This is a genomic window from Mucilaginibacter sp., from assembly GCF_036568825.1.
Classification (GTDB): Bacteria; Bacteroidota; Bacteroidia; order Sphingobacteriales; family Sphingobacteriaceae; genus Mucilaginibacter.
Genome location: NZ_DATCRU010000113.1, coordinates 1 through 53237 on the forward strand (window position 1 = coordinate 1; position 53237 = coordinate 53237).

The window sequence follows — 53237 nt, forward strand, 5'->3', positions numbered from 1 at the left end:
AACAAGGTATTTGGCTGAGGCTCCTCAATAATTTTGAGTAGTGAGTTACCTTCCTTATCCAAATATTCAGGCAGCCAAAGAATCAATATTTTATATTCCGATTCAAATGGCTTAAAGCTTAATTTCTTGATGATCTGGTGGCACTCGGCAATGTTAATGTTGGCCTGCTTATTTTCGGCATCCAGGTAACTGCGCCAGATATCCAGGCTCAGATAGGGATTAGCCAAAAGAGCTTCGCGCCATTGTTCGATAAAAGTGAGCGCCGTATCATTCTTGTCCTTCGCGAAGAACGGATATGAAAAATGCAGATCGGGGTGCATCAGTTTCTGATACTTGCGGCAGGAAGCGCAAACTCCGCAGGAATCATCCGGCTGACGGTCCTCGCAGGATAAATATTGTGCATAAGCAACAGCAAGCGCCAGGCTCCCGGAACCTTCTGGTCCTAGGAATAACTGTGCATGGCTCACCCGGTTATCTTTCACCGTGTTAATAAGCCTTTGCTTAACAGCCTGTTGCCCCGCTATGTGTTTAAACTGCATTTGGTGCAAGGTAATAATTAGATATGAGATGTGAGATATGAGATGTGAGACAGCCTGCAATTTCTTTAGCATTTTTACACTAAGTAGTTCCTGCAGACTCTATAACTATTATCTTTGAACATGCTCTCATATCTCACATCTCATATCTCACATCTCCAATGAGAGTAATGGCCTTCGATTACGGTACCAAGCGCATCGGCATCGCGGTGACTGACCCCATGCAGATCATCGCAACGGGATTAGATACTATACATCCGAAAGATATTATCGATTACCTGAAAAAATATCTCCAAACCGAACAGGTTGAGCGTTTCGTAGTAGGCGAGCCAAAGCAGATGGATAATACCCCTTCGCAATCAGCTATCCATGTAAAAGGTTTCGTAAATCTTCTCAAAAAAACTTTTCCTGATATCCCTATTGAAATGCTGGATGAACGTTTTACTTCGAAGATGGCATCGGCTGCTATTGCTCAAAGCGGCATGAGAAAAAAAGCGAGGCAAAGTAAGGAATTGGTGGATGCTGTGTCTGCAGTGATATTACTCCAATCCTGGATGGAGAGGAAACTATTTTAGTAGACGGATAAAGGAGGCTCCCATGGAGCCCGTTTCATCTGTTTGCTTTTTCTATAAACAGGAAGCTCCTAACGGAGCAAACATGGCCATGATTTATAAAACTCCGTAGGAGTACCCTGTTTATAGCAATAATGCAGATAGCAATCGGCTCCGTAGGCGCCTCCTCTTTAAAAGCGATTTTCCTACCAGGATAAGCGCAAAATTTCCATTAAATTAAATTTTCTTACCTTTGCCGCAATGGAGATCCTACCTCATGACCTTCAGCTCTACCTGGAAGATCATTGCGACGCGGAACCCGCGGCTTTGCAAAAGATCAACCGTGATACCTATTTAAAGGTGTTGCGGCCCCATATGTTGTCGGGCCATTACCAGGGCAGACTGTTAAGCATGCTGAGCAAAATGATGCAGCCGAAGCGTATCTTAGAAATAGGAACGTTTACAGGCTATGCCACTATTTGTCTTGCTGAAGGACTAACAGAAGACGGTATCATCCACACCATTGAAGTGAACCGTGAGCTGGAAGAGATGCTCGCCCAACACTTTAAATCCACAGATGTGGATAAAAAAATACAGCTACACTTCGGCCAGGCGGCCGAGATTATCGTAGAAATGGAAGAAAATAATTTTGATATTGTTTTTATTGATGCAGATAAAAAGAATAATTTAAACTATTTTCAGTTAATATTTGACAAAGTAAGGTCAGGCGGACTAATTATAATTGATAATGTTCTGTGGAAAGGGAAGGTTTACGGCAACGAAGACGATGCCGATACCAGATCGATCCGCGAGCTTAATGATGTGATTGCCGGCGATACACGGGTTGAAAAACTAATTCTCCCGGTTCGTGATGGAATCATGCTCATTAGAAAAAAGTAGATTATGAAGAAACTATTACTGATTACAGCCCTAATTGTGTCAACTTTGGTTGCTTCGGCCCAAAACACTTCACAATCCTATATCGAGAAATTTAAGGATAATGCCGTGCGTATTATGCATGAAACCGGCGTTCCGGCAAGCATTGTATTGGCTGTAGCCATGCACGAGTCAGGTTGTGGCAACAGCAAAATAGCCAGGAACCTGAACAACCAGTTCGGTGTAAAAGGCTATGACGCACACACGTATACTTACGACAATAAGAAAGTACGTACCTACTATAAAAAGTATACTTCGGTGATGGAGTCCTTCCAGGATTTTGCCCGTATCATGACAGAGCGTAAGCAATTCAGCCACCTGGCCGAAACGCTTACTCATTACGATTATACCTCTTGGGCAAAAGGCATCCAAAGAAGCGGCTATTGCAGCAGCCACAAGTGGTCGGCCCAGGTATTGGCTATTATTCGCAAGTACAATCTGAACGCTTATGATGAAAATCCTGAGGATCAGAAGCAATTAGCAGAAACTAAGCAATAATTTTATTTTAAAATCTTAAGTTTGGCATAGATTATTTTATACCATTGGTTAAGATTTGTTGCTTATGCGAAAAACCACACTTTTCATTTCTATAGTTCTTTCTGCAGTAATATTTAGCTCCTGCTCTGTTCATAATGGCCTTATCAGCAACCACGAGGCGCGACGGAACAACGCCATCGTCCAAAGAGACAACCGAGAAGGAATTAAAAATTATACACCCTATACTTCGCTAACTTATATCGATCATTTTAAAACAATCGCCATACAAGAGATGAACCTGTACGGCATCCCGGCAAGTATCACACTCGCTCAGGGCTTGTTTGAATCAGGAAGCGGGAATGGCGAACTAGCGAGAGTAGCAAACAACCATTTCGGAATCAAATGCACCAGCGACTGGAAAGGTAAAAGCTATTATAAGGATGATGATGCGCATAACGATTGCTTCAGGGTGTATGATAAGCCCGAGGATTCTTTCCGCGATCACTCTGAATTTTTAAAGCGCCCGCGTTATGCCAAGCTTTTCCAACTGGATAAAAACGATTATGTGGGTTGGGCCAAAGGTTTAAAAGACGCAGGCTATGCAACCAATCCAAATTATCCGAATCTGCTCATCAATATCATTCAGAAGTATAACCTGACCCAATACGATAGTCCTGAAACCGAGCCACAAAAAGAGAATCGTGAAAACCGTGTGTTGACCCAAATACAAGATAACACAATTGTTGCAAAGCAGGATTCGGCCGTACAAACCGATACGACCAATAAATTGTACACGGTAGTTACCGGCGACACACTATATTCTATTTCGCGGCGTTTTGGCATAACTGTTGAAGATCTGAAAGCGTTAAACAGCCTTCAGGACAACAACATTAAGATTGGCCAGAAGCTGGTTGTAGTGAAATAGTGATGTTAATTTTTGTTAAATTGTGGCATGAAGCACAGCCAGAAGCTTAATTTTAAACCTGGAATGAAATTTTGGCTGCTATTAATTTTTTGCGGATTGTTTTTCAGGGCCAATGCCCAGGATAAGCAACCGGTAGTCAATTATAAAAATCCGCTTGAAGGGGTGGTTTATGATAATGATACCAAGGAGCGCATCGCCCGCACTAACATCATGAACCTTACTTCAGGAGAATCCTTCTATAATAACCTGAAAGGTGAATTTAAGATCGATGCCAAACCCGGCGACAAATTAGTTTTTCTAAAACTTGATTACCTGGCCGATACGCTTACCGTTAAGGATAACTCTAACCTGATTATCTCATTAAAACGCATAGCCATCCCATTAAGACAAGTGGATATAAAGGATACATTGGTTACACCATTACAACGCCTGCAGGCAACCAGGAAAAGCTTTAATAAAGCATATGGGTCAAGCGCTTATGATGGCATTCTCAGTACACCTCCAGGTGGCGGTGCTGGTATAAGTATTGACGCTTTATGGAATTCACTGAGCCGTTCCGGAAGAAATGCTAAACATTTGCAGGGAATTATAGAGGAGGATTACCAGCAAAATGTGATCGACTATCGTTTCAACCATTCCTATGTTGCCAATATTACCAAACTGAAGGATCCCGATCTGACAGATTTTATGAGGCATTACCGTCCAGGATACTTTATAGTTACAACTGCAACTGAGTACGAATTCATTACTTATATCCGCAACAGCCTGAAAAGGTATCTGCGCAATAAAAGGCTTTACTACCCGCAACAGCCTTTAAATGTAAATAAGCCTGCTACCAAACCCGAGTAAAACGGTGTCACGATGTTGATGTATGGCAATAAACATTTGAGATTTATTGTTATATATCCGAATCCATTTTAAAACAAAGTTGTTTTTGCTTTAATTTGCGTCACTATGTCAAAAATAGGTCTTGGGTTACTTCTGCTTCTGTTTCCGTTCTCTATCGCTTTCGCGCAAAACACCGACACCCTAAAAGTAGACACCAATTTGCTCAATAAATACCGCCTGGAGCCTCGCCAAAATGCACTGCCGATTCGTGTAAGGCCATTGCAGATAAGTCAGGAACAAATTCCCGTGCAATTACTGGATTATAAAGTAAGCTACTGGCGTAAGACCGTTGTTTTTGGGTTGAACTTTAACCAATCGGCATTTACCAGCAACTGGAGCGCGGGTGGTGTGAGTTCATTAGCGCTTGGAACCAATTTTGACTTTAAGACAGAATACAACAAATCTCCGCTAGATTATACCACCGAATTGAACTTGCAATATGGTGTAGCAAAAAATAAAGGTCAAACACAACGTAAAACCAACGACCGTATATTTTTGGATAATAAGATCGCATCCCAATTATCCAAACACTGGTATTTATTTGGTTCAGTAAGTTTTGAATCTCAGTTTGCGCCGGGGTACACTTACACCGATGCGGCAGGTAATGAAGTTGACAATGGCCTGTTGATATCAAATTTCATGTCGCCGGGTTATTTTACTGAGTCGTTGGGTTTTGAGTACAAGCCTGTAAAATATTTTGATCTGCGGCTAGGAACAGGAACAGCAAAGCAAACTTTTGTGGTTGATACGACTATCCACCGCAACCAACCCGACAACTATGGGGTGTTAGTTGATCATACCTTCCTTAACCAGTTAGCATTCCAAATGGTAGCGGCTATTGATAAGGACCTGATGCCGAATCTGCATATAAATGCACGTTACGCCCTGTTTATACCTTACCAACAGGCATTGGCTTATACCACACATCGTTTAGACGCTACCCTGACAGCTAAAGTAAATCGCCTCATCAATGTGACCATGAACGGCACTTTCCTTTATGATAAAAACACATCCAACCGGGCACAGGGGACGGAGGGCTTGGCTATGGGGGTGACGTATACGTTTCCGTAGTTAATTTAACAGCCTGATCAGGATATGTTTAGATAGATAAAACCCTTATCTTGTAGTATAAATCTTAAACCTATGCTAGCCCATCCAACCAAATTTGCTGCTACCCTGATCTTTTTATTTTCAACGGCGTTGTGTTCCGCTCAATCTGTTATTGTACCCAATGGAACGAGGCTGCCTGGAGATACCATCGTCAAAAACCAGCTGATCAATTCGCTAAACGGATTCCTCGCCCAAAAAGAACGACCCGCTAAGGAGAATCAATTTGTTTTAAAAGAACATCTATCAGAAACTGCCGCCCTGTTGGATGAAATGAAAGGTATAGAACACAGCCCCAAAGCAAACGATTTCTATAAACCGTATTTATTGAGCGCCGTAAAGCTCGATGATGATCATTTTATAATTCAGTTATCCTACCAGGGGGTTAATGATAATATGCCCGTCTTACAGGCCAGCTTTAAACTGATTGCTGAAAAACAAGCAGACAAGTTCTATTTTTCTTCTACTCTAAAGCGAAATACGATTTCATGGAAATCAAAGAAGAGCAAAAACATCACCTGCTTTTACAAGGACATGCTTAATGATGAGGATATTAAAGCCTGTGTCGAAAAATCGGAGTTTTATGACAAGAAGCTAAATATACCTGTTTTGCCTACTCTGATCTATTATTGTGATAATTTCCCCGAGGTTCTGCAAATAATAGGGATTGACTACTATGCGCTCTACAACGGAATAAAAGATGATCTGCTTACTACTGACGAAAATGGCATTCACCTGGTTATTAATGGATGGAATTCAGAAAAGCATCGTTTTGATCCGCATGACATGTGGCACGATAAGTTGAGAATGGTGATGAATAATGATGTGATCAACCGCCCGGTTGACGAAGGCTGCGCCTACTTATATGGTGGCAGCTGGGGATATGACTGGCCGGAGATCATAGCTAAATTCAAAAAATATGCGACAGAAAACCCAAATGCTGATTGGCTGAATTTATACATCGACAGCAAAAATTTTGAAGAAGGTGAAAAACCACTTCGCATACCGTACATGCTGAACGCGCTGATCGCCCGGAAAATTGAAAAGGAAAAAGGGTTTTCGCCGGTGATGGAATTGCTGGCTTGCGGCAAACGTGAAAAAGGGGACGACAACTACTTTAAAGCCTTAGAAAAAATAAGCGGAATATCGAAGGCCAATTTTAATGCATCGATGTTGGAGCTCATCAAATCGGCTAAATAAATCAGAATACCTCTTTTTGACTTTCAACGGAGTAGGAATTGCTTCAAAATCTTAACTTTGCATCCTCAATTTAAAGATTAAAGTATTTTATACTCATGTTTGAAAATCTTTCGGATAAACTCGACAGGGCGTTCAAAGTCCTGAAGGGTCAAGGAACTATTACCGAGATCAACGTGGCCGAAACCATGAAGGAGATCCGCAAGGCCCTTCTGGACGCCGACGTTAACTATAAAACTGCCAAAACCTTTACCGATGAGGTAAGGCAAAAAGCCATCGGTCAGAATGTATTGACCTCTATTTCCCCAGGTCAGTTGCTCACCAAGATCATGAATGATGAGCTGACCGAACTGATGGGTGGCAGCACTTCTGATCTGAATTTCCCGGCTACGCCGACTGTGATATTAATTGCTGGTTTGAACGGTGCCGGTAAAACCACCTTCAGCGGTAAGTTGGCAAACTTTCTAAAATCACAAAAAAATAAAAAGCCTTTGCTGGTAGCCGGCGACGTGTACCGCCCTGCGGCTATTGAGCAATTGAAAGTTTTAGGCGAGCAGATCGGTATCCCGGTTTATGCCAACCTGGAATCAAAAGACCCTATTGCAATTGCCAAAGAAGGTGTTGCTCAGGCCAAGCAAAACGGCAATAACGTAGTGATTGTGGATACCGCCGGGCGTTTGTCGATCGACGAGGCCATGATGAAGGAAATTGAGCAGGTAAAAGCTGCTGTAAATCCACACGAGATTTTGTTCGTGGTGGATTCCATGACCGGCCAGGATGCGGTGAATACGGCCAAAGTGTTCAACGATCGCCTCGACTTTTCGGGCGTTGTTTTAACCAAACTGGATGGCGATACCCGTGGTGGTGCGGCGCTATCGATCAAATCGGTAGTGAATAAGCCGATCAAGTTCATCGGTACAGGTGAGAAGATGGAAGCGCTGGATGTGTTCCACCCTGACCGTATGGCTTCGCGTATCCTGGGCATGGGCGACGTGGTTTCGCTGGTTGAACGCGCGCAACAGCAGTTCGACGAGAAAGAAGCTGCCGAACTACAAAAGAAGATCCGCAAAAACAAGTTCGACTTTAACGACTTCTACAGCCAGATACAGCAGATCAAGAAGATGGGTAACATGAAGGACCTGATGGGCATGATACCCGGCGTTGGCAAGATGATGAAGGATGTGGAGGTGGATGATAACGCTTTCAAAAATATCGAGTCGATCATCCTATCGATGACACCATTTGAAAAAGAAAATCCGGATTCTATCAACCAAAGCCGCCGTATGCGTATTGCCAAAGGTTCAGGTACCAATCTGCAGGAAGTAAACCGCCTTATCAAGCAGTTTGAAGACATGCGTAAAGTGATGAAGCAGATGAGCAACCCGGCGGCAATGGCAAGTATGATGAGAAGAATGCCGAGGTGATTTCGGAAGTCGGAAGTTCGATTTCGGAATTATATACTAAAATAACTTAAGAGCGGCCTGGGCCGCTTTTTTGTTTAAATACTGTTTATATTTAGAACATGAAACTAATCTTATCACTAATTGGATTAATAATTATTTCAGGAAATGCTTTTGGACAAACTGTCAGAAGATTAAAAGATGAAGATGATACCAGAGAAATATACTATGTTTTAAAATCGGACAAAACTATCAAGGAAGGCCTGTATGTTAAAAAAATGATATTTGGCGATACAATATGTAAAGGGTTTTATAAAAACAATTTAAAAGATAGTTTATGGAAATTTTATTACTATTCTCACATTCGTAGAATTGGGAATTACAAGAATGGCAAAAAGATAGGTATTTGGACCACCTATCATGAGAATGGCGATGTCGAAACAGAATATGACTACGATAACAATAGACTGTTATTGCATAAGTTATTTTCGCCTGAAGATGAAACTTGGAGAGTGATTACTGGTAAAGATACAATCGTAACCTTGTTAAGAGATCCGCCTATTAATTTAAATGGGGAATATGATTATGGAGAAATATTGCAGAGAAATTTTAATAATCGTAGATATACAAAGGACTTTATTAGAGAAGCAAAAGGTAAAGTAATAGCCTCATTTACAATAGATACGATTGGTAAGGTAATTAATTACAAAATTAAAAAGGGAATAAATAGCAAGGTAGACGCTGAAGTATTACGCGTGATCAAATTATTTGATACCGAGTGGCTGCCAGCTGTTGAAAAAAAGAAACCTATTGCTGTCGAATATGAACTTCAAGTAATCTTCGCCGGAAAGCCCGAATAGATCAAATATGTTAAAACTTCTATTTTCATTAGGATCATTTTTTTTAATATTTAATGTATGGGGTCAGTCTCCGGGTTCAGTTATCGACGTACAGCATTATGGCTTCAACATCCAACTGAATGATAAAAACGATACCATCAAAGGGCAGGCAGAAATTAGCCTGCGTTATCTGAAAGATGCCGGATCGTTCCGGATCAACCTGGTAAAGCAAAAAACGAACGGAAAAGGAATGCTGGTTAGCGAGATAACGGAAAATGGCAAGTCCATATCCTTCCAGCAAAATTCTGACGATGTAGTTATTATTGATCAGGCAAAAACAGGATCAGAGCATACTTATATTATTACTTATAGCGGCATCCCCGCTGATGGGTTGATTATTTCCACCAATAAATTCGGACACCGCACATTTTTTGGGGACAACTGGCCCAACCGCGCCCACAATTGGCTCCCATGTGTGGACGAGCCCGCTGATAAGGCGACCGTAGATTTTATGGTAACTGCTCCTGATCATTACCAGGTTGTATCGAACGGGTTAAAGGTTGATGAAAAGGCGTTGCCGGATAACATGAAATTGACCCATTGGAGCGAAAAAGCCGAGTGCCCTACTAAAGTGATGGTGATTGGCGTTGCCGATTTTGCCATAGATCATACCGGCGATGTAAATGGTATCCCGGTTTATACCTATGTCTTCCCGGAGAATAAAGACAAAGGCTTTGAGAGTTATGCTGTAGCTAAAGAGATACTGGCTTATTATATGGATAAAGTTGGTCCGTATGCTTTTGAAAAACTGGCCAATGTGCAATCAAAAACCATATTCGGCGGTATGGAGAATTCAAGCTGTATTTTTTATTTCGAAGGATCAGTTGGTGACAGAGGTATTGAAGAGTTAATGGCGCACGAGATAGCTCACCAATGGTTTGGTGATGCAGCGAGCGAGACCGACTTCAGTCAATTATGGCTGAGTGAAGGTTTTGCCACCTATATGACCAACGTTTACCTGGAACATAAATACGGCGTAGATACTTTAAAGCAGCGCTTAAAAGCCGACCGCGAAACTGTTTTTGATTTTGAGAGGAAAAGAAAAACGCCTGTGGTGGATACCACCGTTCACAATAATTACATGGTGCTGCTGAATGCCAATAGCTATCAGAAAGGTGGCTGGATACTGCACATGCTCCGTCGTAAATTGGGCGACGAGGCTTATTGGAAAGGCATCCGTGCTTACTATAAAAAATACGACGGTAAAAACACCAATACCGAAAACCTGCGCGCCGAACTGGAAGCTGCAAGCGGACAAAATCTGCAGCAATTTTTTAAACAATGGATTTATACTGCGGGTGCTCCTCACTTGAAATATGGATGGTTGTATGATGAGAAAAAGAAAATCTTGAATATAACTATAGTTCAAGAGCAAATTCACCCTTCCGAGCTTCCGCTTCAAATTGGGATAGGCAGTAAAACGCAAACACTTGAATTAAAAAATAAAATCTCTCATTTTGAGATACCAATTGCTTTAAAACCAAAGCAAGTTTTGATTGATCCCAATGTTAATTTATTGGCACAATTTAAACAAGCCAACTATGTTCAAATTGCTCTAGAAAACCAAAGTCCGATGTAATTTAGTTCTGTATTGTGACAGTATTTTTAAATATTGTTTTGTTAAATAAAATATTTCAAAATAATATACTTTTATTTAAATATAGGCGTTATAACACTAAACCAAATAAATCACAAGCAAATATCTTCCCCTATAGGTATTTGTAAGCCGTTAACCTTTAATCATTTATAGCTATGATCAGGACTTATCAATCCATTTATGTATCGTCTTACAGGTGGATATTCAGGAATTTCGGCCAGGGCAAATTATCCCAAATCAAATCATTGTTTAATGTGAGCTTTTTGTTGATCATCGCGCTGACAACAGCTATGCTTTTGGGTCAGTTAATATTACGATCGCAGTGGATAGCGGCGGGTCTTGGTATAGATCTGGTTATTTTGTTTGGGGCGGCGTTTTTTATGCTGTTTAACTACATGGTGCTTTTAAATAACCGCTGGTTAACCCGGTTGAATACCAGCCTGGCTCATATCAGCGGTCATAATATGAACAGGATATCGGTTATCGTACTCGTAAACGTGATCATAATTTGTAGCTTTATGCTGTTCACAGCAGTATAAATGAGCCTATCGAATATTGATTTTCAAACCATTAATTGGTCCGAAATTGTAAAGACCATCCATCCCGGCGAAACCGGAGAAGCCACATGGCAAACCATGCAATTCCCCGGGCTGCGCATCAGGATAGTAAACTATTCGGCAGGTTATCTGGCCGACCATTGGTGTCAAAAAGGTCATATCGTGCATTGTTTAGAAGGTGAATTTGTAAGCGAGTTGGAGAGCGGCGAGGAATTCACTTTAACTGCCGGTATGACCTATATTGTTTCTGACGGCCTGAGCAGCCATCGCTCAGTTTCTAAAAACGGGGTGAAGCTGCTCATCATCGATGGCGACTTCTTAGCCTCGAACATCTAATTTTTCCTTCCCTCGCAAAAATTCTATATCTTTCGCATAGAATAAACTTTATCCATTGTGTTAGTCAAAACTTTCGGGAGCGCGGTTTATGGCATAGAGGCCAGTACAATAACCGTTGAAGTAAATATAAGTGGCGGAGCCAAACCATTCTATTTGATTGTTGGCCTGCCTGATAATGCTGTGCGCGAATCTATGCAGCGTATCGAAGCCGCCCTGCAAACCAATAATTTCCGGATGCCCCGGCAAAAAATAATAGTAAACATGGCCCCGGCAGATATCCGCAAGGAAGGCTCGGCATATGATCTTCCCATAGCCCTCGGTATATTAGCTGGTTCCGGTCAGGTAATTAGTGAAAATCTGGAGAAATACATTATCATGGGCGAGCTTTCGCTCGACGGAAGTTTGCAGCCGATAAAAGGAGCTTTACCTATAGCTATTCAGGCAAGAAAAGAAGGGTTTAAAGGATTTATCCTGCCAAAACAAAATGCCCGTGAAGCTGCCATCGTAAATGACCTGGAAGTATACGGTGTAGAAAGCATCAGCGAAGTAGCCGGTTTTTTAAATGGAGATATACAGCTAGCTCCCGAAATAGTAAATACCCGCGAGGAATTCTTTAACAGCCTGAACAACTACGACAGCGATTTCAGCGATGTAAAAGGACAGGAGAATATCAAGCGTGCATTGGAAATATCCGCCGCAGGCGGGCATAATGTGATCCTGATCGGTCCTCCGGGTGCGGGAAAGACCATGCTTGCAAGGCGTTTACCATCCATACTACCACCATTGAGCCTGAACGAATCGCTGGAAACCACCAAGATACATTCGGTAGCGGGTAAGATGGCCGCTACGGATGCGTTGGTAACGGTGAGGCCGTTTCGTTCGCCCCACCATACGATTAGTGACGTCGCCCTTGTTGGCGGCGGAAGTAACCCTCAGCCTGGTGAAATTTCATTGGCGCATAACGGCGTGTTATTTTTAGATGAATTGCCTGAATTTAAGCGTACAGTGCTTGAAGTAATGAGGCAGCCACTCGAAGAGCGCAGAATAACAGTTTCAAGAGCCAAATTTTCAGTTGATTACCCTGCGAATGTAATGCTGATCGCCAGTATGAACCCGTGCCTTTGCGGTTTTTATAACCACCCTGAAAAGGAGTGTACCTGTCCGCCGGGCGCTGTTCAAAAATATTTGAATAAAATATCCGGACCACTGCTTGACCGTATAGACCTGCATGTGGAAGTAACGCCTGTTAATTTTTCTGAACTATCATCAGATCGGTTAGCAGAAAAGAGCGAAGACATCCGAGAGCGTGTGATCAAAGCCCGCGATATACAAACCGAACGCTTCGGCAACAAACCCGACTTGCATGCCAATGCGCAAATGAGCCCCCAGATGGTGAGGGATATCTGCAAGATAAATACCGCCGGGCAAACTCTTTTACAAAAAGCAATGGAAAAGCTGGGCCTGAGTGCACGGGCATATGATCGTATCCTGAAAGTGTCACGCACTATCGCCGATCTGGCCGGCAGTGAAGAAATAAAACTAGAACATTTGGCTGAGGCTATTCATTTCAGGAGTTTGGATAGAGAAGGATGGGCGGGGTAGTTTTATAGCATTTATTAGATATGAGAGGAGAATTATATGAATTCAAGCTTAGCTGAAATCAGAGCGTCAATTATGCAATTAGCTTTAAAAATTGATGCTCCGGAAGATATTCTTCCAACTTTTGGATATACAAGAGACGGCGGACATGCACATATCGAAATCAACAATGGTAACAGAGTTTATTACGTAGCAATCGAAAGAGGGCAAGAAGTTTATAGATTTGAACCTCAATCCATGGACGAGCTTCTTTATAAAGTATTCGAAAATGCAGCTTGGGTTATTGCGGGGGAATATGAACTTAAAAATAGAATTGCAGGACAGGATTTCAGAAGAATGCTTTTTAAAGAGCAAGAAAGATTGATCGGTATCCTGAATGAGAATTGGGAATTAGAATTGAACAAAAAACATCAGGCGATACTAATAAAACACCCCTTTGATGACCATGGAAGTGAGAGAGCTACATATACTGCACAACTTCGTGCAAGTGGTGAAACCCCAAATGATGCTTGGGATATAGCATGTAAAAAATATCCTTTACCTCATCAATAGCTATAATATAGCACACGCGACACGCGTGCGCTAGCATTTGGGGTTTAAAATCATATGTCAAAGAACTGCATTAGCGTTTTCACAAACAACTATATACAAATTTACGGAAGGCCTCTGGCAAAAGTGGTGACAGCAAAAATGTAGTAAGTTTGAATTTTACAAACAATAGATTGATGTTCGCAAACAGATTGATCCGTTTTCGCCGCATCTTTGTTATGCTATCAAAAACATAACAAAATGAAATTAAGCAACAATAAAATTTTAATCACCGGCGGAGCAACCGGCATTGGCCTGGGACTTACCGAACGATTTATACAGGAAAATAATACGGTTATTATTTGCGGCAGACGGGAGTCGGTTTTAGCAAAGGTCGCCGCTCAATATCCGTCTGTAATTACCAAAGTGTGCGATCTGTCGGACGAGGGACAACGAATAGAACTCTTCAACTGGGTTACCGAAAATCATCCCGACCTGAATGTGCTGGTAAACAATGCAGGCATCCAGAACTGGATAGACATCAGCGATCCGGACTTTTTTCAGCATGCAAAGTCTGAGATTGTCACCAACATTGAAGCTCCGGTTCATTTAATGTCGCTCTTCATCAACCTGAAATCCCTGGATACGATTATGAACGTAACCTCAGGTTTGTCTTTTGCGCCCTTTGCAAAAGTGTCTATCTATTCGGCAACAAAGGCGTTCTTCCGTTCATTTACGCTTTCGGCACGCCATCTCTTAAAGAAGAGAAATATCGAAGTAATAGAATTGATCCCGCCGGCATTAAATACCGATCTGGGTGGCGAAGGCCTGCATAATGCAGCTCCTCCGGTAAGTGATTTCGTCCAATCTGTATTTGAGCAGCTGAAGGACGGAAAAACAGAAGTGACTTTTGGAACCAGCGAAACCAGGGCCAATGCAAGCCAGGAGGAGCTGAGGAATTATTTTAATATGATGAATGCAAATTAAAACTGCTTGATCGGTGACTGTATGATAAATTCCGTACCCACACCGGGTTTGCTTTTTATTTCGATAGTCCCACCCAAAGCTTCGACCTGCGTTTTTACCATGAATAACCCCAGTCCTTTACCGGCCATGCTGGGGTCAAAGCGTTTGTACATACCAAATACATGCCGCCCATGTTTTTCCAGGTCGATGCCTTTGCCGTTGTCTTTAAAGTGAAGCTCTATTTTGTCAGCGAGTTTGCGGCTTTTTACAGAAATCATTGGTGATACACCCGGCTTGCGGTACTTGATACTATTGGAAAGCAGGTTATAAAAAATGCTGTTGATATAGCTGGGGATACAAAAAACCGATTCGACCTCGTCAAAATTATACTCAATCTGAACCTTTTCATTTAAAACGACGTCATGAATACTGGCTTTAAATGACTCGATGATATTATCAAAATAAATAGTCTCCTGTTTAGCATTCAGCATTTCGCGGGCTTGCAGAACCTGGTTAAGATCCTTTATAACCATGTCAATATTTTCGATGGATTGCACCACCCGGTCAAATACTTCCGCCTTTGCTTGATTGTCCAGATCATGATCTCGCAGCATATCTGCGAGGCCGAGAATATTGGCTACCGGGGCACGCAGATTATGCGAAATGATATAGGTAAACTGCTCCAGGTCCTTATCATGCTGAATCAGGTCGGCCGTTATTTTGCCCCGCTCCAATTCTGCATTTTTGGCTGCAGTTATTTCTTTGTTGGCCAAAATGAACCCCCTGTTTTGCCCGTCTCCATCTTTTACATTGAGCCACCGTACATCAAACCACTTCACCAAACCTCCCGGATCGGTATTGCTTATCTCATAAGATATGATTTCGCCTTTGGCAACTTTTTCAAGCGTATTTTTGATAATTGGCCAGCGCTCGGGCGAGAAATAATCCCTTATCGAATTACCCGCAATCAAAGTCTGATCATTCTGCTCCTGTGAGTATTTTTGAGCAAGGTAATTGAAAGACATGATAACAAAGTCCGCATTGAACAGTACATATGCCGTATCTGTATTTTCAAAAATTGCACGCAGATTTCCATCCTGCAAGTCGTTGCTTTCAGTTAGTAATTGGTTATTTATATCCCGTTCGCTCATGGCTTCCTTCTTTACTTTTTATCTGCATTTAAATTAAAAATGCTATAGCAAGCTGGTAATTAAAATTTGAACGTAGGACGACTTAATATTAATGGGATTCAATTTAAAAGAATAGTGATTTTTATAAGGGGTATTAAGATATTTGTTTGACTAATTAGTGTTAAATATACATATTAGATCAAATTAAAAAAACTAAAACATTTGTTACCTGTTTTGGTATAAATACAGTATAGATTGATCCCAAAGGATGGACAAAACCTCTACAAAAAAGATCGTCATTTTTGATGACGATGAGGATATACTTTCAATTTGCAGTTATGTTTTAGAGGAACAGGGCTGGGAGGTTCATGCTTTTACTGATTGTAATAACGTAACGGAAAAAGTTTCGTCAATTTGCCCGGATGTGATCCTGATGGATAACTGGATTCCGGATGCGGGCGGAATTGTTGCTACGCAGGCATTGAAGCATGATGATAAACTAAAGAATATACCCGTAATATATTTCTCGGCAAACAGCGATATTCAATTGCTTGCAAGTAATGCCGGGGCAGAAAGCTACCTGGCTAAACCATTCGATCTGCATCAATTGGAACAGGTTATTAATAGCGTACTGGTAAATAATAATTAGCAATTATTATAAATTTGGTGAAGAGAAAAGACCGATGTAAAAAATTACATCGGCCTTTTCCATTAAATAAACATGAAATTATTCTGCTGAAGCGCTTGGTCCGCCCGGAAGACCTCCGCCGCCATCACCCCTGTTATTTCTTCTGAATTGTCTTTCAGGATTTTGGGTTGGTGTTTTACCCGCAAACTTTTGCAGACGGAGCGTAAAGGTTGCCAGGTAGTATCGTGATAACCTGTTAACATGGGTCTCGGTAAATGAGCTGGGCGTTGAAGCTGATGAAAACCCGGTATTCTGATTAAACAAGTCGAAAGCCGATAAACGGATAGTTGCGCGATGATCTTTCAAAAACCTGCGTTCAACATACATATTCAATATATTCGGGTTGGTTACTTTTCCTAAAGACGAACTATACCCATAATTGACCGCCTTGCTAAAATCATAGCTTACTGTCCAGTCCTTAAAATAATTTTTACCGTTAACACCGATATTCCAGGTACGGGTAAAAGTATTGTTATTCAATGGACTGCTCACCGAATTGTTGGTATGATTAATTGCATAATTAGTCAATACCTGCGCATCGATTATATCTGTAAAATCTACCCTGAAACGAACACCTGGTGTTAACTGGAGGTTTTTGGCAATATTTTTATTTGCGACAGAGTCACCTGCTGCGCTTACATTGGTTAAATAGCTAACACTATTGGTATAGTTCAATGTGTTTGTGAAAATCAATGAGTATTTACGGTTATCCCATGGCTTGGCATAGGTAAAACTTCCGCTAAGATTATAATAGCCATCCGCATTAAGATATTGCGTCAGGATCGCATTGGAAAGTCTCGGATCGCGCGAGTATGTATGCGGATAAGTGATGGTATTGGTAGTAATATCATTGCTTATATCCTGGAAGGCGAAATTGATGAAAAATATATTCCCTGTAGCGAAGCTGAAAGCATTATACCGTATCGAAAAGTTGTTGGTAAACTGAGGCTTCAAATCGGGGTTACCTTGTACCGGGTATGTAGCGTTAGAGAAATCGGTAACAGGCTGCAGTTGCGTAAAACTTGGCGAACTGCTTGATCCGTTGTAATTGACACTAAATGCCTGGCTTCTTGAAAAGTTATAAATGTACCTGGCTGTAGGAATAATATTGAATGTATTGATGTGGGTTTGTATTCCTGTAAGAGGCGAATAGCCGTCTAACGTAGCAGGTTGCGCCGCAATACCCAGGGTGTAGTTATACTTCTTTTCAATGAACCGGTAATTCAAACCAAAACGGTTGGTGGTGAAATTATAATTATAGCGGGTGCTCAATGCGCTGTCATATTGCATAGGGAAAATAGTAACCGTATCAGAAACCTCTGTTGCTTTATCATTTGTTGTATGTGAATGACTGAGCGCGTAATTAAGCTCAAGATAATCACGTTTTCCTATTGGTTCCAGGAATGACAAGGTAGTACCAAATGTAGTGGTCCGGCTATTGGTATTAAGCACCTGGTTTGGCGGAGTATTAGGCTGGCCTTCGGTGTATACGTTTACCACATGCTGGTATTGTGTGCTCGGAGAAGAGCTTATATTAACATTTAAGCTAAAATTGCGTTTATGGTGAAACCGGTGATTATACAAGGCTGTAATACCATATGAAGGCGCATTGGAAGTACTGCTTGTGTATGAATTATATCTGTTATTCTGATCCGGGCTGTTTGGATAATTAAAATTGTTCTGCTCGTTATCAACAGAGCGTGTAGTTGCATAAGTGAACGTCGGAGTTACCTTTAAATAGTTTATTGTATCAGGTTTATATTCCATATTCCAGGTAAAACGCTCATTAAAGTTTTTATCCTTTTCGGCACTGTTTTGATTGTTTGTACTTGGGTTTTGTGCGTTTGTATTTTGCTGGAAGTTAGTACTGTTGGTAGACACGGTATTATCGGCAACGCTGTAACTGCCGTATACCGACAAAGCTTTTCCCCATTGATCACGGAAATTCGCGCCTATTGAATGAGCATCGGTAATACCATTTTGCGTAGTGATCAGGCTGCCTGAATTTTGCGCCCCGCGCGAGGCATTCCCACGGCCGCCGCCTCCTCCGCCGAAACCTCCGCCAAAGCCACCACCTCCGCCACCTCCACCATTGTTGGAGTTGAATGAGAAAGTATTAACATTTGTATTGTTAATGCTTCCCAGCAAAGCCATCTGCTGGTCGCCATTAAAACGGAAAGCATTTAAGCTGAAAAGATAACGGTTATCATCAGGCAGTCCCTGGCTTTTTGGTAGGGCATCTTCACCATCACCGGCTGTTGCCTGGCCAAAATAGCCATAGTTTTTATCCTTGCGGATAGTGATGTTCATGATCTTATCCGGCTCGCCTGTTTTTACACCGGTCAGGTTTGCCTGGTCGCCATAGTCATCGATCATCTGGATGTTTTCTACCACATCGGCAGGAAGGTTCTTGGTAGCGCTTTGCACGTCGCCGCCCATGAAGTCTTTACCGTTGATTCTTACTTTAGTCACCTGCTTGCCTTGCGTGGTAATATTGCCGTTCACATCTACGTCAACACCGGGCAGCTTTTTTATCAGGTCTTCAACCGGTGCATTTTCGCGTACTTTATAAGCGCTGGCTTTATATTCAACAGTATCCTCTTTCAGGGTGACCGGGTTTACGCCAACAATGGTAACTCCTTGCAGCGTATTATTTTCCGGCTTTAAAATTACTGTGCCTAAAGTGGCGGGCTTGGTATCATTATCCAGTGCGAAATGCTTTTTAATGCTTTGATAGCCAATTGATGTTATGGTAAGTATGAGCTTTGTGCCATTAACTGCAGGGAAAACAAATTTTCCGTTTGGGTCAGTAATAGTTACAGTGCTGTCTCCTTTGTCTGATATCAGTTTGACGTTGGCTCCGGGTACACCCAATTTGGTAGAATCTGTTACAGTGCCATGAACTTCCCTTCCGGTTTGTGCATGGACATAAATCGTGGTTAGTAAAGAGAAAATAAAAATTAGTAATAAGGGTTTCATAACTTTTCTTTGGATACTACTGTCAAAGTCATAAAGACTATAACAAAACGCAAAGGTTCAACTTAAAAATATCAAAAGCCTAAAAATCATATCATTGTTACATTATAAAACAAAAAACCCCCTGATCATCAAATCAGAGGGTGAGTTTTTATTTGAACTTATAAAGTTATTTCAAATGCAGTGCTGAAGCAACTGAGTTATAATTATTGAAATTCAAGTGCGGGTTGGTAACATTCAGCTGAGTAAGTGAATTACCAGGTATTACGACAACCTTAAGATAGATGCCGGTTTGATTCGGGCTTGCTATCACATTTATAGTACCTACGCCGTAGCTTAACAAGCTGATTGTTGTGCCGCCCTGAGTATACGGAAGCGGATACCATGGACCGGTTTGACTTGTACTCATGTAAACCAACACGAGGCCCTGGTCAACAATCTGTTGTGTAATAGCAGGAACAGCGAAAGATGTTCCGGTAATTGATATGGATTCGTTACGTAATAAATATGTATTTACGTTTGCGGCACCTGTAGCCCCGGTTGCGCCAGTTGCGCCAGCAGTTCCAGTTGCGCCGGTTGCACCAGCAGTTCCGGTTGCTCCGGTTGCACCTTTAACTCCGGTAGCGCCGGTTGCGCCAGCAGTTCCGGTTGCACCAGTCACGCCATTAGCACCGGTAGCTCCGGTTGCACCTTTAACTCCGGTAGCGCCGGTTGCGCCGGCAGTTCCGGTTGCGCCTGTCGATCCGTTTGTGCCGTTAGTTCCATTTGAACCGGTAGCGCCTGTTGCGCCGGTAGCACCTGTTGAACCGTTTACGCCATTGGATCCATTAGTTCCGTTTGAACCAGTAGCTCCGGTTGCACCTGTGGCGCCCGTAGCACCGGTTGCTCCCTGAGGGCCTCCGGCAGGCCCTTGCGGTCCCTGTGGTCCGGTAGCACCTATGTCGCCTTGTGCACCGGTAGCACCGGTAGCACCTGTTTGACCGGCAGGTCCGGGTGTTTTGTCTTTTTTACAACCATTAATACTAATTAAGCATGCTAGTAATATTAATGGTAATATGTGTCTAATTCGTCTCATATAGGGTACGTTAAAATAAATTAATTAAAGCTTTGTACGCTAACTGTTTCAATAAGTTACATTTCATTTTGAGAAAAAAATCCAGTTAAATTTTCCGCTGGATTTAAGTATAATTTATGAACGGCTGTTGGGAAACAATTCCGTTATAAATTAAAACAAGGCCAAATGTTTTTCGTTAGAAATGAAAAGGTTATCTATGAAAAAAATCGCATCCTCACTCCACACCCGGATCCATCAATGGATTGATGCGTTTGGGTTCAGGCTAAACTCTTCCAGGTCAAACAAAAGAAAAAGCATTATTACCCGCCATTATTTTTTCCAGACCTTCAATTTTTTTGAGAAGATTGACACCAAACATCCTGAAAAAGTTGAGTTTTTATGTTTTGATACTTACGGCGAAACCATAAAAGTGAAATCACTGCTTGATTTGCAAAGCGCCTTTTTTGAAAATATCAGCCAGTTAAAATAAGATCAGATCCTGCGTCTAAGTGTGAGGATGACCCTGTCAAACCGATGGTCATGATAAACTTCGATCAGCAGGTTACGGTCGTTTTTTGATTTGAGGAGGTTATCTATTTCTTCAAGTGTCATATCGCCCACCGGTTTGAAATTGATAGAGGTGATCTCATCATCTTTTTCAAGGCCCACTTCATCGGCTGCCGAGCCAGGTTCGACCCTGCTTATTACGAGGTGCTTAAACCCCTCGCCCGCAGCATAGTATTCTATGCCGCTCATGTCGTGCTCAAAAGGATTGCCAAAGTTTGCATTAGGCTTTAAGTAGATCGCATTATCAGGGTAATCAAATACAACAGTAAACCTTTTCAGTATACCCACGCCAAGGTTCCCGTCTCTGGGAGTAGATAAGCTTTTCAACGTGGCCTCGTCATAGTCATTCGGGAAAGAGGTGATCACCTTTTTAAGCCGGTATTTACCCAGATCTAGTTCATCTATCCGGCTTAAAAACCCGGAGATTGGACCTGCAAGACCTACCCCCAGGTTGGCAATAATAAATTTTTGAGGCAAGCCATTCTTTTTGATCATATTCTCGAGCGAAACGGGGTGACCTGCGCCCAGGTCAATCACCAGCTTGCTCATCTGCTCCTTGCCGTTGGGTAATATCACCTTGGCCTGTAAGTATGGTTTATGATATTCTACAGTAATTGGTAACTTCTCGCCCGTTCTGAATTTGCGTACTTCTTTTGGCTTGTAAACGGTTATTGCACTATCAATAAAACTTAGTTTTACAGCAAGGTTGTTAAAAAACTCATAGCCCAAAAGCCCATGAATAGGGATGCCCACAAAATTTGACAGGTTAAAATGATCTGTTTTGAGTATAGCCGCCGCGACATCATAACTGGTCAGATTAGGTATTTCTATTTTTAATGGCGGAGTTACATAAGCCTCATAAGCGTCTCCTTCTCCAAGTCCTGCCATTTTGATGGTCCGCTTATTCTGAAGGTTGATGGAGTCGACTAATTTGGGTTCAGTAATAACCATAAGCCCGACCCCGGTATCCAGGATAAAATTAAATGGGCCTTTTCCATTTATTTTTAATTTTATCACTACCAGGTTTCTTATCAGTTTAAAAGGGATCCGTACCGATTTATAGCCATTATCAATATCAAAATATTGGGCCCGGGCCGGTGTATGACAGAAGCACAGTAAACAAATCAAACCCAAAACAGGCAGAAGCTTAGTCTTATGAGGTAGTTTAAGTAACAATTTGATTATAATTGGATTAATAAATTTACGATAAATAGTTTAGTTCTCTAAAATTATATGATACGAAGAAGCCTGGTAATGTTACTGATAGCAGCAATATTTTTGCTGATAAATACCACAGCCGATGCCGGTAAAATCAGGAAGCGAAAAATCAGAAAGCTTTTTAAGCATTCAGCAATAGTAAAGGATCATTTTACGGGTTTTGCATTGTACGACATGGATGCGAAGAAGATGATCTATGAGCTTAATTCGGATAAATACTTTACACCTGCATCCAACACCAAGCTCTTCACCTTTTACACCTGTCTGAAGATGCTGGGCGATTCCATACCAGCTTTAAAATATGTCAACCACAATGATTCACTGATATTCTGGGGAACGGGTGATCCGGCTTTTCTGCATACCGATCTGAAGGGGCTGAGAGGATATGACCTTCTAAAAAACTCAGATAAGCAGCTCTATTTTTCATCGGGCCAGTATCAAAATGAATTTTTTGGTTCAGGATGGGCATGGGACGATTATAACGATTATTACCAGGCCGAAATAACCGAATTGCCTGTTGAAGATAATGTGGCTGTCCTGTCGGCTGATAGCAGCGGGCAATTGAAAATTACCCCATCTTACCTTACCCAATATTTAAAATGCGACAGCAATTATAAACCGGCAGCATTCAGGGTGCAGCGCGATTTTTTGACCAATAGTTTTGTATATCCGGCGATGAAAGCACCTGCCGGTTACCATAAAGAAATTCCCTGGAAAACCAGTACCGCTCTTACCCTTGCATTGTTGCAGGATACATTAAAAAAGGAGGTAGGCGAAATGCATGTCCCATTGGCTGACAGCGCCAAAACTATTTATGATGCCAATGCTGATAGCGTCTACAAACGTATGCTGCAACCAAGCGATAATTTTATTGCCGAACAGTTATTGCTGGTTTGCTCATCTACAAAGTTTAAAATAATGAATGCCGACTCGGTCATTGCCTACTCAAAGATGCATTACCTGAATGATTTGCCCGATGTACCCCAATGGGTAGATGGTTCAGGGCTCTCAAGATTTAACTTGTTTACGCCAAGAAGTATAGTCGCATTGTTATGCAAGATATCGGACCAAATGAAAAACGATAGTTTACTGCACAGCCTGATGCCGATTGGCGGCGTTGCCGGGACGATACGCAAAGCATACAAAACCGACAACGGCGTACCTTTTGTTTGGGCCAAAACCGGGTCGTTATCCAACAACCATAATCAAAGCGGCTACCTGGTAACAAGGAAGGGCAAACGCCTTGCTTTTTCATTTATGAATAACAACTTCACCAGGCCAACGGGCGAGATCCGTGATGAGATGGTCCGCATCATCACCTACATACACGATAACTATTGATTGGATGGCTTTTTTGCTTCTTTTAGGTTCCCCTGTAGCTCTGGGTTTTGCGGAGGCAAGTCGTCTACCTCATGTTCTACTTCGGTTTGCAACACATGCACTGCATATTCGGCGGGTTCTATCCTGCTTCCGGATGCTTCGGCGTATACCTGCGTAAACTCAGCGCCAATGTACAGGATGGTAGAGGTGTAATATATCCAAACTAAAATGACGATGATAGAACCGGCAGCACCATAAGCTGAGCCCTGGGCGGTGTATTGTATATATAACCCTATAAGGTATTGCCCAAGCATAAACAACAGGGCTGTAAAGATAGCGCCTGAGCGGACATCTTTCCACTTGATCTTTACATCGGGGAGGAATTTAAATATGATAGCAAACAAAGCTGAAATCACCAGTAGCGTAATAGCCAGGTTGATCAGATCGAAAATGGTTACCGTTACATAGGGCAAAAAATGCTCCAAACGGGTGCTGAGAGCCTTTACCACAAGGTTAATGATAAGACTCACCAACAACAAAAAGCCCAGGCCTATGATCAGTGAAAATGAAAGGAACCGGTTTTGCAGCCATTTTAGCCAGCCTTTTTTGGGTTTAGATTTTACCCTCCAAATAATATTGAGTGAATCTTGTATCTCAACAAACATACTACTCGCGCCTAGTAATAGAATGATAATACCCGACAACAAAGCGACGCCTGTTTTGCCGGAAAGCGCCAGGTTCTTAACCACCTCCTGAAGTTGATGGGTGGCATCCTGCCCTATAAATTGCGACATCTGCCCATACAAAGCATCGTTAAAGGAATAATGCCGCAACACCAGGCTGGATATGGAAATAACCAATATGATAAGCGGGGCGATTGAAAATACGGTATAATAGGCCAGCGATGCGCTTAGTTTTAAGCCGTTATCGTTTATAAAACCCATAAAAGTGGCCACGATAACTTTCCAAAGTGTTTTAAGATATCGTTTGCTTAAAATTCTCATCAGGATGAACCGTCTTTTTATGATCATGGCTCTGTACCACGATAATAAGCCAATTTTAAGCTTTTTTGTTTAGAAAAATATTTGGAGGCGCTTAAAGGTTAAGCATTTAGAAATCATCCTAAATTGTCAGATAATAGCGTCAGGATTGAGGCAGGAGCGTTTTGAGGTGTGAAAGGATTTAAATTTGTTAATAATATTTTATTTAATTCCTTGATATTATGGTTCTAAAACTCATAATTTTATACCATAAGATTACTCAATTCCAAAGCGTGATTTTTAGGAATGATCCGGCGTTGGGGTTTGATATCAAAACTTTAATTGTTAAATTTTTTTTGGGGAAAGCCGTTCAGTTGCAAGACCGAACGGCTTTTATCATTTAGTGAGCATCTGTTGGTATACTTACCTTGCCCTTTTTAAATGGCTGCAAGTATATCAGCGGGATTGAAAATAGCATAATCAGACCCGATAGCAGGTAAGCATCATTATAAGTTAATAGTAATGATTGCCTTACAACCGCACCTTCAATAGCCCTGTAAGCCATTTGTGTCGCATCGATAGCCGATTTGCCTTTAGCCATAAAAGCCTGTTCCATCATATGCATACGCTGTAAAAACGCATTGTTATACGGGTTAATGTTAGTCAGCAAATTGTTTCGGTGTACACCCTGGCGAATGTGAATGATGGTGGTAAGGGCAGCTATGCCGAATGAGCCGCCAAGCTGGCGCATCATATTATTCAAGCCGGTTCCCTGTCCCATTTCCGGTCCTTTCAAATCGGCTATAGCCAAAGTAGTTAATGGTACAAACAATAATGCCATACCTACACCCCTGATCAATAGTGGTATCAACACGTTCACCTCGCCGGTTTCTAAAGTTGAACCGCTAAGCATGAAGGTAAATACAAAGAACAGGAACATGCCTGCCGTCGCCATAAATTGTGCCGGTATGCCTTTGTTCAGCATTTTGCCAATAAACGGCATCATTACAATAGTACACAAGCCGCCCGGGAACAAAAGCTCGCCTGTTTGCTGCGCCGTGAACCCAAGCAGGTTTTGACAAAACACAGGGAACACGAATACCGAACCATATAAACCAAAGCCCAATATAAATGAGGTAAACATACCTACGGCAAAACTGCGGTGCCGCATAATACCGAAATTCACGATCGGAAACTCGTAGGTGGTCTCGCGCCAGATGAATAAAATGGTACCTAAAATAGCGGTTATGGTAAGCACCAATATATAGGTTTTTGCAAACCAGTCTTCAGACTCACCTTTTTCCAATATCACCTGCAGGCTGCCTACAGCAATTGCTAATAGGAGTATACCCCACCAATCGATGGGCTTTCCTTTGGCCTCTTTGGGCGTTTTATTAATAAACGTATAAGCAAAGAAGGCAGCAATTGTGCCCACCGGAATATTCACATAAAATATCCATTGCCATGTATAGTGATCAGTAATATATCCGCCAATGGTTGGCCCTACCGTTGGGCCTACCACAGCGCCTAAACCAAATAAGGCTGTAGCTGTTCCTATCTGTTCACGGGGCCAGGTTTCCACCAAAATAGCTTGTGAGGTTGATATCAAGCCACCCCCGGCAACGCCTTGTATGATACGGAATATAACCAGCTCGTTTAAACTGTGCGCATTACCGCAAAGGAATGAGGTAATGGTAAATAGTACAATCGAACCTATGAAATAGCTCTTACGGCCAAAAAAACTGCCCAGCCACCCGGACATGGGTAGTATAATTACGTTGGCCACCGCATATCCGGTAACTACCCAGGCAACGTTCTCCAGCGTTGCACCAAGGTTACCTTGTATTTGCGGCAGGGCCACGTTTACTATCGTGGTATCTATCAGCTCCAAAAGTGAGGCTGTTATTACCGTAATAGTAATGATCCATTTTTTAAAACCGGTTTCGGCCATGGTATTTAGTCTTTATAGATTACAGAAACATTTACACTCATACCCGGACGCAGCTTCGCCATGATTTCTTTATCAGCATTGATCTTTATCTTAACAGGTACGCGTTGTACAACTTTAACAAAGTTACCGGTAGCGTTATCCGGCGGTAACAGCGAGAATTTAGCACCTGTAGCAGGTGAGAAATTGTAAACCTCGCCATGCAATTCCAAATCAGGGAAGGCGTCAACTTCAATGTTCACCTTTTGACCGTTCTTCAGGTTGGTCAGCTGTGTTTCTTTAAAGTTCGCAGTGATGTATAAGCTGTTATCATTTACGATATTGAATAAAGTTTGACCTGCCTGTACCAACTGACCCAGCTGGATATTCTTTTTAGAAGTAATACCGCTTGATGGTGCAGTAACAGTAGTGTATGACAATTGCAGTTTTGCATAGTCAACATCAGCCTGGCGTTGGGTAACACCTACATTGGTTACAGTCAACTGATTACGGGTTGTTCCAACCTGCTCTAAAGCAGCTTTATATTGATCTTGTGCAGCACGGTAAGTAGCAGCAGCTACATCGCGGTCTGATTTTGCCTGGTCAAATTGTTGCTGGGTGATTGATCCGTCTTTTACAAGGTTAGCGTAACGTGCATAGTCCTTGTTAGCTTTCTCTAATCGTGCTGCAGCAGATTCGGCCTGTGCACGTGCGCTTGATGAGTTAGCTGCAGTCGCAGTGATTTGTGACTGACCAACATTTACACCTGCGCTGGCACCTTTTTGTGCAGCCAGGGCTTGTTCTAATTTTACTTTATAATCGCGGTCATCGATCTTTACCAAAACCTGACCAGCGTTTACGTGGGTGTTTTCTTCAAAGAAGATGCTATCCACATAGCCGCCTACGCGGGCTACTACCGGGCTTACGTCGCCGTCGATCTGGGCGTCATCGGTATCGATGTGTTTACCGTAGTAGATGTATTCTTTTATTCCGAATATGATACCAGCGATAAGTATCACTCCAAGGATTATAGGGATAACCCTGTTCGGTTTCTTTTTGGGTTCGTGTTCCTGTGCCATTTTATGGTGTAGTTAAATTTTTATTATTTGTTAAGTTTTCCGGTTGATTTTAATAATGTATAGTAAGCAAGTCCTGCATCAGCTTTAGCCAGTTCCAGGTTGATCTGAGCCTGATACAATAATGTTTCAGCATCAGCCCTGTCGGTAGCAGAAGCTACATTGCTTTTGTATTTCGATTGCAGGATCTTATCATTCTCACCTGCCTGATCTATTGATGTTTGCAGCAATTTAATCTTGTTAACTGCTTCCATATAACCTTCGTAGCTGCGGTTTACATCTTTGCGGATGTTATCGGCAGTAATACCCTGGTTAATGGTAACCTGATCACGTTCGATCTTAGCCTCGGTCACTTTGTTTTTGTTGGTCCAGAGTGATGAGAAGTTCCATGAGAAGGTTAAGCCTACAGTCAACGGTGTAATGAAGTTTCCTGATTTCGGTATCGGGTTAGCTGCAACGTCAACATAATAACCTGCTGCCGATGCTGCCAAAGTTGGCAACTGATTGGCATGAATGCTCTTTATGTTGTTATCAGCAACCTTTGATTGCAACACCAATTGCTGTACTTCCTGGCGGTTGGCCATTGCAGTATCGATATAGCTTCCTACCGAACCAATCTGGCGGTCTGTTTCGTTGATCTGGTCAATAGTGATTTGGGTTGTTTCGGGCAAGCCTAACAGGATGTTCAGATCATAATTGATGATCTTGCGGTTAGCTTCCAGGTCAATGCCGTTCAGCTCAACATTTGAACGTTGCAGCTGGAAACGTAATACGTCATTCTTAGTTACCAAACCCTGATCGAAGAAACGTTGAGATTGGTGGATCTGCTCGTCTATCGATTTCAGGTTCTGCTCAACAACCTTTTTGCTTTGCAGCACTTTATACAGATTGTAAAAGGAATTAACCACATCGTAAACGATCTCGTCTTTATCCTTGTCTGCATCCAGTCGTGATACCCTGGTAAGTAAATCGGTCGATTCCTGTGCCAATTTCAATTTGCCGCCGGCCCAAATGGTTTCGTTCAATGAAACTATGCCTAAATAAGCATTTGCGCTGCTTGGCAAGTTAAAACTGCTTGGTCCAAAAGCAAGGCGATTGGCAGGTATCTGTGCGCGATCATAAGTAAAGCTTGCACTGCCTGTAGGTAAAACCTGGTCTTTAGCCTGTTTGTACTTGGATACAGCCTGATCGATTTTTGACTGTGACAGCTTAAGTACTTTGCTGTTCTGGATGCCCAGTTTAATTGCTTCGTCGAGGGTCAGGGTTCTGTCCTGGGCAGAAGCGGTTGCACTTAGCATCAAACCCGGAACCAAAATCGCAATAGCGAAACGGTATAGGGGTTTCACCATTTTTTTAAATGGGTGATTAAGGGGGTTATTTATTTGTGTTATCATGTTCATTCACTAAGTAAGCTCTTAAAAGTTTTTTCATGTAGGCTTCAATACGGGGTTTAAATGTTCCCTCCAGTATTTTTTCGTCCTGTATATCATATCCCAGCATAGTTGTAGTCAACTGGGGAGCATTTATTATAAAGTTTTTGGTGCCATAAATGGTAGCTATCACCAGGTCGCTATCTATATCCTTTTTAAATTCGCCTTTATCTATGCCATCCTGTATGATCTTTTTCAGCTCCAGGACGTTGGTCATCAATATTCCTGCTATCTCATCACTTAATTGTCCCCGGCGCTGCATGGCCAATTCCTGATAAAGCATTTTTTGGAAACAGTTGTTGCTTACCACACGCTGCACATACAGGTCTATGTATTGTTCCATCTTGTTCCACGATGTAGTGGTATCATCACTGCCGATGTTTTGCAATAAGTTCTGGAACGATTTGATCTTCCGGTTGAAAACTGCCAGGAACAATCCCTCTTTTGAACCGAAATAATAATTCAGCATCGCCATATTTACACCGGCCTCACCCGAAATTGTCCGGGTAGAAGCGCCATCAAATCCGAGTTCTGAAAAAACCTTTTCAGCAACGTCAAGGATGTGTTCTTTTTTATCGATCTTATCTTTATCCATTTCTTTTCAGCGGCACAAAATTAATCAATCGATTGATTATGTCAAGAAGGGTTTTGTTATCTTAATGTAATCATTTGATTAAGAGACTTTAGAAATCCAATCAACTGATTAGTTTTTAACAATTTAGCTACGTAACAGTTTTGTTTTACATTTGACGTATTCGAAATATCCATCTATCTTACCGCTTGTTTTTTACTTATGAGACGATTCCTTTTTCTGCCTGTATTTTTACTGATTGGCGGGCTTGCATTTGCACAAACCGCTCCCCCAACTGACATAGTTACCATCGAACAAAATCTAAAAAAGCTGGATGTTGTAGGCAGTGTATTATATATTGCCGCACACCCGGATGATGAGAATACCCGTCTGCTGGCCTACCTGGCGCAGGAAAAGCATTATCGAACTGGTTATTTATCAATGACACGTGGTGATGGCGGTCAAAACCTGATCGGTAATGAGCAGGGTGAATTATTGGGATTGATCCGTACACAAGAGCTTTTAGCGGCGCGTAAAGTGGATGGTGCCGAGCAGTTTTTTACTCGTGCACTTGACTTTGGCTTCTCAAAAGGTCCAGAGGAAACACTCGATTTTTGGGGTAAGGAAAAAATATTAAGCGATGTAGTTTGGGTGATCCGCAAATTCAGGCCGGATGTGATTATTTGCCGCTTCCCGACTACCGGAGAGGGCGGGCATGGGAACCACACTGCCTCAGCTATTTTGGCGCAGGAAGCATTCACCGCAGCAGCTGATCCGAAACGCTTTCCGGAACAATTAAAATACGTGCAAACCTGGCAGCCAAAGCGTATCATGTGGAACACATTTAACTTTGGCAATACCAATACCATAGCGCCCGATCAGTTTAAGGTGAATGTTGGGGTGTATAACCCGCTATTAGGTAAAGGTTACGGTGAGTTAGCTGCCGAAAGCCGCTCGAACCACAAAACACAAGGCTTCGGTTCGGCAAGGCAACGCGGTGATGCTTATGAATATTTTAAAACGATATTGGGCGACGCCCCCAAAACTGATCTGATGGATGGTGTGAATACCACATGGGGGCGAATAAAGGGTGGAAGCGAGATAGGAAATGATATTGAAAAGATCACTAAAGAGTTTGATGTTAATCATCCGGATAAATCTGTTCCGGCATTATTGAAAGTGTATGACCAGGTTCAGAAAATAGATGATACCTATTGGCGTGAGGAAAAGACAAAGGAATTGAGCGAATTGATTGCCGCTTGCGGAGGACTATGGTGCGAGGCTTATACCAATGAACTAACCTATGCTAAAGGCGAGCAAATGAATATTCGTTCGCAAGTGATAAACCGTTATGGACTCAAAGCGGCATTGCATGGATTAACTGTAATCCAACATCCCGATAATGTGCCATCAATTACTTCAGATTTCCTTCATCCTTTAGCACATTATGAATTACCTGTGGCTGATAAAGATAAAACGCTTCCTGCAAACGAGCTTCAAACTTTCACTAACGAATGCGTTGTCGGCAGAATATCGCAACCTTATTGGTTAATGTCTCCGCACCCTATCGGTAGCTACACAATTGAAAACGAGGGTGATGTTGGTAGTCCTGAAAATACTGACGCACCGAAGGTTGTATTTAAATTTTTAATTGATGATCGGGTTATAAGCGTAAATAGAAAGCTTGAATATAAATATGTAAATCCTGCCCAGGGCGAAATTTACCAGCCAGTTGAAATCACACCGCCAGTAACCGCCAATATTCAGGATAAAGTCTACATCTTCAATTCCCAGCAGCCGCAAACGGTGCAGGTAAAATTAGAGGCTTTTGAAAAAATAGGTTCAGGCAGTATTAGCCTGGATGCGCCTCCGGGATGGAAGATCAGTCCGGAGCGGGTTCAATTCACCAATAAAAATAAAGGTGATGAATGGGATCAGGATTTTACCATTACACCATCGGGTAATAAATCGCAAACCGGCGTGTTGGAAGCTTCGGTAACACATGATCACGATAATACTGTTTATAAAGATGGTATCCTGTCAATCCATTATAATCATATCCCAAACATTACACTGTTCCCTCCAGCACAGGCCAAACTGGTTCAGCTTGATCTGAAAATTGCAGGAAAGAAGATCGGCTATATTAATGGCGCCGGAGACCTGGTGCCCGAAGCACTGAAACAGGTTGGTTATGAAGTTCACCAGCTTTCAGAAAATGAAATATTGAACGGTGATCTGTCAGGCTATGATGCCATTATAGTAGGTGTGCGTGCTTATAACGTTGACCCACGATTGGTTATCGAGCAACCTAAGTTGATGGAATACGTGAAAAATGGTGGCAACCTACTGGTGCAATACAATAACAGCAACGGTTTGGTAACTAAAGATATTGGTCCATATCCATTCAAAGTAGTAAACGAACGCGTGACCGACGAGAACGCGAAAATCACCATCCTCGACCCGAATAACCCGGTATTAAACTATCCCAACAAGATCACTCCTGCCGATTTTGATGGCTGGGTTCAAGAGCGTGGCTTATATTTTACAAAAGATTCCGATCCGCAATACCAAAAAGTGTTGCAAATGGCTGATCCAGGTGAATCACCCAAAGATGGTGCGCTTATCACTACCCAATACGGCAAAGGGCGTTTTATTTATACGTCATTGGCATTTTTCAGGCAATTGCCTGCGGGGGTTCCGGGTGCTTATCGGTTGTTTATTAATATGATAAATAAGCCGAAAGCGAATCCGTGACACGATTTTGGGATTTGAGGGATTTCTAAGATTAATAAAAGTTATAAAACTAATGTCATTTCGAACCTGCAGAAGTGGACTTGCGTGGGTGCAGGTGAGAAAACTTATACGATTTGAATAGTTCGCAAGCATCTAGTATAAGGTTTCTCCTCACCCCGACGCTCTGCTCCTTTCCGTTCGTTCGAAATGACAAAGTTTATTTTCTTAAAATAAGGGGGCATTTATAACACAAAAATTTTTATTGTAATCCTTACAGAAACAATTACTTTTGCACTGTTGTAAATAAGCATAACATGGCACATCATCAAGAAGAGAAAAAAGAATTTAACGTAACCAATTTATATTACCTGGTTGGACTGGTATTTGGCCTGATGACCGGCGCGGTATTGGAAGTGGGTATTAAATGGGTTATTGTTGGTGGTATCTTAGGTTTATTGACAGCGCTTTTATACGTAACGGTATTTGTAAGAGGCCGTGAACAACGCTGATCCTGAATTACCCTCATTCATAAAAAACTGGAACCAGTTTTACGGTATCGTTATCGTATGGCTGGTTTTTTTAATTTTCGTATTTTGGCTCATCACCATCTTCTTTAAATGAGCCTGATTGATTGGACCGTCTTAACCCTTACCATCCTTACCATCGTAGTTTACGGTGTTTGGAAAAGCGGCCGCAATCAAAATATAGATCAGTTTCTTGTTGGTAACCGTTCCATGCCCTGGTATACTGTGGGCTTGTCAGTAATGGCCACGCAAGCCAGCGCGATCACTTTTTTATCAGCACCCGGTCAGGCATATTCAGACGGGATGCGTTTTGTACAGTTTTATTTCGGTTTGCCGCTGGCCATGATCGTGCTGTGTATCACTTTTGTTCCGATTTTTCACCGGCTTAAAGTTTATACTGCCTATGAATTCCTGGAAAATCGTTTCGACCTGAAAACCCGTGCGTTGACCTCGCTGCTGTTTTTGATACAACGTGGCTTGTCTACCGGGATCACCATTTATGCGCCGTCTATCATTCTATCGACTATATTAGGTATTAATACCGTTTATACTACGCTCTTCATCGGCGGACTGGTAATTTTCTACACCGTTTACGGCGGTACCAAAGCTGTAAGCTATACCCAACTGCTCCAAATGAGCATCATATTTTTAGGGATGTTTCTTGCGGGAGTAGTGGTGGTTAAACTGCTGCCATCAGGAGTTGGCTTCACGAAAGCGCTTCATTTGGCAGGGAAATTAGGAAAGATGAATGTGATCGATTGGAAGTTTGATCCTGCCAACCAGTACAACGTTTGGAGCGGTTTGATCGGCGGCTTCTTTTTGCAGTTATCCTATTTCGGTACCGATCAGAGCCAGGTGGGGCGTTATTTAACAGGAAGTTCAGTAGGCCAAAGCCGTATGGGTTTGATCATGAACGGACTGATCAAAATACCGATGCAGTTCCTGATCTTGCTTATCGGTATTTTGGTATTTGCCTTTTATCAGTTTAACCAGCCCCCTTTATTCTTTAACAAATACGAGGTAACCCAGGTTAAAAAAGGGAAACACGCTCATGAATTCAACGATCTGAGAATACAATATGCTATTGCATTTCAGCAGAAAAAAGCGAGCGCTGATGAATTATTAAAAGCATTTGACAGCAAAAACGAAGAGCAGATAAACAAGGCAAGCGATAATTTGAAACAGGCAGATGCGGCAGAGGTAGCGATTCGGAAAAATGCCATCAGCCTGATGAAGAAAAACAATAGTAAGGCCGACACTGATGACACCAATTACGTCTTCCTGAATTTTGTGATCCATTTTTTGCCAAATGGATTGATAGGGCTGCTGATAGCGATCGTGTTTTTAGCATCAATGGGATCAACGGCAAGTGCGCTCAACTCGCTTGCTTCTACTACCGTGGTGGATATTTATAAACGTGTCATTAATCGCAATGCGTCTGATAAAATCTACCTCAATGCTTCCCGTCTGGCTACAGTTTTCTGGGGATTGGTATGCATAGCGATGGCTTTATACGCCGCCAAATTGGGCAACTTACTTGAGGCGGTCAACAAGCTGGGTTCATTTATTTACGGAACGATTCTGGGCGTTTTTGTGGTTGCTTTCTATCTCAAAAAAATAAAAGGCACATCTGTATTTATAGCAGCAATAATAAGCGAGATCATTATTTGTATAATGGGCTTTTATAATGTAATTGCTTATTTATGGTTAAATGCCATCGGTTGTTTCCTGGTGATCATCATTGCATGGCTGATCAACCTGGTAATTAGAGAAGAGACTGAAAGTCAGGGGAAAATTTCGGCTTGAGATACAATTGTATAAGTCACTATGTTTTAAGACAATAAGAAACCTATTGTAACATTGTGGTTACACTACCAATCTGATCGTTTTTTTATTTACCTTTAGTTAAATAATAGCATTAAATTAATTAGGGAAAATAGCTGGGCGCGAGGTCTGGCTATTTTTTTGCCTTATTGGAAAGTTTTCTAATTAATTATTACTTAATAGGAACGCCGGCTTTTAAGATAAATTGCCCTCACCATCAGGCACTTCAAAAGGGCAGGTGAGAAAATAGTACAAAAACTGCCATTACAAACAGCTGAGACAGTTTTTGTAATGGCAGAAAAAATCAAAAAAAATTATTTTGCCTGATCAACAACGGCCTGGTTCAGGCGTTGATATTCGTCATCTTTTTGTTCTTTAGCCAACTTAACACCCTCTTGCGCAGTAGCAAGTGCGCCAGCTTTATCACCCATTTTTAACTGGATACGTGCTTTCCATACTTTATAGAAAGGCGCTTTAGGCTCCATTTTTTCAGCAGTGCTTATCCATTCCAGTGCCTTGCTCAGGTCCTTATTGTTCTCATAGTAATACATGGCGGCTTCAAAATATGGTTTTTTATCATGGTTCATGATCTCATCAATATTAGCCATGATCTTACTATCAACTTCGGTGCTGATAGGGAATGAGAATGATGTATTCTCCCATTTAACTTCCAGCTCGCATTTGGTTTGATCTACATTGTTAAACTGGATGGTCATGGTTTCAGTTGGTTCAGAATGGGTTACCGTCTTTACTTTGAAACGCAGAAAATCCTCTGCCTGTTTATAGGTATAAGCACCCCATTGGTGTGCGGTTTTGTTCAGGATAACAGTCCATTCATCCTTTCCGGGGATAGAAAATAATCCATATTCACCGGCAGGAACTTTATTGCCGTCAATGGTTACATCGTCAGAAAATTTAATGATGGTAGCAGCGTTTGCCCCGGTGCGCCACACAACGCCATAAGGTTCAAGACCGCCAAATATTTTCCGCCCTCTCACATTTGGGCGGGAATAGGTTAATGTGATTTGCCCTAAACCAAGATCCTGCGTAACAGTTTGAGTTGAACTCAACTGTGGAGTCTTTAATGCTTGGGCATAGCTGTTTTGCGACACACATGCGATCAGCATGGCTGCCAGATAGAAATAAATGCGTTTCATTTTTTTGGTTTTATGCTACTAAGATATTAATTATTGTTACGATACATTAGACTGTTGGTAATGACAATGTAAAAGCCTAAGTTTGTATTATGCTCAAAAGGTCGGTGATAATTGTATTAGCGATGCTGTATTTAACTACAGTGTCCGGCTTTGCACTGAACCTGCATTATTGCTTCAACAGGTTGGCCTCTGTTCAGGTAGATGCCCCAGCCAACTCTTGCGCCAAGCTGCAAAACAGCAAAATGAAATGCTGTAAGGATCAAAAGATCGAGATAAAGGTTAAGGATGCGCATCAAAACAACTCCCCTTTACACTGGTCCAAATTTTTCCCGATAGCATTACCGGTATCAGCTTTTGTGATCTTTACTCCGGCTGTTCAAAATCCGGTAGTTGCCAATGTAACCGATCGTGGTCCGCCCAAGGCACCAGATGTTCCTCTCTTTCTTAAATACTGTACTTTTCTTATCTGATCTTAATTAATCGGCCCTCATTCTGCCACAGCACACCCATGTGCTCAAACACTAAATTCTAATTTCTAAATCCTAAGTATTAATGTTCTAAAGCAATTTTAGAGTTTAGGTTTTAGAACTTAGAGATTTTTTAATCCAGCTTAATTTTTGATCAAAATGAAAACTCTTAAAATATTCCTGGTAATATTTATTACCTCAATAACTGCTGCAAAAGCACAATTCACCAAAGCCGAATTACAGGTAAGCGGCCTCACCTGCTCCATGTGTTCAAAAGCTACAGAGAAATCATTGCGAACCCTGAATTTCATAGGCGATATCAAAGCCGATCTGAACCGCAATGTATTTGTGATTACCTTTAAAAAAGATGTTCCGGTAGAGCTGGACCAGATCAGCAAAAAAGTTGAAGGCGCCGGATTTTTTGTCAATAGCCTGAAAGCAACTTTCGATTTCGACAACGTCAAAATCAACAATAATACCTTCAGTTATGGCGGTGACTCATACCGTGTTGTCAATGGCGATGGCAGAACGTTAACAGGGCCAACTAAAGTAACGGTGGTTGATAAAGGCTTTGCGCCGGCTTCGGTTTATAAGAAATACCAATCCGATAAGGCCGAAGCCGGTGGCCATATTTACCATATTTCGATATAATCCTCAAGATCATGAAGATTATATTATTGTCTGTCATCCTTTCGGGGATGACCCTTTCTGCCTTTTCGCAGGAATTATATGTGAATACCGAACCCGCTAGTAATATGGCTACTCATTCTCTTGGTATCCGACTGGAAAACCAAGGCTATTTCAACCCGGAATATAAGAACCGAACCAGTCTGGAAGTGATGTATGGCGCAAGCAAAAGCCTGATGGTGCACGGCACTTTATACGCTTTCGATTATTACCAAAATCAGCAGCATTTGGAAGGCGGAAGTGTGTATGCCAAGTATCGTTTCCTTTCGATAGATTCGGTACAGAGTCATTTCAGGGGGGCGGTATTTGTAAAAGCAGCGTCAATAAGCAATCCTATACACAATCAGGAAATAGCGCTTGAAGGTGATAACAGCGGTTTTCAAACTGGAGTAGTTTTTACCAAACTGATACATAAACTGGCTTTATCCGCTTCAACAAGTTATCTGCACGGTTTTAACAACCAAGATTATGATATACCTGCAACTTATGCACATGATGCAGTCGGATATACACTATCCGCAGGGTACTTGTTATTCCCAAGAAAATATGAGAACTATGACCAGGTAAACCTTAATGTTTATGCAGAGTTATTAGGAAAAGCAAATCCCGGCTATGGACAAAGTTACCTGGATATTGCTCCGGCTGTGCAACTTATATTTAACAGTTTTTTCAGGGTCGATTTTTCTTATCGAACTCCTTTATATAACAATATGACCAGGACAAGTCAGAATACTTACCTGGTCAGGTTGGAATACAATTTATTTAATGTTTTTTAGTATCCGCTATGAAAAAAATCACCCTATCTATAATTGCAATTCTATTTTTAAGCCAGGCATTTGCCCAAAAAATGCCCATGAAAAGCGATACCTCGATGAAAGGCATGGACATGGGCGATATGAAAATGGACTCCGGCTCTATGATGTCCATGAAAATGAATAGCCAATACTCGCTTGATTTACCGATGAGCCGTGATGGCTCCGGAACATCATGGGTGCCTGATGAAACGCCGATGTATGCTTACATGATCCATGGTAAAAAGTGGATGACCATGATCCATGGCAGCTTTTTCCTGAGATATAATAAACAGGACCTGTTCAACTCCGGCAGTCGCGGCGGTAAAAAGTTTGATGCTCCAAACTGGCTGATGGCGTTGACGCAGAGGCAAATTGGGAAAAATGGTTTGTTTTCTATAAATACCATGTTCTCTTTCGATCCGTTTCTTGTTGGACCCGGTGGATATCCTTTGTTGTTCCAGACCGGTGAATCATACAAGGGCAAAAAGTTAGTAGATATGCAACACCCGCATGATCTTTTTGCTGAGTTGAGCGTCAATTACACCCAACGTGTTGCAAAGGACGCAGACATTTCACTTTCTTTCGGATATCCTGGCGAACCAGCTTTGGGCCCACCGGTATTTATGCACCGTTTATCAGCCATGAATGATCCGGATGCACCACTGAGTCATCACTACTCGGATGCTACGCATATTACTTTCGGTACTTCGACCTTAGGTTTCCGTTACAAAGATATCAAGCTAGAAGGATCGATTTTTACCGGTCGAGAGCCGGATGAGTACCGATATAATTTTGATGCGATGCGGTTTGATTCTTACTCTTTACGTTTATCCTATAATCCCTCAAAACAGTGGGCATTGCAGGTATCAAACGGCTGGATACACAGTCCGGAAAGTGCCGAACCACAACAGAACGTGGACAGATTTACCGCCTCAGCCATTTACACCAAAATGCTGGACGATGACAGCTATATAGCTACGACATTGGTTTACGGACAGAATCACTTCTCAGATAATCACAAAACGCTGCCATCAGTATTACTGGAAAGCAGCTGGCAAATGCATAAAACAGCTGTTTATAGCCGGTATGAACATGTGCAAAAGGATGCCGATGAATTGGATCTGACGGATACTTACCCACTCAATCCAAATTTTACTATAAATGCTTTTACACTGGGGATAAACAGGATATTGGCAACGGTAGCTAAAACAAACTTAACTGCAGGTATTCAATCTACTTTAAATGTATCACCATCTGAGTTAAAGACGCTTTATGGTAGTACACCAGTGGGGTTTGAGGTGTATTTGAGGATTACACCGAGGTAATTGATGCAATAGACTTACGAAGTTTTTAAAACTTCGTAAGTCTTCTTAAGCATGACAATTAATCTTCTAAGATAACTGGGATATCCGCAAAGCTGTTCGCGGCATAATCATGAACTTCCACCTTACCAAACCCATACTCTGCATAAATAAACGGTATCCCATTCTTCTTTGCAGCCTCATAATCACCTATTGTGTCACCAACATACACCGGATTCTTCAATTGATTGCGGCTAATGATCATCCCAATATTTTCGGCTTTGGGTCTGCCGGTATTGCCTGAGCATTCATAGTCGGTAAATAAATGTTCAAGCTGATGCTGCTTCAAAAAGTTTTCGATATAGCCTGAAAGACAATTGCTCACAATAAAAAGCGGATATTTTTCAGCAAGATCAGTTAGTAATTCTCTCACTTCAGGATACAGTCTGCCACCATATTCCCTCATATGAAATTTTTCCTGTTGCGCATAAGCGTCGGCCATATTTTGATATTCTTCTTTTGCCAAAAAAGTAAAATATTGCGCGAAAATGTCATCCAGAAGCTTACCGGCAAATGCATGGGCATGTTGCTGCGTAATCACGAAATCGGTTATACCTTTATTTTGTAAGACACTGTTCCAGGCTCTTACACAAGACTCGGAGGCGTCCCAAAGCGTACCATCCAGGTCAAAGATCAGTCCATCGAGCTTCAATTTTGAAATCTTTTGATGGTTTCGGTAATGTGAGCCAGGTGGTGTTTGCCATGCCATGAATATAAGGCAAGGTTACGTTTTAAAGGTATAGTATCACCAGATTCGGGATGAATAAAGGTACGGTTCCATTGTTCTTCGGTAAAACTTTCAAACAAAGCCACCAGGTGCTGATGGATGCCATCCAGCATTTTAAGTGACGGTTCGATCGGCAGACGGTAATCTGGTAATAATGCCCAATCCGCTTCTTCATAAGCTTTGATGGTTGGATTCTCCTCGGTCAGCGCCCATTTAAAGCGGATGATCGAGTTCATATGGCTATCAGCAACATGATGTACTACCTGACGGATAGTCCAGCCGCCCGTGCGGTATTGTGTATCTAGTTGCTGCTCAGTGAGTCCCAGTACAGCATTGCGCATCCTGCCCGGAAGGGTTTTGATATCATTTATCCAACCATTTATGGCGTGTTGCGTATACGAAACGGGTGGTTTAAACTTGCCGGTGGGGTATCTTAGTTCTTCGTCTGTCATAGTTTTAACTGGTTGAGTGTTGGATTGATGTGGCGAATAGCCTGCTTGGGGAACAGGTATTCGCGTAAAAATAGCAATTTTAGCAATGCATTGTGTTTGTACGATGCAAGCTTTCCTATATTTTAGCGTTTACACTGTGTTTATTTAAACCGATGATCAAAAAATTACTAATACTTCTACTGTGTTTTGCATTTACTTTTTCCCGTGCTGAGACAATCAGGACGGATGTTTTGGTGATCGGTGGCGGAGCCAGCGGCGTAGCGGCAGCTATACAAAGCGCACGCAGCAAAGTAAAAACACTGCTGGTTGAACCTGGTCCCTGGCTTGGCGGCAGCATGACCATGAGCGGCATGTGCGTATTGGAAGCCAACCGTAATTTACCATCGGGTATCTGGGGCGAATTTCACAGAAAGGTTACCGATTATTACCGCCCGCGTCTGGGTTACGATACCACGCATAATTCCATACTTCGTTTTGAACCTTATACTGGTGCAGATATCTTAAAAAAGATATGTGACACCGTCAAAAACCTTACTGTCAAACTAAAAACACCCTGGACAGCCATCAAAAAGGATGGCACGGGATGGGAAGTAACCATTATGGTAAATGGTGAAGCGGTGAAAGTAGAAACTAAAGTACTTGTTGATGGCACTGAAACTGGCGAAGTTGCTGTAAAAGCCGGAGCAAAGTTTGAAGAAGATACAAATGCAGAACGAATTACCTGGATAGCTATTTTAAAGGATTTCGGGCGTAATGCTGATAAAACCATTCCCAAGCCGGAAGGTTATGACGCAGCAGCCTACTCATGGTTAAAGGGAAAGGATATCAGGCAAATGCTGCGAGCTGTAAGTATCCCAAATGATAAATACATGATCGATTGGGATAAGTACAATAACAGTAACTCTGGCGCGATAAGCAATAAGGAAGAGCTTTATAAAAAGGCCAAATTACGCACTTTGGGTCTGGTGTATTATTTGCAGACAGAATTGAAATATAAGAACCTGGGTTTGGATGGTCAATTTGGTACCCCGGATAATTTGCCGCCTGCTCCATTGGTACTGGAAAGCAGGCACGTGAAAGGTGTAGTGCGAATGATAATGGACGATATCACCAAACCATATGACCGGGAATCGAAATTATACCGGACAACTATTGCAGTAAGTGATGCAATTCCGGCAGGCGTTCAGGCTGATAAATTTCCATCTTACACTGTTCCATTGGGTTCGGTTGTGGTAAGTGATCTGGATAATGTTTTAGTAACCGAAAAAGCACTGTCAGTAACCAATGAAGTAAACAACAGTACAATGTGCCCTTCTGTTCAAATGACTTTAGGCCAGGGTGTAGGTGCAACCGCTGCGTATTGCGCCTTCTTTAAAACAACCACGAAGCATTTACGTGTACGAATAATTCAAGGTGAAATATTGGATTATAAAGGTTATTTATTGCCGATTACTGATGTCACTCAAAAAGACCCGCATTGGCGGGCCGTACAACAAGTTTGCGCAACGGGTCTGTTAAAAGGCGTTCAAAAAACGAATGGTGACCTGCATTTTGAACCAGATGATGTAGTAAGCACTGAAGAAATAAAGCCGTTTTTACTGGAGCTTTATACCCGCGCCTTTTTGTGGTTCAACAAAGAAAAGCCTGGCGACAAATTTACTTTAGGCAATCTGCTTTCACTCATCAGTGATTATACTTTGACTGATCCCAAAACTTTGCAACTACACCTGCAAAAAGCATGGGCACCGCAGTTTAAGCTGACAGGCACTTTTGATCCGAACCGCCCGGTAACCCGCATGGAGTTTGCAGTGCTGACCAATAAATATTTGAATCCTTTTGCAAAAACGATTGATTTGAGTGGACGCGTGGTAAATTAGAATAAACCCTTTACCAATACTATAATAAAATATAAAATGCGGCAGGCTTAAAACCTGCTGCATTTCGTTTATGCACTTTGAATTTTATGATCATGCATCCACTAACTCGAGGTGACGGGGACGTGGTGGTGTTCCGCATTTTTCAAATTCATCAGCAAGTTGCCCGGTAACGCTTCCGACAATTTCGGTTGCAAGCGACTTAAGTGCTTTATTAAAGTGTTCGCTTGTGGTGAGGGCCGAAAACTTCGTAAAAAGATATGCAATTTCTATCTGCTCTGCTGCACCGATTGTTTCCCATTCAGGACGTGGTACTTTAGGTTTCCAGGGTTCAGGGTGCGGACCTGCAATTTGTTCAAAGCCCCACCAATGCGGGTGGAAAGGAGGACATAAGTCATCATCGTCCCAACCTGATATCAAGCCACCAACAGCAACCTCTGCCATTTGCTTTGATAACTCAAAAGTTTTCATTGATAAAGCTTTATCAGTAATCAATGTGCTGAATTTGCCAATGGTGCCGGCTAATGCAACTTCGCTAAAGCGCCCCCAATTTGGATCCTCGTAATTGGGGAAATAATGCGCGATCAGAGAGGCCTTTGTGGCGCTCCAATCATTCATAAATCTTTCATTTGATTTAAACATGATGACTTAATTTGCCGCCTACTCTGCAATTCCCGTTTTCGGCTTATCGGGTGCTTACTCTGTTGAGGATTTTCAGCTTTCTTCCCTGATAAGATTTAGATTTGACTTGTTATAATGATTTGATTATCATAAAATTAGGAATATTGCAAAGTGGAGCCTATAGTACATATACGCAACTTAATACAGTGTTTCTACGCTAAAGAATGGATTGATTGCTGGTTTATTAATCTTTAATTCCCATTAAAGAAAGAAATAAAGGGGAACGGTTATTTTAATATTGCATACAAATGCTCATCTAAAATCTCACCGCTTTTGATGACAGCATTTCTCATGATACCTTCTTTTAGATAACCTGCTTTTTCCAACACCCGCATAGACGCAGGGTTTTTACTATAAACACTTGCCTGGATGCGAATAAAGTCCAGATGGGTAAAAGCATATTCTGTAACCAGCTTTACGGCTTCGGGCATAATGCCATGACCCCAAAGTTCTTCGCTGAGCCAATAACCGATGATGGCTGTTTTGCGGTAAACATCCTCGCGAGGTTCGATACCTATGCCACCGATCACTTCATCATTAATAGTAATTGCAAAGTTGATCACCGGGTCCTGGTCAATCAAATAATCGACCCAGCTCTTGGCAGCTTCTATGGTGTATGGGGATGGAAAGCGGTCCATCAGGCAGGCGGAGATCTTTGGATTATTCGCATTTTTCTGAAGTGATACTTCGTCGCCTTTTTTCCATCCGCGGATAATAAAACCGTTTCCTTGTAATTCCATAATCGCTAAAATACCATAATAACGCTTGCCGGCAATCAACCCAGCCTTAAAATTGCAAATAACGACAGAGCGGAGATCAATACCCAAAGCATTACACCCTGAAATAATGGAACTACGCCCACCGACTTAAGCTTTTTGAAAGATAATCCTGAGCCTATCAGAAACAGTGTTAAGGTTAGACCTGTTTTCGCGATGCTTGTTAGATAAGGCACCATTGGTTTTATAAATGGTACATAAGTGTTTATGAGCATCGCCAGAATGAAAAGACCTATAAAATATGGGATCTTTACGTTTTTGCTGTCAGTTTTAAAAGCAATAGTGCTGATAAATGCTAATGGAATGATCCATAAAGCCCTTGCCAGTTTAACGGTCGTGGCCACTTGTAGTGCCTGAGCGCCATAATGCGAAGCTGCCCCAACCACCGAACTGGTATCATGAATGGCAATAGCGCACCATAAGCCGAATTGCGTTTGCGATAAGTGCAAATGATGACCAATTACAGGGAAAAGGAATAATGCTATTGAGTTAAGTATAAAGATCACTCCCAAAGAAACTGAGATTTGCTTTTCCTGTGCTTTTACCACCGGCGATAATGCCGCTATCGCACTTCCGCCACAAATAGCCGTTCCTGCTGAAATTAGGAAAGAAGTTACCTTATCTATTTTTAAAAATCGACCGGCTAATATGCCAACGGTTAGTACAGTTAAGATAGATACTATCGTAAATAAAATACCTTCTTTGCCTGCCTGCAAAGCACTCACAATGTTCATCCCGAAACCCAGCCCGACTACCGATGCCTGCAATAGCCAATGTGTAGCTTTATGAGTTAATTGGGCGAAAGGATTATCTATTAGTTGTGCCACTATCAAACCAAGTAATAAGGCCAGTGGCGGTGACATTACCGGGAAGAGGCAAACTACTAATGCGCCTAAAAAGATTATTCTACGTGTATTCTCGCTTAAATGAATTGAAAAACGATGATTTTTGATCTCTGCGGCTTCCATCTTTTTTGTGTTTTTGATGGCACAAAATTGGATAGTTGGCGCTCCTGCATCAAATCGTATAATTTAATCTCTCATAACTTTAGGTTATGAAAATAAGTAACAAAATGGAAAATAAGTCAGCCAGATATACTAATAAAGGTTAATTAAGCAGGTTCTTTTGGGTATCTTAGCAATACGATGAAAGTGCTAATCCTACTACTGGCGATAATTATTTGTGTCGGATGCTCCAATCATCCCAAACAAGTCAAAGTAAAAATCAGCCTGATCGACAGTAACCGCTCACTAAAAATTGCCGGGTTTGATAAGCTCATCATAGCAGACATCGGTCGTGATACGAATAATGAAGCCTGGGAAAGCCTGTTACCCATTTATAAAATGCCTGCCGATACCGATATGAAGGATTATCAAAACGTTCAGCCAGGAAAATATGTGGTTCGGGATAGCCTGGTGATCTTCACTCCCGATACCGCTTTCAGGAAAGGTCAGGCCTATTTTTTAAGATATTTCAGGCATGATGAAGGTACCAGCGCCTGGCAATTGATCAGGGGAAAGAAAAGACCTGGAAGTATCAGCTATAAAGATTTGGTTTTTAGCTATTAAATGCGCTTGGGTGTTGAATTTTAAATAATAATTCGTATATTTGCATCGTAATTAAAAGAATCAGAGGGGGCAGTAGTCCCCTCTTTTATTTTACCTGTGTAATCATCAGCCTAAAAACTACGGATAATGGATATTGAAAAGAGGGTGACACAACTGGTTGAGGAGAAGATCGCCGACAGGCCCGACCTGTTTATAGTGAGTGTAAAAATGCATTCAAACGGTAAGCTGGTGATTTTGGTAGACGGCGAAAAAGGCATAGGCATTGCAGATTGCGCGGTGATTAGCAGGCATGTGGGTTTTCATTTGGAAGAGGAGAATGTGATCGAGAACGCCTACAACCTGGAAGTATCTTCACCGGGCATTGATGCACCCCTGGTTTTGCCCCGCCAGTATATAAAAAATGTAGGCAGGCAATTGGCCATTAAAATGGCTGATGGCAGCAAAAGAGAAGGCAAACTAACCGGGATGACCGAGGATGCCGTGGTAATAGAAGAAACAAAAAAAGAAAAAGGGAAAAAGGCTGAAATTGTTGAAAGCGCTGTCCCTTTGGCACAGATAACAGAAACAAAAGTTTTAATATCATTTAAGTAAAAACCATCATGGGCAGCTAAATAAAAATCAAAGCCCATGATAGCTTCATTACCTTAATGAATAAATAATTTCAATGAAAAATGAGCAATATTAATTTAATTGAGTCTTTTCAGGAGTTTAAAGACTTCAAAAACATTGACCGCCCAACTATGATGAGTGTTCTGGAAGACGTTTTCAGAAGCATGATCAGGAAAAAGTATGGTACCGATGAGAATTGTGACGTGATCGTAAACACCGACAACGGTGACCTGGAGATCTGGCGTACGCGTACGGTAATGGAAGATGGTTTTTCTGAAGACGACGACCTGGAGATTGAATTAGCAGAAGCCCACAAATATGATGAGGACCTGAAAGTAGGTGATGAATATGTGGAGCAGATCACCCTGGAAAGCTTTGGCCGCCGTGCTATTCTGGCTGCTCGCCAGACGCTGGTTTCAAAGATCCTGGAGTTGGAAAAAGACGAAATTTTCAAAAAATATAAAGACCGTGTAGGTGAGATCGTGACCGGTGAAGTATACCAGGTTTGGAAAAAAGAAACTTTGGTATTGGATGATGAAGGCAACGAATTATTGCTGCCAAAATCAGAACAGATCCCTGCCGATTACTTCAAAAAAGGCGATAACGTGAAAGCCGTGGTAAGCAAGGTGGATATGATGAACAGCAACCCGAAGATCATCATCTCGCGTACCGCTCCTGAGTTTTTACAACGTTTGTTTGAGTTGGAAGTACCTGAAATTTTCGACGGTTTGATCACCATTAAGAAAATTGTACGTGAACCGGGCGAAAGAGCAAAAGTTGCGGTAGAATCTTACGACGACCGTATCGATCCGGTAGGTGCCTGCGTAGGTATGAAAGGATCACGTATTCACGGTATCGTTCGCGAATTGAAAAACGAAAATATCGACGTTATAAACTATACGAATAATTTACAGTTATACATACAGCGTGCATTGTCTCCTGCGAAGATCACCTCCATTAAATTGGATGATGAGAAAAAGACAGCAGCAGTGTATTTGAAGCCTGACCAGGTGTCATTAGCGATTGGTCGCGGCGGGCATAACATCAAACTGGCGGGTAAGTTAACCGGCTATGAGATAGATGTTTACCGTGAAGCTGATGAACAGGATGAGGACGTGGATATTGAAGAATTCTCAGATGAAATAGATAGCTGGATACTCGACGAGTTCAAACGCATTGGCCTGGATACTGCAAAATCAGTATTGGCATTGAGCGTTGGCGAACTGGTTAAACGTACCGATTTAGAAGAAGAAACGGTTAAAGAAGTGTTGTCTATTCTGCAGGCTGAGTTTGAATAAACTAAATAAGCAAAATTAAAATCGTATTTTTGCATTATCTAAGCAGAGAAAGTAATATTAAATGTCAGAAGACAAAGGAATAAAATTAATAAAAGCAGTAAAGGAACTCAACATTGGTATGGGTACCATCGTCGATTTTTTATCCGCAAAAGGGTATAAAGTCGATAAGCAGCCTATGGCTATGCTTAGTGGTGATATGTACAATACCCTGTTGAAAGAGTTTGCTGCGGACAAAATTATTAAAGAAGAGGCCAAGCAGATCAGCATAGGCAAGATCAGAAAGGAAGAGACCGTTCCGGTTCCTGAAAAACCTGCCGAACAGCGCCGTTCGAGAGATTTTGAGAACGAAGAAATACTGATCAAAAATACGGGCCACTTCTCAACTCCGGTTGAGAAACCGAAGCAAGAGCCTGCAAAGGCTGAAGAGCGTAATGATACGAGCCTTCCGGGTGTGAAGGTGGTGGGTAAGATCGATCTGAATGCGCCATACCGTCCGGAGAAAAAAGAAGAGCCGGTAGTTGCTAAAAAGGAACCGGCACCGGAAGTAAAACCGGAACCTCAAAAAGAAGAGGTAAAAGCACCTGTTGCTAAAACCGAACCGGAACCGGTAAAGGAAAAAGAACCTGTAAAGCCGGCGGTTGAAAAACCTGCGTCAGAGCAGCCGGAAGAGACAGCTGAACCGGAAACCGAAGTGATCCGTGCAAGAGCACAGCGTTTAAGCGGTCCGAACGTAGTTGGTAAGATCCAATTGCCGGTGAACGAGCCAAAGCGTAATCAGCCTGTAGCTTCTTCATCGAATGCTAATAGTGCAGCCGATCATAAGCGTAAAAGAAAACGCAAAGAAGGTGGCGGCCCGCAACAAGGCGGACAAGGCAATCAACATCCGCAGCAGGGTAATGGCACTCCTAACCAGAACCGCCAGGGAGATTTCCGTAACAGGAATCAACAAGGTGGTGGTAACCGCCCGGATTTCAGAAGAGGAGCACCAAGTACTCCTAAAGAAGAGCCTTCAGAAAAAGAAATACAAGACCAGATCAAGGCAACACTTGCCCGTTTAAGCGGTGCAGGTAAATCAGGCAAATTTGCTCAGCGTGCTAAGTTCCGCCGTCAAAAACGTGATGATGTGGCAGCAAGCGCCGAAGAGCTGGCATTAGAACAGGAAGCGCAGTCGAAGGTATTGAAGGTAACGGAATTTGTTACCGCAAACGAATTGGCATCCATGATGGATGTGCCGGTTACGCAGATCATCTCTACCTGTATGAGCCTGGGTATGTTCGTATCCATCAACCAACGTTTGGATGCGGAAACCTTAACTATCGTGGCTGATGAATTTGGCTACCAGGTTGAGTTTGTAAAACCAGAAGACGAAGAAGCTAACCTGGATACTCCGGACGAACCGGGAGATTTATTACCGCGCGCGCCAATCGTAACCATTATGGGGCACGTTGACCACGGTAAAACATCTTTGCTCGACTTTATCCGCAAAACCAATGTAATTGCAGGCGAGGCTGGTGGTATTACACAACACATCGGTGCTTATGAGGTGACATTGCCGGATGACAAAGGGAAAATAACATTCCTGGATACACCAGGTCACGAAGCGTTTACCGCGATGCGTGCCAGGGGCGCCCAGGTAACAGATATTGTAATTATAGTTATTGCTGCTGATGATAGTGTGATGCCGCAAACACGCGAGGCCATAAACCACGCTCAGGCTGCAGGTGCACCCATTATTTTCGCATTTAACAAAATGGACCGCCCGGGTGCTAACGCTGATAAGATACGCGAACAGTTATCGACCATGAATATTTTGGTTGAAGAATGGGGCGGTAAATATCAATCACAGGAAATATCGGCCAAAACCGGTCTGAATGTAGACAAGTTGCTGGAAAAGGTACTGCTTGAAGCAGAATTGCTTGAGTTAACAGCTAACCCGAACAAACGTGCTGTAGGTACAGTTATCGAAGCAGCTTTGGATAAAGGTCGCGGTATTGTGACTACTGTATTGGTACAGGCAGGTATGCTGAAAGTGGGTGATCCTATTTTGGCGGGTTGCTACAGTGGTCGTGTAAAAGCATTGACCAACGAACGTGGCCAGCGTGTAGAATCTGCGGGCCCGTCAACACCGGTACAGGTATTGGGTATGCAAGGCGCACCAACAGCAGGCGATAAGTTCAATGCTTTGGAAAGCGAAGTTGAAGCACGCGAAATCGCCAATAAACGTCTGCAATTGCAGCGTGAACAGGGCTTGCGGACACAGAAACACATTACACTGGATGAAATCGGCCGTCGTTTGGCTGTAGGTAACTTTAAGGAGTTGAACATTATAGTTAAAGGTGACGTGGACGGTTCAATCGAAGCGTTGTCTGACTCTTTACTGAAACTTTCTACTGAGCAGATCCAGGTAAATATTATATCAAAAGCAGTTGGTCAGATTTCCGAATCCGACGTATTGCTGGCTTCGGCATCCGATGCGATCATCATCGGTTTCCAGGTACGCCCTTCACCGGGTGCGCGTAAACTGGCTGAGCAGGAACAGATCGATATCAGGCTTTACTCGATCATCTACGACGCGATCAACGAGATCAAAGCCGCGATGGAAGGCATGCTTGCTCCAACCTTTGAAGAGAAGATTGTTGCGAATGTTGAGATTCGCGAAACCTTCAAGATCAGCAAGGTGGGTACCATTGCAGGTTGTATGGTGCTGGATGGTAAGATCACACGTAACAGCAAAATCCGTATCATTCGCGAAGGTGTGGTTATCTACACCGGTGAGTTGGCTTCGTTAAAGCGCTTTAAAGATGATGTGAAGGAAGTGAACGCCGGTTACGAATGTGGTTTGAACATCCAGAATTTCAATAATATCGAAATTGGCGATATTGTGGAAGCTTATGAAATTGTAGAAGTTAAGCGTAAGCTTTAATAGCTTTTCTTATAAAAATTAAAGGCTCTCTGACAATCAGAGAGCCTTTTTTATTTAGTGATGTTTTTTGACGATTCTGTGGTGATGGCGTTTTACCGGATGATGTCTTTTGTGGTGATGCTTTGTTTGTGCATTTACTGCCTGAAAGCTAAATGTTGCTAACAGAACGATGGCTAGTACTTTTAAAGTTTTCATAATAGTGGGGTTTAAATCTTTTTATATCAAAAGTCTTAATGCAAGATATGTAATTTATATTAACGAAATAGGCCTTGGTCGTTATTATACGAAGAACTTGTTGTAACAAGATTAGTACAAAAATGACTAATTTGTCGTTTTTCAACTAAAATTTTGGTTTATAACTAAAGAGTTAGTAAATTCCATCCACATTACCTGATCTAAATTATAAACCTATACTTTAATGAAAAAACATATCCTGCGAATAAGTCTACTATGTTTTTCAAGTGCTTTTTTTATAAGCAGGTCTTTTGCCCAGACCGTCGCGCCCGATAGCGCCAACCTGCAAATAGCATCAGCCAATTTTTATAAAGCTATTGGCCAGGAGTCCAGATTGTACAACGGTCACGAATACCAGCCCTATGATCGCCGGATAAAGAATAGTGCACTTTTTCCTGATGATGCAAAAACCTGGGCAACCGGAGAGGTTAATTATGACAATATAGCTTACATGGGCGTGCCTATGATGTACGATATTTATAAGGATGCTGTTGTTGTACAGTTATACAATCGCTTTTCAATGTTTACCCTGCTAAGCGAACGGGTGCGCGATTTTAGTTTCTCCGGTCATCACTTTATAAGGGTTAATGCGGATCAGATCACAGATAATAAAGCGGAGCTCACCACCGGTTTTTATGACCAACTCTATACCGGAAAGCTGGAAATACTGGCAAAAAGAAGAAAAACAATCCAGAACTCCTCAAATGCTGTAGCAGCCCCCGAAATATTTTTTTCGGAGACTAATGATTATTATCTAAAAAAAGGAAATGTCTATTATAAAATAGGAAGTAAAGGTTCCATTTTGAAATTATTGAAAGACAAAAAAAATGATCTTCAGAAGTATCTTAAGCAAAATAATATCAGGTACGGAGATAATCCTGAGCTTGCAATGGTCAAAATGGTAACCTATTATGACCAGATAACTAATTAATAAAATTTAATGTTTCGGGGATTGTGCGCAGGGAACCAACTATAACCGACGTGATAAGCAGCAGAGCTTAAAAGTCATTAAAGCCATTATTGAATCGTTATCCTAATGAAGAAAATTTACTTTTTGGTCCTGTCTCTTTTTGCTTTTGTCCAACTGGCAGGCGCTCAGGATAAAACGGAAAAACTGATCAGTGTCGACTTTCACGCGGCTAAGATCCAACAGTTTGTTGATGACCTGCAGGCAAAAACCGGCTGTCATTTTTATTACGAGCAGGCACAGTTTGATAGCTTAAAAGTTACCGTAACGGCCACCGACAGAACCCTTTCTGCTGTCTTATTTATGGTTTTTGACAAAACGGATTATCACTTTGCTATTGCCGGCCAGAATGTATTCCTAACCAAAGGGCGTGAGATGCGGTCTACTCTTGCGGCTGGTTTTTTTGCTCCCGCTTCATCATCCGCGACGCAGGCCCCTGCGACGGTGGTGGATTATTCAGAAGAGAGAACGGCGAAGATACCGGAGGCAACGACAGAGAACAAGCTGTATGAGATAGGCCTGCGGACGAGTAACCTGAAAGGCACAGCCAACCTGGCGGGCTATGTGAAGAATGCCAAATCGGGCGAAGGGATCATCGGAGCAAGTGTCTATAACCCGGATACGAAGATCGGCATTGCCACGGACCAGTTCGGCTACTATTCATTGACCCTGCCAAAAGGACGGCAGACGCTGGTGATCAAGGGCCTTGGGATGAAAGATACAAGAAGAAAGATCGTGCTGTATTCAGATGGCAAGCTGAACATCGAAATGCAGGAACAGGTGACCTCGCTGAAAGAAGTAAAGATCTCGGCAGAAAAAGTAGCCAATGTAAGAAGCGTAGAAATGGGAGTAAATAAACTGGACATTAAAAGCATCAAGCAGATCCCTACGGCCTTTGGCGAAGCGGATGTGCTCAGGGTAGTGCTGACCCTTCCTGGCGTACAATCCGTAGGTGAAGCCACCACAGGCTTTAACGTACGGGGCGGCTCAGCCGACCAGAACCTGATATTGCTGAATGATGCCACGATCTATAACCCATCGCACTTTTTCGGCTTCTTTTCAGCCTTTAACCCGGATATCGTAAAGAACATCGAACTGTATAAAAGCACCATCCCGGAGAAATACGGAGGCAGGCTGTCCTCGGTACTGGATGTAACCGACCGGGAAGGCAACAAGAAGAAATTTACAGGAACAGCAGGTATAGGCTTGCTCACCAGCAGGCTGAACCTGGAAGGCCCGATAGTAAAAGATAAAACCTCGTTCATCTTCGGAGCAAGAACCACTTATTCCGACTGGCTGCTTAGCATGCTGCCGGAAGCTTATAAACACAGCTCAGCCTCGTTCTATGACGGTAATCTTGATATCACCCACCAGATCGACGATAAAAACAGCCTGTACCTGACCACCTATTTGAGCCAGGACAAGTTTAGATTGAACAGCGATACCGCCTACAGCTACAGCAACAAAAACGCCAACATTAAATGGAAGCACAGCTATACAAATAAACTGTACAGTGTGATCATGACCGGTATAGACGATTACCAGTATGATGTATCGAGCTCAGCCAACCCGGTAAATGCCTATAAGCTTAACTTTTCAGTAAGGCAATATGATTTTAAAACCGACTTTAACTATTACCTGAACCCGAAGAACACGCTGAACTTCGGATTAAGCTCGATCTACTATAAACTGAACCCGGGAGACAATGAACCGAACGGCGAAAAATCACTGGTAGCGCCGGACCAGGTACCGCTGGAACAGGCACTGGAGAGCGCATTGTATTTGGGCGACAAATATGATATCACCCCCAAGCTGTCCATCAGCGCAGGCATCCGGTATTCATTATACGCCTACCTTGGCCCTCAGACGGTGGACCATTATGCCCCCAACCTGCCCAAAGAAGCAGTGAACATTACCGACAGCACCACCTATGGCAAAAACAAGGTGATCAACACTTACCAGGGACCGGAGATCAGGCTATCGGCAAGATACCAGGTAGGCGATAACACTTCTATAAAAGCATCGTACAATACACTGCGGCAATACATCCACCTGCTGTCAAACACCACGGCGATATCACCGACGGACACCTATAAGCTGAGCGACCCGAACATCAAACCACAATTTGGCAAGCAGGCCTCACTG

48 protein-coding genes are annotated in these 53237 nt (G+C 42.3%); 32 read left to right on the top strand and 16 right to left on the bottom strand.

Translation table 11 applies throughout. From position 1 onward, the window contains the following. Positions 1-539: DNA polymerase III subunit (locus VIM89_RS24050; protein WP_488158741.1), on the bottom strand; the 539-nt coding region annotated here is incomplete at its 3' end. Between the two features lie 158 nt (positions 540-697). On the opposite strand from VIM89_RS24050, the gene ruvX reads away from it, so the two are divergent. The 15 genes from ruvX to VIM89_RS24125 all read left to right on the top strand — a co-directional run bounded on the left by ruvX (position 698) and on the right by VIM89_RS24125 (position 14520). Beyond that, positions 698-1111 (top strand): Holliday junction resolvase RuvX, encoded by a 414-nt coding sequence (ruvX, locus tag VIM89_RS24055; protein WP_488158742.1) that lies wholly within the window; start codon positions 698-700, stop codon positions 1109-1111. Positions 1112-1348: 237 nt separating this feature from the next. Continuing rightward, complete coding sequence (locus tag VIM89_RS24060) at positions 1349-1987, top strand: O-methyltransferase (RefSeq protein WP_488158743.1); 639 nt, start codon at positions 1349-1351, stop codon at positions 1985-1987. A gap of 3 nt (positions 1988-1990) precedes the next feature. After that, entirely contained in the window at positions 1991-2521 is a 531-nt protein-coding gene (locus VIM89_RS24065) for a glucosaminidase domain-containing protein (RefSeq protein WP_488158744.1), read from the top strand. A 64-nt stretch (positions 2522-2585) separates the two neighbouring features. After that, a complete protein-coding gene (locus VIM89_RS24070; protein WP_488158745.1) occupies positions 2586-3425 on the top strand; it encodes a glucosaminidase domain-containing protein in 840 nt (279 codons plus the stop codon). Positions 3426-3488: 63 nt separating this feature from the next. Further along, positions 3489-4274, top strand: coding sequence for a hypothetical protein (locus tag VIM89_RS24075; protein ID WP_488158746.1), 786 nt, complete (start codon positions 3489-3491; stop codon positions 4272-4274). A 105-nt stretch (positions 4275-4379) separates the two neighbouring features. Continuing rightward, entirely contained in the window at positions 4380-5384 is a 1005-nt protein-coding gene (locus tag VIM89_RS24080) for a DUF3078 domain-containing protein (protein WP_488158747.1), read from the top strand. A 72-nt stretch (positions 5385-5456) separates the two neighbouring features. Continuing rightward, a complete protein-coding gene (locus tag VIM89_RS24085) occupies positions 5457-6620 on the top strand; it encodes a hypothetical protein (RefSeq protein WP_488158748.1) in 1164 nt (387 codons plus the stop codon). 95 nt (positions 6621-6715) lie between these two features. Further along, complete coding sequence (gene ffh, locus VIM89_RS24090; protein WP_488158749.1) at positions 6716-8041, top strand: signal recognition particle protein; 1326 nt, start codon at positions 6716-6718, stop codon at positions 8039-8041. A 98-nt stretch (positions 8042-8139) separates the two neighbouring features. Then, the gene (locus tag VIM89_RS24095; protein ID WP_488158750.1) at positions 8140-8877 is read left to right on the top strand and encodes an energy transducer TonB; all 738 of its coding nucleotides are present in this window, start codon (positions 8140-8142) and stop codon (positions 8875-8877) included. 7 nt (positions 8878-8884) lie between these two features. Continuing rightward, a complete protein-coding gene (locus tag VIM89_RS24100) occupies positions 8885-10495 on the top strand; it encodes a M1 family metallopeptidase (protein WP_488158751.1) in 1611 nt (536 codons plus the stop codon). Between the two features lie 173 nt (positions 10496-10668). Beyond that, complete coding sequence (locus tag VIM89_RS24105; protein ID WP_488158752.1) at positions 10669-11052, top strand: hypothetical protein; 384 nt, start codon at positions 10669-10671, stop codon at positions 11050-11052. Next, positions 11053-11406: a DHCW motif cupin fold protein gene (locus VIM89_RS24110; protein ID WP_488158753.1), complete on the top strand. Its 354-nt coding sequence runs from the start codon at positions 11053-11055 to the stop codon at positions 11404-11406. It begins immediately after the preceding gene. Between the two features lie 57 nt (positions 11407-11463). After that, positions 11464-13008 carry a YifB family Mg chelatase-like AAA ATPase gene (locus VIM89_RS24115; protein WP_488158754.1) on the top strand — a complete coding sequence of 515 codons (1545 nt, stop codon included), beginning with the start codon at positions 11464-11466 and terminating at the stop codon, positions 13006-13008. Between the two features lie 36 nt (positions 13009-13044). Beyond that, on the top strand, positions 13045-13557 hold the full coding sequence (locus VIM89_RS24120; RefSeq protein WP_488158755.1) for an Imm63 family immunity protein: 513 nt from the start codon (positions 13045-13047) through the stop codon (positions 13555-13557). A 237-nt stretch (positions 13558-13794) separates the two neighbouring features. Continuing rightward, positions 13795-14520: an SDR family oxidoreductase gene (locus tag VIM89_RS24125; protein ID WP_488158756.1), complete on the top strand. Its 726-nt coding sequence runs from the start codon at positions 13795-13797 to the stop codon at positions 14518-14520. Here the strand turns inward: VIM89_RS24125 and VIM89_RS24130 are convergent. Further along, positions 14517-15650 carry a sensor histidine kinase gene (locus VIM89_RS24130; RefSeq protein ID WP_488158757.1) on the bottom strand — a complete coding sequence of 378 codons (1134 nt, stop codon included), beginning with the start codon at positions 15648-15650 and terminating at the stop codon, positions 14517-14519. The two genes, VIM89_RS24125 and VIM89_RS24130, sit on opposite strands and share 4 nt — an antisense overlap. A gap of 247 nt (positions 15651-15897) precedes the next feature. Here VIM89_RS24130 and VIM89_RS24135 point away from each other — a divergent pair, with 247 nt between their 5' ends. Next, positions 15898-16278: a response regulator gene (locus tag VIM89_RS24135; protein WP_488158758.1), complete on the top strand. Its 381-nt coding sequence runs from the start codon at positions 15898-15900 to the stop codon at positions 16276-16278. Between the two features lie 78 nt (positions 16279-16356). Here VIM89_RS24135 and VIM89_RS24140 read toward each other — a convergent pair whose 3' ends face one another. Together VIM89_RS24140 and VIM89_RS24145 are read right to left on the bottom strand one after the other, a co-directional pair. After that, entirely contained in the window at positions 16357-19296 is a 2940-nt protein-coding gene (locus VIM89_RS24140) for an outer membrane beta-barrel protein (RefSeq protein ID WP_488158759.1), read from the bottom strand. A 166-nt stretch (positions 19297-19462) separates the two neighbouring features. Then, positions 19463-20368: a collagen-like triple helix repeat-containing protein gene (locus VIM89_RS24145; RefSeq protein ID WP_488158760.1), complete on the bottom strand. Its 906-nt coding sequence runs from the start codon at positions 20366-20368 to the stop codon at positions 19463-19465. Positions 20369-20564: 196 nt separating this feature from the next. Between VIM89_RS24145 and VIM89_RS24150 the strand changes: the two genes are divergently transcribed. Beyond that, complete coding sequence (locus tag VIM89_RS24150; protein WP_488158761.1) at positions 20565-20837, top strand: hypothetical protein; 273 nt, start codon at positions 20565-20567, stop codon at positions 20835-20837. Positions 20838-20839: 2 nt separating this feature from the next. Here VIM89_RS24150 and VIM89_RS24155 read toward each other — a convergent pair whose 3' ends face one another. Next, the gene (locus VIM89_RS24155) at positions 20840-21931 is read right to left on the bottom strand and encodes a pepsin/retropepsin-like aspartic protease family protein (RefSeq protein ID WP_488158762.1); all 1092 of its coding nucleotides are present in this window, start codon (positions 21929-21931) and stop codon (positions 20840-20842) included. Positions 21932-22147: 216 nt separating this feature from the next. On the opposite strand from VIM89_RS24155, the gene VIM89_RS24160 reads away from it, so the two are divergent. Next, positions 22148-23473 (top strand): D-alanyl-D-alanine carboxypeptidase/D-alanyl-D-alanine-endopeptidase, encoded by a 1326-nt coding sequence (locus tag VIM89_RS24160; RefSeq protein ID WP_488158763.1) that lies wholly within the window; start codon positions 22148-22150, stop codon positions 23471-23473. On the opposite strand, the gene VIM89_RS24165 is transcribed toward VIM89_RS24160, so the two are convergent. The 5 genes from VIM89_RS24165 to VIM89_RS24185 all read right to left on the bottom strand — a co-directional run bounded on the left by VIM89_RS24165 (position 23467) and on the right by VIM89_RS24185 (position 29460). Continuing rightward, complete coding sequence (locus tag VIM89_RS24165; protein ID WP_488158764.1) at positions 23467-24483, bottom strand: YihY/virulence factor BrkB family protein; 1017 nt, start codon at positions 24481-24483, stop codon at positions 23467-23469. The genes VIM89_RS24160 and VIM89_RS24165 overlap by 7 nt on opposite strands. Before the next feature lie 349 nt (positions 24484-24832). Beyond that, a complete protein-coding gene (locus VIM89_RS24170; protein WP_488158765.1) occupies positions 24833-26383 on the bottom strand; it encodes a DHA2 family efflux MFS transporter permease subunit in 1551 nt (516 codons plus the stop codon). 5 nt (positions 26384-26388) lie between these two features. Beyond that, on the bottom strand, positions 26389-27438 hold the full coding sequence (locus VIM89_RS24175; protein WP_488158766.1) for an HlyD family secretion protein: 1050 nt from the start codon (positions 27436-27438) through the stop codon (positions 26389-26391). Positions 27439-27461: 23 nt separating this feature from the next. Further along, positions 27462-28784: a TolC family protein gene (locus VIM89_RS24180; RefSeq protein WP_488158767.1), complete on the bottom strand. Its 1323-nt coding sequence runs from the start codon at positions 28782-28784 to the stop codon at positions 27462-27464. A gap of 25 nt (positions 28785-28809) precedes the next feature. Then, entirely contained in the window at positions 28810-29460 is a 651-nt protein-coding gene (locus VIM89_RS24185; RefSeq protein WP_488158768.1) for a TetR/AcrR family transcriptional regulator, read from the bottom strand. A gap of 198 nt (positions 29461-29658) precedes the next feature. Here VIM89_RS24185 and VIM89_RS24190 point away from each other — a divergent pair, with 198 nt between their 5' ends. From VIM89_RS24190 to VIM89_RS24200, 3 genes are all read left to right on the top strand, one after another. Further along, positions 29659-32190 (top strand): PIG-L family deacetylase, encoded by a 2532-nt coding sequence (locus tag VIM89_RS24190; protein WP_488158769.1) that lies wholly within the window; start codon positions 29659-29661, stop codon positions 32188-32190. A gap of 293 nt (positions 32191-32483) precedes the next feature. Continuing rightward, positions 32484-32678 carry a hypothetical protein gene (locus tag VIM89_RS24195; RefSeq protein WP_488158770.1) on the top strand — a complete coding sequence of 65 codons (195 nt, stop codon included), beginning with the start codon at positions 32484-32486 and terminating at the stop codon, positions 32676-32678. 108 nt (positions 32679-32786) lie between these two features. After that, positions 32787-34499 carry a sodium:solute symporter family protein gene (locus tag VIM89_RS24200; protein WP_488158771.1) on the top strand — a complete coding sequence of 571 codons (1713 nt, stop codon included), beginning with the start codon at positions 32787-32789 and terminating at the stop codon, positions 34497-34499. 332 nt (positions 34500-34831) lie between these two features. On the opposite strand, the gene VIM89_RS24205 is transcribed toward VIM89_RS24200, so the two are convergent. Beyond that, positions 34832-35674, bottom strand: a complete 843-nt coding sequence (locus VIM89_RS24205) for a DUF2911 domain-containing protein (protein WP_488158772.1) — start codon at positions 35672-35674, stop codon at positions 34832-34834. Between the two features lie 89 nt (positions 35675-35763). On the opposite strand from VIM89_RS24205, the gene VIM89_RS24210 reads away from it, so the two are divergent. The 4 genes from VIM89_RS24210 to VIM89_RS24225 all read left to right on the top strand — a co-directional run bounded on the left by VIM89_RS24210 (position 35764) and on the right by VIM89_RS24225 (position 38947). Continuing rightward, complete coding sequence (locus VIM89_RS24210) at positions 35764-36144, top strand: HYC_CC_PP family protein (protein WP_488158773.1); 381 nt, start codon at positions 35764-35766, stop codon at positions 36142-36144. 156 nt (positions 36145-36300) lie between these two features. Beyond that, a complete protein-coding gene (locus VIM89_RS24215) occupies positions 36301-36792 on the top strand; it encodes a heavy-metal-associated domain-containing protein (protein WP_488158774.1) in 492 nt (163 codons plus the stop codon). 11 nt (positions 36793-36803) lie between these two features. Next, positions 36804-37604: a hypothetical protein gene (locus VIM89_RS24220; protein ID WP_488158775.1), complete on the top strand. Its 801-nt coding sequence runs from the start codon at positions 36804-36806 to the stop codon at positions 37602-37604. Between the two features lie 8 nt (positions 37605-37612). Beyond that, positions 37613-38947, top strand: a complete 1335-nt coding sequence (locus VIM89_RS24225; protein ID WP_488158776.1) for a hypothetical protein — start codon at positions 37613-37615, stop codon at positions 38945-38947. A gap of 58 nt (positions 38948-39005) precedes the next feature. Here the strand turns inward: VIM89_RS24225 and VIM89_RS24230 are convergent, their stop codons facing one another. After that, complete coding sequence (locus VIM89_RS24230; RefSeq protein WP_488158777.1) at positions 39006-39635, bottom strand: HAD family hydrolase; 630 nt, start codon at positions 39633-39635, stop codon at positions 39006-39008. Continuing rightward, positions 39632-40162 (bottom strand): YfiT family bacillithiol transferase, encoded by a 531-nt coding sequence (locus tag VIM89_RS24235; protein WP_488158778.1) that lies wholly within the window; start codon positions 40160-40162, stop codon positions 39632-39634. The genes VIM89_RS24230 and VIM89_RS24235 overlap by 4 nt, the downstream gene beginning before the upstream one ends. A 152-nt stretch (positions 40163-40314) precedes the next feature. Here VIM89_RS24235 and VIM89_RS24240 point away from each other — a divergent pair, with 152 nt between their 5' ends. After that, positions 40315-42039, top strand: a complete 1725-nt coding sequence (locus VIM89_RS24240) for an FAD-dependent oxidoreductase (protein WP_488158779.1) — start codon at positions 40315-40317, stop codon at positions 42037-42039. 90 nt (positions 42040-42129) lie between these two features. Here the strand turns inward: VIM89_RS24240 and VIM89_RS24245 are convergent, their stop codons facing one another. The 3 genes from VIM89_RS24245 to VIM89_RS24255 all read right to left on the bottom strand — a co-directional run bounded on the left by VIM89_RS24245 (position 42130) and on the right by VIM89_RS24255 (position 44461). After that, positions 42130-42678 (bottom strand): hypothetical protein, encoded by a 549-nt coding sequence (locus VIM89_RS24245; protein ID WP_488158780.1) that lies wholly within the window; start codon positions 42676-42678, stop codon positions 42130-42132. A gap of 266 nt (positions 42679-42944) precedes the next feature. Then, complete coding sequence (locus VIM89_RS24250) at positions 42945-43457, bottom strand: GNAT family N-acetyltransferase (RefSeq protein ID WP_488158781.1); 513 nt, start codon at positions 43455-43457, stop codon at positions 42945-42947. Positions 43458-43492: 35 nt separating this feature from the next. Next, positions 43493-44461, bottom strand: coding sequence for a YeiH family protein (locus VIM89_RS24255; RefSeq protein ID WP_488158782.1), 969 nt, complete (start codon positions 44459-44461; stop codon positions 43493-43495). 177 nt (positions 44462-44638) lie between these two features. On the opposite strand from VIM89_RS24255, the gene VIM89_RS24260 reads away from it, so the two are divergent. From VIM89_RS24260 to VIM89_RS24285, 6 genes are all read left to right on the top strand, one after another. Further along, complete coding sequence (locus VIM89_RS24260; RefSeq protein WP_488158783.1) at positions 44639-45061, top strand: hypothetical protein; 423 nt, start codon at positions 44639-44641, stop codon at positions 45059-45061. 126 nt (positions 45062-45187) lie between these two features. Beyond that, entirely contained in the window at positions 45188-45652 is a 465-nt protein-coding gene (gene rimP / locus VIM89_RS24265; RefSeq protein ID WP_488158784.1) for a ribosome assembly cofactor RimP, read from the top strand. Between the two features lie 80 nt (positions 45653-45732). Beyond that, positions 45733-46968, top strand: a complete 1236-nt coding sequence (gene nusA / locus VIM89_RS24270; RefSeq protein WP_488158785.1) for a transcription termination factor NusA — start codon at positions 45733-45735, stop codon at positions 46966-46968. A 61-nt stretch (positions 46969-47029) separates the two neighbouring features. Next, complete coding sequence (gene infB, locus VIM89_RS24275) at positions 47030-49891, top strand: translation initiation factor IF-2 (RefSeq protein WP_488158786.1); 2862 nt, start codon at positions 47030-47032, stop codon at positions 49889-49891. Positions 49892-50309: 418 nt separating this feature from the next. Continuing rightward, positions 50310-51056, top strand: coding sequence for a hypothetical protein (locus VIM89_RS24280; RefSeq protein WP_488158787.1), 747 nt, complete (start codon positions 50310-50312; stop codon positions 51054-51056). A 105-nt stretch (positions 51057-51161) separates the two neighbouring features. After that, positions 51162-53237, top strand: a 2076-nt coding sequence (locus tag VIM89_RS24285; protein ID WP_488158788.1) for a TonB-dependent receptor, incomplete at its 3' end; no start/stop codon positions are given.

What these genes read in the sequence shown, in the direction of transcription:
- VIM89_RS24120 (WP_488158755.1), top strand. Translation starts at nt 13,045, where the DNA reads ATGAATTCAAGCTTAGCTGAAATCAGAGCGTCAATTATGCAATTAGCT.
- VIM89_RS24180 (WP_488158767.1), bottom strand. Translation starts at nt 28,784, where the DNA reads ATGGTGAAACCCCTATACCGTTTCGCTATTGCGATTTTGGTTCCGGGT.
- VIM89_RS24085 (WP_488158748.1), top strand. Translation starts at nt 5,457, where the DNA reads ATGCTAGCCCATCCAACCAAATTTGCTGCTACCCTGATCTTTTTATTT.
- ruvX (WP_488158742.1), top strand. Translation starts at nt 698, where the DNA reads ATGAGAGTAATGGCCTTCGATTACGGTACCAAGCGCATCGGCATCGCG.
- ffh (WP_488158749.1), top strand. Translation starts at nt 6,716, where the DNA reads ATGTTTGAAAATCTTTCGGATAAACTCGACAGGGCGTTCAAAGTCCTG.
- VIM89_RS24100 (WP_488158751.1), top strand. Translation starts at nt 8,885, where the DNA reads ATGTTAAAACTTCTATTTTCATTAGGATCATTTTTTTTAATATTTAAT.
- VIM89_RS24255 (WP_488158782.1), bottom strand. Translation starts at nt 44,461, where the DNA reads ATGGAAGCCGCAGAGATCAAAAATCATCGTTTTTCAATTCATTTAAGC.
- VIM89_RS24170 (WP_488158765.1), bottom strand. Translation starts at nt 26,383, where the DNA reads ATGGCCGAAACCGGTTTTAAAAAATGGATCATTACTATTACGGTAATA.
- VIM89_RS24095 (WP_488158750.1), top strand. Translation starts at nt 8,140, where the DNA reads ATGAAACTAATCTTATCACTAATTGGATTAATAATTATTTCAGGAAAT.
- VIM89_RS24105 (WP_488158752.1), top strand. Translation starts at nt 10,669, where the DNA reads ATGATCAGGACTTATCAATCCATTTATGTATCGTCTTACAGGTGGATA.
- VIM89_RS24195 (WP_488158770.1), top strand. Translation starts at nt 32,484, where the DNA reads ATGGCACATCATCAAGAAGAGAAAAAAGAATTTAACGTAACCAATTTA.
- VIM89_RS24210 (WP_488158773.1), top strand. Translation starts at nt 35,764, where the DNA reads ATGCTCAAAAGGTCGGTGATAATTGTATTAGCGATGCTGTATTTAACT.
- VIM89_RS24250 (WP_488158781.1), bottom strand. Translation starts at nt 43,457, where the DNA reads ATGGAATTACAAGGAAACGGTTTTATTATCCGCGGATGGAAAAAAGGC.
- VIM89_RS24175 (WP_488158766.1), bottom strand. Translation starts at nt 27,438, where the DNA reads ATGGCACAGGAACACGAACCCAAAAAGAAACCGAACAGGGTTATCCCT.
- VIM89_RS24200 (WP_488158771.1), top strand. Translation starts at nt 32,787, where the DNA reads ATGAGCCTGATTGATTGGACCGTCTTAACCCTTACCATCCTTACCATC.
- VIM89_RS24205 (WP_488158772.1), bottom strand. Translation starts at nt 35,674, where the DNA reads ATGAAACGCATTTATTTCTATCTGGCAGCCATGCTGATCGCATGTGTG.
- VIM89_RS24065 (WP_488158744.1), top strand. Translation starts at nt 1,991, where the DNA reads ATGAAGAAACTATTACTGATTACAGCCCTAATTGTGTCAACTTTGGTT.
- VIM89_RS24135 (WP_488158758.1), top strand. Translation starts at nt 15,898, where the DNA reads ATGGACAAAACCTCTACAAAAAAGATCGTCATTTTTGATGACGATGAG.
- VIM89_RS24220 (WP_488158775.1), top strand. Translation starts at nt 36,804, where the DNA reads ATGAAGATTATATTATTGTCTGTCATCCTTTCGGGGATGACCCTTTCT.
- VIM89_RS24260 (WP_488158783.1), top strand. Translation starts at nt 44,639, where the DNA reads ATGAAAGTGCTAATCCTACTACTGGCGATAATTATTTGTGTCGGATGC.
- VIM89_RS24110 (WP_488158753.1), top strand. Translation starts at nt 11,053, where the DNA reads ATGAGCCTATCGAATATTGATTTTCAAACCATTAATTGGTCCGAAATT.
- VIM89_RS24160 (WP_488158763.1), top strand. Translation starts at nt 22,148, where the DNA reads ATGATACGAAGAAGCCTGGTAATGTTACTGATAGCAGCAATATTTTTG.
- VIM89_RS24140 (WP_488158759.1), bottom strand. Translation starts at nt 19,296, where the DNA reads ATGAAACCCTTATTACTAATTTTTATTTTCTCTTTACTAACCACGATT.
- VIM89_RS24190 (WP_488158769.1), top strand. Translation starts at nt 29,659, where the DNA reads ATGAGACGATTCCTTTTTCTGCCTGTATTTTTACTGATTGGCGGGCTT.
- VIM89_RS24215 (WP_488158774.1), top strand. Translation starts at nt 36,301, where the DNA reads ATGAAAACTCTTAAAATATTCCTGGTAATATTTATTACCTCAATAACT.
- VIM89_RS24280 (WP_488158787.1), top strand. Translation starts at nt 50,310, where the DNA reads ATGAAAAAACATATCCTGCGAATAAGTCTACTATGTTTTTCAAGTGCT.
- VIM89_RS24240 (WP_488158779.1), top strand. Translation starts at nt 40,315, where the DNA reads ATGATCAAAAAATTACTAATACTTCTACTGTGTTTTGCATTTACTTTT.
- VIM89_RS24225 (WP_488158776.1), top strand. Translation starts at nt 37,613, where the DNA reads ATGAAAAAAATCACCCTATCTATAATTGCAATTCTATTTTTAAGCCAG.
- VIM89_RS24130 (WP_488158757.1), bottom strand. Translation starts at nt 15,650, where the DNA reads ATGAGCGAACGGGATATAAATAACCAATTACTAACTGAAAGCAACGAC.
- VIM89_RS24245 (WP_488158780.1), bottom strand. Translation starts at nt 42,678, where the DNA reads ATGTTTAAATCAAATGAAAGATTTATGAATGATTGGAGCGCCACAAAG.
- nusA (WP_488158785.1), top strand. Translation starts at nt 45,733, where the DNA reads ATGAGCAATATTAATTTAATTGAGTCTTTTCAGGAGTTTAAAGACTTC.
- VIM89_RS24075 (WP_488158746.1), top strand. Translation starts at nt 3,489, where the DNA reads ATGAAATTTTGGCTGCTATTAATTTTTTGCGGATTGTTTTTCAGGGCC.
- VIM89_RS24125 (WP_488158756.1), top strand. Translation starts at nt 13,795, where the DNA reads ATGAAATTAAGCAACAATAAAATTTTAATCACCGGCGGAGCAACCGGC.
- VIM89_RS24060 (WP_488158743.1), top strand. Translation starts at nt 1,349, where the DNA reads ATGGAGATCCTACCTCATGACCTTCAGCTCTACCTGGAAGATCATTGC.
- VIM89_RS24235 (WP_488158778.1), bottom strand. Translation starts at nt 40,162, where the DNA reads ATGACAGACGAAGAACTAAGATACCCCACCGGCAAGTTTAAACCACCC.
- VIM89_RS24185 (WP_488158768.1), bottom strand. Translation starts at nt 29,460, where the DNA reads ATGGATAAAGATAAGATCGATAAAAAAGAACACATCCTTGACGTTGCT.
- VIM89_RS24145 (WP_488158760.1), bottom strand. Translation starts at nt 20,368, where the DNA reads ATGAGACGAATTAGACACATATTACCATTAATATTACTAGCATGCTTA.
- VIM89_RS24070 (WP_488158745.1), top strand. Translation starts at nt 2,586, where the DNA reads ATGCGAAAAACCACACTTTTCATTTCTATAGTTCTTTCTGCAGTAATA.
- infB (WP_488158786.1), top strand. Translation starts at nt 47,030, where the DNA reads ATGTCAGAAGACAAAGGAATAAAATTAATAAAAGCAGTAAAGGAACTC.
- VIM89_RS24165 (WP_488158764.1), bottom strand. Translation starts at nt 24,483, where the DNA reads ATGATCATAAAAAGACGGTTCATCCTGATGAGAATTTTAAGCAAACGA.
- VIM89_RS24080 (WP_488158747.1), top strand. Translation starts at nt 4,380, where the DNA reads ATGTCAAAAATAGGTCTTGGGTTACTTCTGCTTCTGTTTCCGTTCTCT.
- VIM89_RS24150 (WP_488158761.1), top strand. Translation starts at nt 20,565, where the DNA reads ATGAAAAAAATCGCATCCTCACTCCACACCCGGATCCATCAATGGATT.
- rimP (WP_488158784.1), top strand. Translation starts at nt 45,188, where the DNA reads ATGGATATTGAAAAGAGGGTGACACAACTGGTTGAGGAGAAGATCGCC.